The 52,314-nt window shown below is 61.9% G+C and carries 40 protein-coding genes and 1 riboswitch; of the genes, 22 read left to right on the forward strand and 18 right to left on the reverse strand.

Annotated features, from left to right (window positions below):
- Both GM658_RS25210 and GM658_RS25215 read right to left on the reverse strand, forming a co-directional pair.
- A partial coding sequence (locus GM658_RS25210) for a DUF4382 domain-containing protein (RefSeq protein ID WP_229417065.1) occupies positions 1-292 on the reverse strand: 292 nt, incomplete at its 3' end.
- Positions 293-443: 151 nt separating this feature from the next.
- Entirely contained in the window at positions 444-779 is a 336-nt protein-coding gene (locus tag GM658_RS25215) for a hypothetical protein (protein WP_155456831.1), read from the reverse strand.
- A gap of 204 nt (positions 780-983) precedes the next feature.
- Here GM658_RS25215 and GM658_RS25220 point away from each other — a divergent pair, with 204 nt between their 5' ends.
- The 3 genes from GM658_RS25220 (at position 984) to GM658_RS25230 (ending at position 9,381) form a co-directional block, all read left to right on the forward strand.
- Positions 984-1,421, forward strand: coding sequence for a DUF4019 domain-containing protein (locus GM658_RS25220; protein ID WP_170298972.1), 438 nt, complete (start codon positions 984-986; stop codon positions 1,419-1,421).
- 266 nt (positions 1,422-1,687) lie between these two features.
- Positions 1,688-7,696, forward strand: coding sequence for a YDG domain-containing protein (locus tag GM658_RS25225; protein WP_155456833.1), 6,009 nt, complete (start codon positions 1,688-1,690; stop codon positions 7,694-7,696).
- A gap of 41 nt (positions 7,697-7,737) precedes the next feature.
- Positions 7,738-9,381 (forward strand): ShlB/FhaC/HecB family hemolysin secretion/activation protein, encoded by a 1,644-nt coding sequence (locus GM658_RS25230; protein WP_155456834.1) that lies wholly within the window; start codon positions 7,738-7,740, stop codon positions 9,379-9,381.
- Positions 9,382-9,388: 7 nt separating this feature from the next.
- On the opposite strand, the gene GM658_RS25235 is transcribed toward GM658_RS25230, so the two are convergent.
- Positions 9,389-10,045, reverse strand: coding sequence for a hypothetical protein (locus GM658_RS25235; RefSeq protein ID WP_155456835.1), 657 nt, complete (start codon positions 10,043-10,045; stop codon positions 9,389-9,391).
- A 2-nt stretch (positions 10,046-10,047) separates the two neighbouring features.
- Complete coding sequence (locus GM658_RS25240) at positions 10,048-11,043, reverse strand: hypothetical protein (protein WP_155456836.1); 996 nt, start codon at positions 11,041-11,043, stop codon at positions 10,048-10,050.
- A gap of 311 nt (positions 11,044-11,354) precedes the next feature.
- Here GM658_RS25240 and GM658_RS25245 point away from each other — a divergent pair, with 311 nt between their 5' ends.
- Positions 11,355-12,416 (forward strand): trypsin-like serine protease, encoded by a 1,062-nt coding sequence (locus tag GM658_RS25245; protein ID WP_155456837.1) that lies wholly within the window; start codon positions 11,355-11,357, stop codon positions 12,414-12,416.
- Positions 12,417-12,461: 45 nt separating this feature from the next.
- On the opposite strand, the gene GM658_RS25250 is transcribed toward GM658_RS25245, so the two are convergent.
- Positions 12,462-13,106: a dihydrofolate reductase family protein gene (locus GM658_RS25250; protein ID WP_155456838.1), complete on the reverse strand. Its 645-nt coding sequence runs from the start codon at positions 13,104-13,106 to the stop codon at positions 12,462-12,464.
- Between the two features lie 95 nt (positions 13,107-13,201).
- Between GM658_RS25250 and GM658_RS25255 the strand changes: the two genes are divergently transcribed.
- The 4 genes from GM658_RS25255 to GM658_RS25270 all read left to right on the forward strand — a co-directional run bounded on the left by GM658_RS25255 (position 13,202) and on the right by GM658_RS25270 (position 18,116).
- Complete coding sequence (locus GM658_RS25255) at positions 13,202-14,041, forward strand: universal stress protein (protein ID WP_155456839.1); 840 nt, start codon at positions 13,202-13,204, stop codon at positions 14,039-14,041.
- 16 nt (positions 14,042-14,057) lie between these two features.
- Complete coding sequence (locus GM658_RS25260; RefSeq protein ID WP_155456840.1) at positions 14,058-15,668, forward strand: PHA/PHB synthase family protein; 1,611 nt, start codon at positions 14,058-14,060, stop codon at positions 15,666-15,668.
- A gap of 132 nt (positions 15,669-15,800) precedes the next feature.
- Entirely contained in the window at positions 15,801-16,895 is a 1,095-nt protein-coding gene (rodA, locus tag GM658_RS25265) for a rod shape-determining protein RodA (protein ID WP_155456841.1), read from the forward strand.
- A gap of 159 nt (positions 16,896-17,054) precedes the next feature.
- Positions 17,055-18,116 carry a M35 family metalloendopeptidase gene (locus tag GM658_RS25270; RefSeq protein WP_155456842.1) on the forward strand — a complete coding sequence of 354 codons (1,062 nt, stop codon included), beginning with the start codon at positions 17,055-17,057 and terminating at the stop codon, positions 18,114-18,116.
- Positions 18,117-18,130: 14 nt separating this feature from the next.
- Here GM658_RS25270 and GM658_RS25275 read toward each other — a convergent pair whose 3' ends face one another.
- The 3 genes from GM658_RS25275 to GM658_RS25285 form a co-directional block, all read right to left on the reverse strand.
- A complete protein-coding gene (locus tag GM658_RS25275; RefSeq protein ID WP_155456843.1) occupies positions 18,131-18,583 on the reverse strand; it encodes a hypothetical protein in 453 nt (150 codons plus the stop codon).
- A gap of 30 nt (positions 18,584-18,613) precedes the next feature.
- On the reverse strand, positions 18,614-20,863 hold the full coding sequence (locus GM658_RS25280; RefSeq protein ID WP_155456844.1) for a PAS domain S-box protein: 2,250 nt from the start codon (positions 20,861-20,863) through the stop codon (positions 18,614-18,616).
- A 111-nt stretch (positions 20,864-20,974) separates the two neighbouring features.
- On the reverse strand, positions 20,975-23,122 hold the full coding sequence (locus tag GM658_RS25285) for a hypothetical protein (protein WP_155456845.1): 2,148 nt from the start codon (positions 23,120-23,122) through the stop codon (positions 20,975-20,977).
- A gap of 179 nt (positions 23,123-23,301) precedes the next feature.
- Between GM658_RS25285 and GM658_RS25290 the strand changes: the two genes are divergently transcribed.
- The 5 genes from GM658_RS25290 to prsT all read left to right on the forward strand — a co-directional run bounded on the left by GM658_RS25290 (position 23,302) and on the right by prsT (position 28,883).
- Positions 23,302-23,667 (forward strand): hypothetical protein, encoded by a 366-nt coding sequence (locus GM658_RS25290; RefSeq protein ID WP_155456846.1) that lies wholly within the window; start codon positions 23,302-23,304, stop codon positions 23,665-23,667.
- A 68-nt stretch (positions 23,668-23,735) separates the two neighbouring features.
- Positions 23,736-25,016: an alpha/beta hydrolase gene (locus GM658_RS25295; RefSeq protein WP_229417066.1), complete on the forward strand. Its 1,281-nt coding sequence runs from the start codon at positions 23,736-23,738 to the stop codon at positions 25,014-25,016.
- 15 nt (positions 25,017-25,031) lie between these two features.
- On the forward strand, positions 25,032-25,427 hold the full coding sequence (locus tag GM658_RS25300) for an Hpt domain-containing protein (RefSeq protein ID WP_155456847.1): 396 nt from the start codon (positions 25,032-25,034) through the stop codon (positions 25,425-25,427).
- Between the two features lie 203 nt (positions 25,428-25,630).
- Positions 25,631-26,041: an SEL1-like repeat protein gene (locus GM658_RS25305; RefSeq protein WP_155456848.1), complete on the forward strand. Its 411-nt coding sequence runs from the start codon at positions 25,631-25,633 to the stop codon at positions 26,039-26,041.
- Between the two features lie 97 nt (positions 26,042-26,138).
- The gene (prsT, locus tag GM658_RS25310) at positions 26,139-28,883 is read left to right on the forward strand and encodes an XrtA/PEP-CTERM system TPR-repeat protein PrsT (protein ID WP_155456849.1); all 2,745 of its coding nucleotides are present in this window, start codon (positions 26,139-26,141) and stop codon (positions 28,881-28,883) included.
- 7 nt (positions 28,884-28,890) lie between these two features.
- On the opposite strand, the gene GM658_RS25315 is transcribed toward prsT, so the two are convergent.
- Both GM658_RS25315 and GM658_RS25320 read right to left on the reverse strand, forming a co-directional pair.
- Positions 28,891-30,501: an FAD-binding oxidoreductase gene (locus GM658_RS25315; RefSeq protein ID WP_155456850.1), complete on the reverse strand. Its 1,611-nt coding sequence runs from the start codon at positions 30,499-30,501 to the stop codon at positions 28,891-28,893.
- 2 nt (positions 30,502-30,503) lie between these two features.
- The gene (locus GM658_RS25320) at positions 30,504-31,217 is read right to left on the reverse strand and encodes an N-acyl amino acid synthase FeeM domain-containing protein (protein ID WP_211841934.1); all 714 of its coding nucleotides are present in this window, start codon (positions 31,215-31,217) and stop codon (positions 30,504-30,506) included.
- 172 nt (positions 31,218-31,389) lie between these two features.
- Here GM658_RS25320 and GM658_RS25325 point away from each other — a divergent pair, with 172 nt between their 5' ends.
- The 4 genes from GM658_RS25325 (at position 31,390) to GM658_RS25340 (ending at position 35,494) form a co-directional block, all read left to right on the forward strand.
- Positions 31,390-32,319 (forward strand): EDSAP-1 family PEP-CTERM protein, encoded by a 930-nt coding sequence (locus GM658_RS25325; protein WP_155456851.1) that lies wholly within the window; start codon positions 31,390-31,392, stop codon positions 32,317-32,319.
- Positions 32,320-32,421: 102 nt separating this feature from the next.
- Complete coding sequence (locus tag GM658_RS25330; protein WP_155456852.1) at positions 32,422-33,945, forward strand: XrtA system polysaccharide chain length determinant; 1,524 nt, start codon at positions 32,422-32,424, stop codon at positions 33,943-33,945.
- Positions 33,946-33,956: 11 nt separating this feature from the next.
- Positions 33,957-34,721 carry an XrtA-associated tyrosine autokinase gene (locus GM658_RS25335; RefSeq protein ID WP_229417067.1) on the forward strand — a complete coding sequence of 255 codons (765 nt, stop codon included), beginning with the start codon at positions 33,957-33,959 and terminating at the stop codon, positions 34,719-34,721.
- Entirely contained in the window at positions 34,721-35,494 is a 774-nt protein-coding gene (locus GM658_RS25340; RefSeq protein ID WP_155456854.1) for a class I SAM-dependent methyltransferase, read from the forward strand. Before GM658_RS25335 ends, GM658_RS25340 begins: the two co-directional genes overlap by 1 nt.
- Here the strand turns inward: GM658_RS25340 and GM658_RS25345 are convergent.
- The 5 genes from GM658_RS25345 to GM658_RS25365 are packed head-to-tail and all read right to left on the reverse strand — an operon-like array spanning position 35,449 to position 42,513.
- Positions 35,449-36,600, reverse strand: coding sequence for a hypothetical protein (locus GM658_RS25345; protein ID WP_155456855.1), 1,152 nt, complete (start codon positions 36,598-36,600; stop codon positions 35,449-35,451). The genes GM658_RS25340 and GM658_RS25345 overlap by 46 nt on opposite strands.
- 1 nt (position 36,601) lies before the next feature.
- On the reverse strand, positions 36,602-37,957 hold the full coding sequence (locus GM658_RS25350) for an MBOAT family O-acyltransferase (RefSeq protein ID WP_155456856.1): 1,356 nt from the start codon (positions 37,955-37,957) through the stop codon (positions 36,602-36,604).
- The gene (locus tag GM658_RS25355; protein ID WP_155456857.1) at positions 37,947-38,993 is read right to left on the reverse strand and encodes a glycosyltransferase family 4 protein; all 1,047 of its coding nucleotides are present in this window, start codon (positions 38,991-38,993) and stop codon (positions 37,947-37,949) included. The genes GM658_RS25350 and GM658_RS25355 overlap by 11 nt, the downstream gene beginning before the upstream one ends.
- A 12-nt stretch (positions 38,994-39,005) precedes the next feature.
- On the reverse strand, positions 39,006-40,430 hold the full coding sequence (locus GM658_RS25360; RefSeq protein ID WP_155456858.1) for an oligosaccharide flippase family protein: 1,425 nt from the start codon (positions 40,428-40,430) through the stop codon (positions 39,006-39,008).
- Between the two features lies 1 nt (position 40,431).
- Positions 40,432-42,513, reverse strand: a complete 2,082-nt coding sequence (locus GM658_RS25365; RefSeq protein ID WP_229417068.1) for a glycosyltransferase — start codon at positions 42,511-42,513, stop codon at positions 40,432-40,434.
- Between the two features lie 98 nt (positions 42,514-42,611).
- Between GM658_RS25365 and GM658_RS25370 the strand changes: the two genes are divergently transcribed.
- Positions 42,612-43,316 carry a GNAT family N-acetyltransferase gene (locus GM658_RS25370; protein ID WP_155456859.1) on the forward strand — a complete coding sequence of 235 codons (705 nt, stop codon included), beginning with the start codon at positions 42,612-42,614 and terminating at the stop codon, positions 43,314-43,316.
- Positions 43,301-43,921: a tetratricopeptide repeat protein gene (locus GM658_RS25375; protein ID WP_155456860.1), complete on the forward strand. Its 621-nt coding sequence runs from the start codon at positions 43,301-43,303 to the stop codon at positions 43,919-43,921. Before GM658_RS25370 ends, GM658_RS25375 begins: the two co-directional genes overlap by 16 nt.
- Here the strand turns inward: GM658_RS25375 and prsR are convergent.
- Positions 43,895-45,241 (reverse strand): PEP-CTERM-box response regulator transcription factor, encoded by a 1,347-nt coding sequence (prsR, locus tag GM658_RS25380; RefSeq protein WP_155456861.1) that lies wholly within the window; start codon positions 45,239-45,241, stop codon positions 43,895-43,897. The genes GM658_RS25375 and prsR overlap by 27 nt on opposite strands.
- Positions 45,242-45,295: 54 nt before the next feature.
- Between prsR and nadB the strand changes: the two genes are divergently transcribed.
- Entirely contained in the window at positions 45,296-46,951 is a 1,656-nt protein-coding gene (nadB, locus tag GM658_RS25385) for an L-aspartate oxidase (protein ID WP_371865276.1), read from the forward strand.
- Here the strand turns inward: nadB and GM658_RS25390 are convergent.
- On the reverse strand, positions 46,948-47,691 hold the full coding sequence (locus tag GM658_RS25390; protein WP_155456863.1) for a substrate-binding periplasmic protein: 744 nt from the start codon (positions 47,689-47,691) through the stop codon (positions 46,948-46,950). The genes nadB and GM658_RS25390 overlap by 4 nt on opposite strands.
- Positions 47,692-47,730: 39 nt before the next feature.
- Here GM658_RS25390 and GM658_RS25395 point away from each other — a divergent pair, with 39 nt between their 5' ends.
- Positions 47,731-48,273 (forward strand): GNAT family N-acetyltransferase, encoded by a 543-nt coding sequence (locus GM658_RS25395; protein ID WP_155456864.1) that lies wholly within the window; start codon positions 47,731-47,733, stop codon positions 48,271-48,273.
- Here GM658_RS25395 and GM658_RS25400 read toward each other — a convergent pair whose 3' ends face one another.
- A complete protein-coding gene (locus GM658_RS25400) occupies positions 48,274-50,361 on the reverse strand; it encodes a 3-hydroxyacyl-CoA dehydrogenase NAD-binding domain-containing protein (RefSeq protein ID WP_155456865.1) in 2,088 nt (695 codons plus the stop codon).
- A 373-nt stretch (positions 50,362-50,734) separates the two neighbouring features.
- Positions 50,735-50,821, forward strand: a riboswitch (cyclic di-GMP riboswitch).
- 120 nt (positions 50,822-50,941) lie between these two features.
- Between GM658_RS25400 and GM658_RS25405 the strand changes: the two genes are divergently transcribed.
- A partial coding sequence (locus GM658_RS25405) for a S8 family serine peptidase (protein ID WP_170298973.1) occupies positions 50,942-52,314 on the forward strand: 1,373 nt, incomplete at its 3' end.

A 52,314-nucleotide genomic window follows, 5' to 3' on the forward strand; every position in this document is an offset into this window, starting at 1 on the left:
CCAGGGCGCCGTTGTTCAGGTTGAGCAGGTTGATCTTGCGCGCCGGCGACAGGGTGATATCGGTCCAGCCGCCATCGGTATCGCTGGCGGAAGCGCTGGAATTGATGCGGACCTTGGAAACGGTCACGTTGACGGCGTCAAAGCCGCAGGCCGGCGCGTCAGTCAGCGACACGCCCACCGTGCCGAGCGTGACGGAAGGCTGCGAGCTGCCGCCACCGCCGCCGCAGGCGGCAAGCAGCATCGGAAAGAGCGCTATCCCGAGTGCTCTCAATTTGAATAATTTGTTGGTCATGATATTGCTCCGCACAGAAGTTGAAAGTCTTGATTTTTAGTCTATGAAAACTCAGCCGAGGCGCTTCCGGTCCGAGCTTCATACACGTACAACGAATCGCAACTGTGATTTCTTCCATCCGAAGCAAAGTTTTTTCCAGGACAGCTTTGAATCAATCAACTTCAAGCGGTGCACCCGCAGGCGATGCACAGGATGATTCTTCGCCCGCTTGCTTCGATCGGCGCTGCTGCAGCCAGTCAAAAATGTCTTTCATCTCGCCAGGTTCGGAGTCATCCACCGTAGGCGCGATTTCCTTGCTTTGCTCAAGCGTCTGGCGGATCTTGCCCTCGCCGGAAAGCAATCGTTGAATGATGGGACCGGGAACTCGCTCGTGTACCAGATACAGAATGGCATAGCGCCAGCCGCATTCGTCAGCAAGGTCAAGCGCCTGATCGATGACGCAAGTGAGACACGAGCTACTCCGGCGCTCCTGAAGGTCTGATCGCATAATCGCCTCCAATCCTCGAACCGAGTGATGAGGACACCTTAGCATGTTCATCCGATGAGGATGATTGAAGATTCATATTGCTCATGTGTCGGACCCAATATTCGGCATTTGGGACCGCCCATTCTGCAATTCGTCCCAAGACCTGCAATCAGGCGTACGAAGTCGCTTAAACTGCGCTCACTTCAACTCACCCGGTATACGTCCATGAAAAAACTGCACGCCAGCGCCCTCGCCGCGCTCCTGCTGATCACGACCACGGCATTCGCCCAAAGCCCGAAGGAAACGGCCGATGCGCGAGTCGCTGCCGAACGCTGGATGAAGCTCATGGATACCGAGGAATATTCAGCAGCCTGGAACACCGGCGCCGCGAGCATGCGCAAGGACATGCCGAAGCTTGCCTGGAACCTGCTCGCGAATACCGTCCATCTGCCGCTTGGCGCTGCAAAGAGCCGCACGTTCAAGTCTTCCGACGCAATCGCCGCCACGGCTCAAAAGCCGGCTTCGATTACCCTTACCTATGTCGGTGAATATGAGAAGAGTCATAATGTTCTCGAGAAAGTCACTACCGTGCAGGAAGCGGATGGCCAATGGCGCGTTTCAGGCTTCTCTTTCAGTGCCGATGCCGAGAAGAGTGCCAAGTAGTCGGGAAGATTAGAAAATGAAAGCTGACGGGTAAACCCAACGCCCGTCACTTTCGGGCGAAGTTTCCCTGTGAAAACTCGTTACCGCATTGTAATATTCACCTTGCCTTACAGAAATTCGCACTCCTGGTGACGCCCTACCTCCGCGCACCACCAACGCCGCATTGGCGACCCTACACACAGCCCACATCCTGCTGTCCGAGCCCGGCCCCGTGAATCACCACGCGTCTGCCAGGTCGTTACATCTCATCGTTACGAGGTAGCGTTATGAACAGGATTTTCCGAGTGGTGTGGAATGCCTCCTTGGGCATGTGGCAGGTTCGATCCGAACTGGGCGGCGCCTATGGCAAGGCCAGCACTTCCCGTACTGCGCGCCGCGCGCTGACTGCCGCTGGCCTGGCACTGCTTGGTGCGGCTGCCAGCGCGGCTGAGTTGCCGAAAGGCGGCATGGTGGTCGCGGGACAAGGCACCATCGCCCAGTCCGGCAGCACCATGACGATTAACCAAGGCAGCGCGAAACTCGCGATCGACTGGAATTCCTTCTCCATCGGTCAGGGAAATACCGTCAATTTTGTTCAGCCCTCCTCTGCTTCCGTGGCGCTGAACCGCGTCACCGGCACGGACGTGTCCACAATCCATGGCGCGCTGAAAGCGAATGGCCAGGTATTCCTGCTGAACCCGAACGGCGTCCTTTTCTCACCGACTGCGCAAATCAACGTCGGTGGCTTGCTGGCGTCGACGCTGAGCATGAGCAACCAGGACTTCATGTCAGGCAATTACAAGCTGCAGGGCGAGAGCACCAGCGCTGTCATTAACCAGGGCAATATCAAGGCATTCAACGGTGGCTCGGTCACGCTGGTGGCTGCGCATGTGAGCAATGTTGGTGAAATTTCCGCCGACCGCGGCAATATCCTGCTGGGCTCTGGCAGCGAAGTGCTGCTCGACCTGGGCGGACCAGTCAAACTGCAAATCCAGCGCGGCGCCGTCGAGGCGCTGATCGAAAACGGCGGCGCACTGCGTGCCGATGGCGGCACCGTCCTGATGACGGCAAAAGCCGCCGGTGACCTGTTGAGCACCGTGATCAACAACAGCGGTGTCGTCCAGGCGCGTACCATGACGACCGGCGAGCAAGGGCAAATCATACTGCTGGGCGATATGCAGAATGGGCGCATCGACATCGCCGGCAAACTGGATGCGAGCGCACCGCAAGGCGGAAACGGCGGCTTCATCGAAACCTCGGCTGCAGATGTCGCCACCGCGCGCAGCGTTCAAATCGATGCCAGCGCAGCGCATGGCCAGGGTGGCCATTGGCTGATTGACCCATACAACTATACGATCGACGCGAATGCTGCGAGCAATATCGTAGGCGCCCTGAACGCGGGCACCAGCGTAACGGTCACCACCCAGAGCAGCAGCTCGAGCTACGGTTCCACCGGCGGCGGCAGCGGCGACATTACCGTCGCCAGCGCAATCAGCAAGAGCGCCGGCGGCGATGCGACGTTGACACTGCGTGCCGACCGCAATATTGCGGTCAACAGCGACATTACTTCGACGCTCGGCAAACTGGGAATAACGCTGAGCGCTGGCAATGCCGCCGGCGCGACCGTAGGCGGTGTCGACGTCAACGCCAACCTGAAATCGAATGGCGGCAATATCATGATCGGCGGCGGCAACGGTACCGCCGTCTATGGCATGGCTTACGCACTCAATTCGAGCAACACAACGGCGGCGGTAGTGATTGAACGAGCGAAATCCATCCTCTCCACCGGGGGAAATATTGTCATTAACGGCAAATCGCTGGTCGGTTCAAACAGTGGCAATTATTCCGGCACGACCGGCGGCGTCTATATCATGTCCGATGCAACACTGAATTCCGGCAACGGCAACTTGTTCATCACGGGCGTCAGCACCGGCGGCAGCAAAACCTTCGGCGTGGCGTTTGAAGGCGCGTCGGGCACGTTGACTACGGTGGGTAATTCGGCTGGCGGCGGCATGCTGCTGAACGCCGTCAACACCACTGCGGGCAATACGCAAGCAGCACTGGACCAGGGCGCGATTGGCATGGTCTCTTACGGCAACCGCGCAAGGATCGCATTCCAGGGCAACTCGGTGGCCAGCTGGCTGGTGTTCGTGAATGGCGCCCCCCAGTTGTCGGCCTACACGCAATCGCCACAGCTCTCCAGCTGCGCCTCCCCTTATCCGAATTGCGGTACGCTGGTGATCCCGGGCTCGAATAACAGTTACCTGTACGCGACTTACCAGGCTGTCAGCATGTCCACCCAGCCGATTTACGTGATCCAGAATGCGGCTGGCAGCAAGACCTATGACGGCAACAATACCGCGACCGGCCTGACCTTCTCGACCCTCGGCGGTCCAAACGGCTTCTCCGTATCGTCGCTGGCGCCTGCCGTCGCCTACACCACCAGCAGCAAGAATGCAGGCTACTACGTCAACCTGAATGCGGACGCGAATAATCCGACCAGCTATACCAGCGGCGGCACTAGCTACTCGGTGGGTTATTTCAATACGGGAAGCTACACCATCACGCCGAAAACCCTGACCCCGATCGCTGCAAACAAGGTATATGACGGTACCACTGCCGCCGCCGTGTCCGCCACCGGCGTCATCGCTGGCGACAGTGTGAGCCTGAGCGGCAACGGCGCTTTTGCCAGCAAGGACGTCGGCAACTATTCGGTCAACATCAGCAACATCGTATTGGACGGCACGGACGCCGCAAACTATGCGCTGGCCAGCACTTCCGCCAGCGCCACGGCCAGCATTACTGCGCGCAGCGTCGCCATTGCAGCCAGCAAAACCTATGACGGCGCCACCGGCATGGGAGGCTATGTGACGTTCGGGAACCTGGTGGATGGAGAAAGCCTGAACTACAGTGGCGCTACTGCCAACAGCGCGAACGCCGGTACGGCGAGCTTCATCAATGCGATCACTTTGCAGAACGGCGCCAACGGCCTCGCATCGAACTACGTCCTCCCCAGCCTGGCGTCCGCATCCGCTGCCAATACGGCGTCCATCACGCCCAAGGCGCTGACCCTGACCGGACTCACCGCAAGCAACAAGACCTACGATGGAACCACCGGCGCAACACTGAACGGCGGGACCCTGTCCGGCCTTGTCGGCGCTGAAACCCTGAATTTGAGCGGCTTGACTGGTGCGTTCGTCGACAAGAACGCCGGTTCCGGCAAAACGGTGCTGGTCAGCGGCCTGGCTTTGACCAGTGGCACTGGCCTGGTGTCGAACTACAGCATCAGCAGCCCAAGCGCTGTAACGGCTTCGATCACGCCACGCGCCACTTCGGTATCGGGCATCACGGCTTCGGATAAAACTTATGACGGCACTGCTTCCGCCCAACTCAATACAAGCAATGCGGCCTTCTCCAACCTGGTCAGCGGCGACGCCTTGAGCGTTTCGGCCACCGGTGCATTCGCCAACGCCAACGCCGGCGCCGGCAAGGCGGTCAATATCAGCAGCACCTACGGCGGCAACGAGTCCGGCAATTACACGATCACAGACCAGTCCAGCACGACCGCTTCCATTGCCCGCAAGGCGCTTGCCTTGACGGGGCTCACCGCAAGCAATAAGACCTATGACGGCAACACCAGCGCTGCATTGAGTGGAGGCGCCCTGAGCGGCCTCGTTGGCACGGAAACCCTGAATTTCTCAGGCTTGGCCGGTACCTTCGCAGATAAGAATGCCGGCACCGGAAAATCGGTCAGCGTGAGCGGCTTGACCCTGGCTGACGGCACTGGTCTGGCCTCGAACTACAGCATCAGCAGCCCTTCTGCCCTGACGGCTTCTATCACGCCACGCGCCACGACGGTCTCGGGCATCACTGCGTCTGACAAGGCCTACGACGGTAGCACGAGCGCACAGCTCAACACCGGCAATGCACTCTTCTCCAACCTGGTAGACGGCGACGTCCTGACCATCTCCGCCAGCGGTGCATTCGCCAATGCCAACGCCGGCAGCGCCAAGACCGTCAGTATCAGCAGCACTTACGGCGGGGCGGACGCCGGAAATTATGCCATCACCAGCCAGGCAAGCGCGTCGGCCACCATCGCGCGCAAGGCCTTGACCCTGACCGGCCTGGCAGCCAGCGATAAGACCTACGACGGCAACACCAGCGCGGCACTCAGCGGCGGTACGTTGAATGGCCTGGTTGGCGCCGAAACTCTGAACGTTTCTGGCCTGACCGGCGCATTTGCCGATAAAAACGTGGGAACGGGCAAGGCGGTGAGCGTCAGCGGCGTGGCTTTGTCTGACGGCACCGGCCTGGCCGCCAATTACAGCATCAGCAACCCAACTGGCCTGGCTGCATCGATCTCGCCTCGCGCGACGACCGTCTCGGGCATGACAGCATCAGACAAGACTTATGATGGCAACACGACTGCACAGCTGAATGTGGCCAATGCGGTGTTCTCCAACCTTGTCGACGGCGACTCCTTGAATGTATCAGCCGCTGGCGCCTTCGCCAATGCCAATGCCGGCAGCGGAAAAACCGTCAATATCAGCAGCACCTATGGTGGTGCGGACTTGGGCAATTACGCGATAACCGGCCAGGCAAGCGCCACGGCTTCGATCGCCCGCAAGGCACTGACCCTGACTGGCCTTGTAGCCGCCGATAAGACCTACGACGGCAATACCAGCGCTGCCTTGTCGGGCGGCAGCCTGAATGGCCTGGTTGGCGCCGAAACCTTGAACGTTTCGGGCCTGACTGGCGCATTCGCTGACAAGAATGCGGGTGCCGGCAAGTCCGTCACTGTCAGTGGAGCGACTTTGTCCGACGGCAGCGGCCTGGCCTCGAACTACAGCATCAGCAATCCAGGCGGTCTGACGGCATCGATCACGCCAAGGGCGACGACGGTATCGGGTATTACCGCCGCCGGCAAAACCTATGATGGCGCCACCACGGCGCAAGTGAATACGAGTCATGCAGTCTTCTCCAACCTGGTGGATGGCGACTCCGTGGGCCTCTCGGCTGCTGGTACGTTTGCTGATGCGAATGCCGGCAGCGCGAAAACCGTCAATATCGCCAGCACTTACAGCGGTGCCGACGTAGGCAACTACGCGATCACGGACCAATCGGCCACCACCGCTTCGATTGCGCGCAAGGCATTGACGATCGTCGGCATGACGGCAAACGACAAGACCTACGACGCAAGCACTGGTGCGACCGTGAGCGGCGGTTCCTTGAGCGGCCTGGTTGGGGCGGAGACCCTGAATTTCTCCGGACAGAGCGCTGTGTTTGCCGATCGTAATGCCGGCAACAGCAAGGCAGTCACTGTCAGCGGTATCGGCTTGGCTGATGGCACAGGCCTGGCATCGAATTACGAGCTGGCTACACCTACCGGGCTGACTGCTTCGATTCTGCCCAAGGCGCTGGCGGTCAGCGGTGTGGTCGCGGCTAACAAAGTTGAAGATGGGAATACTGTCGCGGCATTGACCATGCATGGCTCGCTGGCGGGTGTTGAAGCTGGTGATGCGGTCCACATTGACGGCGGTTCGGCGGCGGCACAATTTGCGCAAAGTGCGCCTGGCACGGGAATCGCGGTCAACGTTTCCGGCCTCGCGCTGGCCGGCGCTGACGCGCATAACTATAGCCTCGCAGGTACCGCTGCGACCACGGCCAACATCACCTCGGCCCCAGTGCCGGCGCCAATATCAGCGCCCGTGGCTGTAGCGGTTCCTGAGCCTGTACCTGTCGTGGCGCCGGCTCCTGTGCCGAACCCGGTACCAGTGCCGGAAGTCGCTTCTGTTCCGGTTTCCGTGCCGGCGCCAGCGCCGCAAGTCGCTCCGCCTCCGGTGATCATTCAGGCTCCGGTCCCGGCATCCATTCCAGTGGTAACGCCCCCGCCGGCGCCAGTACCGGCTCCCGCCCCAGCGCCAATTCCAGTTCCAGAGCCAGTGGTAGCCCAGGTTCCATTAGTCACGCCCGCACCTGCACCAGCGCCTGTCGTGCTGCCTTCGCCAGCACCTGACACCCGGGCAGCTATTTCGGCGCAAGTCGCGAGCCCGGCGCTCCAGGGCGGCATGACGCCCGCCTTGCCCTCCTTGAGCGTTGGCGGCCTGAACTACACCGACGTCAGCGAATCGAGCAACGTGCCGGCAAATTCGGCCAACCGCGAGCATATGCCGGCAACCCAAAGCCTGACCGCTGGGCGCGACGTCAAGTTCCTGAGCGTCTTCGTGGTCTCTGGCGGCATCCAGATGCCCGCTGCCGCAACCTCCAATAACACTTCGACAAGTGAGCAAAAGTAACGATAGAATGGTTTGCCAATCAGACAGCGTTGAAAGCCGACATGAGACCAGCTAACAGCATTCTGACCACGAGCCTTCTCTCCATTTTTGCCCAGGCAGCCCTGGCGCAGCAAAGTTCGCAGCCCTTGCAGGAAAACGGGCAGCGGGCGCTGAAGGAGCCCTCTCCTTCAGCCCCGCTGGCGATGCCTGCCGCGCCGCCGCCGGCGCAAATCCCTCCGGGCGGCGTTACAGTGACGCTTAAGCAGCTAACGATCCATGGCAATTCCCGGATCCCGCAAGAGGAACTGCTGCGCGTATTGGGCCCTGTCGTGGGACAAACCATCGACTTTGCAGGCTTGAGCGCCCTGGCCGACAAGCTTTCTGCTTACTACCGCGCAGCAGGCTATCCTTTTGCGCGGGCCTACCTGCCGCAACAGGACTTGCAACAAGGCGAGCTGCGGATCGAAGTCCTGGAAGGCCGCTACGGCAAGATCACTGCCCACGGCGACCCAAACCTTAGTCCGGCGGCACAGCACTTCCTGTCGTCCTTACAGCCTGGCAGCGTAATTGAAAGCCACCAGCTGGAACGCGTCACCTTGATCCTGGACGACCAGCCAGGCGTACGCAGCACCCCCGTGGTCCGACCTGGCCAAGACGTCGGCACGGGCGACCTGGCGATTGAAGTGCAGCGCGATCACCGTTATGCCGGCGAGGCCGGCATCGACAACGACGGCACCCGTTACACCGGCCGCACGCGCGGCCATTTAAGCCTGGATGTGGATAGCCCATTCACACTTGGCGACCAGTTATCCATGCAAGGCATGTACACCAACGAAAGCATGTGGTTCGGTTCGGCCAGCTACGCATTGCCCCTGGGAGCTTCCGGCCTGCGCGGCCGCATCAGTTACGCCCGGTCCTACTATGCCCTGGCGGACAGCTTCGCGGCCCTCAAGGCCGACGGTACCGCCGACGTCAGCAGCGCAGGGCTCAGCTACCCGCTGATCCGTTCGCAGCGCCGCAATATAACCCTGTCCGGCATGCTGGAACACAAGCGCCTGCGCGATCGCCAGGGGGCGACCGATAGCAGCAGCGCTAAATCCAGCAACAGCATTCCACTCTCCGTCAATTTCGACGTGCGTGATGCATTGCTGCGCGGTGGAGTGAGCTATGGTGCATTGACCTGGACCTATGGCCGCCTCAATCTTGACGGCGCCTTGCTGTCGACCGATGCCACCACGGCGCGCAGCGCAGGCCATTTCTCCAAACTGACACTGGACCTGGCACGTATCCAGTCCGTCGCAGAACATGTCGATGCGTACGGCAGAATTTCCGCCCAATGGGCCAACAAGAACCTGGATTCTTCCCAAAAGTTCGGCCTGGGTGGCCGCAACGGCGTGCGCGCCTATCCCGGTGGCGAGGGCTACGGCGACGCCGGCGCCATGATGCAGCTCGAATTGCGCTATGCCGCCGGGCCCTGGATGCCTTATGTTTTCCATGACGTTGGCCGCATCAAAGCCAACCACAGTCCGTGGACCACAGACCCCAACCACCGTACGCTCGCCGGCGCCGGACTGGGCCTGCGCTATGACAACCGGGCGTTCAACGCTTCGCTGATCGCAGCCTGGCGGACCGTGGGCGGCGCACCGCGTTCGGAGCCGCACAACGGCCAGCCCATGGTCTGGGCCAGCCTCGGATACCGCTTCTAAGCGCACATCAAGGATACAGCTGGCCGCAGAACCAGGTGGACGCTTCCACCCAGTCGCCGGAACCGCCGCCGCCCCACCCTTCATTGACGTAGAAGAAGCGGTCGGTCACCGTTTCATCCCAGCAGAAGATGAAGCATTTGCGCACGGTGCGCTGCTGCCAGGCATAGCCGAATGCCAGCGGATAGTGGCTCAGCCAGCCGGTGCCGATGATAGCCGGCGTATGGCGGTTGGCAATCGAGGAAATTGCCTGGTCGCGCAATCCGTCTTCGCTGATGCCGAGCGAGTTCCAGTTCGCCTGCATCGTCGCGCCGGTGCGTCCGTTCAGGTATTGCGCGGCGCCCGGCATATCCCATGGACAGGTCGCGCCGGAACCAAAGGAGCAGAAAGTGTGCACCTCGCCGTTCAGTTCGCGGATCACATTATTGACGCCATTGTCCTGGTAGAGCGGCGCCGTGGCATCGTTGCCGCGGCCACCATCCTGGCGGTAGATGCCAGTGCGCGGGGACCAGTAAGCGTTGCCATTGGCGGCTTGGTGATCCGCCCAGCAGAACAGCATGGCCCAGGCGACGGGGCCGCAACCGACTGCGCAGCCGTTGTAGTCGAACTGGTTGTATGCAGGTTGCTGGCCGCCGCCGCCGGCTGCCCAGTAATAAGTCCAAGCCATGTTTATTTACCTCCTGCCAGTTGTGGGACCAGGTGTGGCGCCACGTCGCGTTTGTTGGATGGCGTGCCGCGCGGCACGATGAAGTAGTTCAGCGTCTCGCTGCTGCCGTCGACGTATTTGATTTCGAGCATGAACGACAGTTCATTCTTTGCTCCCGATGCTTTTGCTTCCAGCGTTACGGCGGCGGCCTGGCGGTCAAGCATCGTCATTTGAACGAACTTGGCGCCTTCGCCACTCAGGGTGGCGGATCCGGGCTGGAGCAGCGCGACCGTCATCGTCTGGCCTTCATGGATGCCTTCACCGAAGGTGTCGATCAATTCCTCGGTATCCCAATGGCCACGGGCATGCTCGGCCAGCTTTTGCAGGTGGGGCTTGAAGGTTTCCGGGAAGGCCTTCTGCGCCTCGTGCCAATCCTTCCAGCCGGATGCCTTGATGCCGTGGGTGGAACGGTCATTCTTGACGGCCATGAGCTTCGGCGGCGTCTTGTCGTCATCGGTCCTGTGTTCCGGTTCAGCGCGGAATTCGCCCAGCGGCGCGGCGCCCTGCATGCCAGGCGCAGTTTCAATCTTGGGCGGGAACTGTCCGATATGCGACGCGTAATTGCCCTTCATGTCTTCCGCTGCATAGGCCAGCGAGTCGAGTTTGTGGACCTTGGCGATGTTCTTGCCATTGCCTTTTGCTTCCAGGGCGTAGCTGGGCGGCTCGGTGTCCAGGCTCCAATGGGGAATGGGCACATCGTGCGCGCCGGTCGACAGCATCATGAATCCCAGGCCGCTGCTTTTGCCGGCATGGCCGCGCGCTTTGGTTTCCTTCATGCCCTTGACTTCAATTTCCCAATACGCCACGCCATCCATGTCCGGCCGATAGACGGGGCATGCCCTGTCGCCAAGGCGCATCTGGTCGTGGCCGGCCGCCATGTCGGTGCCACGGATCGATTCCAGGTGATTGGCGGCGCGCCGCCGTAGGCTCAGCGGTACTTCGCTCATCTTGACTCGCATGTTCAAAATCCTCCTTTGTTGTTCACGCCGCGTTGTGCAGTGCGATGTCCTGCACTTTAGGCATTTGGGCAGCCAGGAGGATCCGTGCTGGTACCTAAGTTTTGGTCTTTGCGGTACCTAAACTTTGGCTCGTTTGCAAATGTAATTATGTGCAATGGAATGTCGGAAATCTTTACATTTCCTCAACCCACAACCCTGCGGATTTCAGCAAGTGCCTGAAAGAAAAGATAATTTTCCTTCAGGCATGATTTCTGCTAGACATTGCCAGTGTGCTATTACATATAGTGCAATTATTCTAGGGAGATATAGACGTGGCAAAACAGATTTCAAAAAAACTGGTCGGCGTAGCACTGGCATTGGCTGCCATCAGCGGCACTGCACAAGCGACGCCAGGCGGCATCATCACCCCGCTGATCACTTCCGGCGCCCTGCCAGACTCGCCGGCGGCGCACGTTGACGCCAATGTGCCGAACTCACCGTTTTCGGGCGTGGTGAGCATCAACATCCGTTATGACGGCCAGAGCTACATCTGCTCGGGCACCCTGGTCGGCAAGCGCCAGGTTGTCTCCGCTGGCCATTGCGTGGATACCACCGGCAACGGTACCCTGATTGACCTGAACAAGCCTGGCAGCGATGTGCGCGTGGTGTTCAACGCCACCTCCTCGGGCCCGGGCAGCAATGTGATCACGGCCACCAAGGTGCAGATGAACCCGAACTATGCTGGTTTCGGCCATTGCCCGGCTGGCGTTCCAGGCTTCTGCGTGAATGACGACCTGGCTGTGATCACCCTCGGCCAGGATGCGCCGGCTTCGGCCAAGATTTACAAGATCGCCGGCCAGCAACTGGAAGCGAACACCCGCATCATCATGGCTGGCTACGGGCTGTCCGGCGACGGTATCAACGGCTACACCATTGACCCTAGCTTCCGTGTCAAGCGTACCGGCGAAAACGTCGTCGACCTGTTCGATGGCGACGACGAGAACGGTTTTGGCGGCGCGCGCGAGGTCTGGTACGCCGACTTTGACGGCAATGGCCACGACACTTTCTGCGAATGGGGCCTGGCGTGCTCGCAGCAGCTGCCTAACAACCGTGAATCCGGCATTGGCGGCGGCGATTCCGGCGGTCCATCCTTCATTGAACAGTATGGCGAACTGATGCTGATCGCGACCAACACCTTCGGCGGCACGCCTGATGGCATTACCAAAGGCGCTTTCGGCACCTACTTTGGCGGCATTGCGCTGCACAGCTACCTGAACTACCTGGTCGAAGCGACCGACGGCGCGGCACAAGTTGTTCCTGAGCCTGCTACCACGGCCATGTTTGGCCTGGGCCTGCTGGCCTTGGCCGGCGCACGCCGCCGCAAGCAGCGCTAATCCGCTGCCTGCCAGACGATGAAGGGCGGCTGCGGCCGCCCTTTTTCATGTTTTGCTGATAAGCAGGTGGGTTGCTGCGGCGCTGGCTTCGCGGCGGACAACTGAGTAGCCGAGCTGCTTCAGGTCGATTCCGGCAAACAGCGGCTCGCCCGCGCCCAGCAGGATCGGCGACTGCACGATATGCATCTCGTCGATCAAGCCTGCGCGCAGGTATTGGCGGATGGTTTCCGCACCGCCGCCGATGCGCACGTCCTTGCCGCCGGCGGCTTCGCGCGCGAGCCGCAGTGCTTCTTCGTAGCCGCCTGTGACGAAGTGGAAGACCGTGCCGCCTTCCATCACCAGTGGCGGCCGCGCATGATGGCTCAAGACGAAGACCGGCGTATGGTACGGCGGGTTGGGCCCCCACCAGCCGCGCCAGCTTTCATCCGGCCACGGCCCGCGCACGGGGCCAAACATGTTGCGGCCCAGGATCCAGGCGCCGAGATTCTCCATCCCGCGGCTGGCAAAATCGTTATCCAGGCCCAGGCTGCCCTCCCCGCCGCCATGCATGGACTGGAACGTATGGGTCGGGAAAAACCATTGGTGCAGTTCTTCGCCGCCCTTGCCCAGCGGGTTTTCAAGGCTCTGCTCCGGCCCGGCACCGAAACCATCCACGCTGACCGCAAAACACGCCACTCGCAGCTTGCTCATTGCAACCTCTCCGATTAGATTGAAATTGACCCAGATCATGCCGAGTATTTGCGTAAACGCCTAGACTTTTTCCCATCCAACCTCCGGAGGCCGCCATGGGATACAAGACCGTCGTCGTGCACATTAACAGCTCCTCGGATACCGAGCGCCGGGTGCGCCTTGCAGCCCAGATCACCCGGATGGCGAACGGGCACCTGGTGGGATCGGCCATGAGCGGGATTTCCCGCTACCTGTACGCCGACCATGCTACTGCAATGGGCGTCGGCATGGCCGCACAATGCATGGACGAAGCGCGCGAAAATGCCCGCGCCAACCTGAGACGCTTCGAAAACCAATGCCAGATGCTCGACATGCCCTCATTCGAAGCGCGCCTGATCGACGACCAGGCCGCGGACGGCCTTGTCTTGCAATCGCGCTACGGCGACCTGATCGTTTTGGGGCAGGTGAACCCGGACGATCCCATTTCGCCGATGGAAGAAGAAACACCCGAATATGTCGCCATCAACAGCGCCCGCCCGGTGCTGGTCTTACCTTATGCCGGCCATTTTGAGGCGCCCTTCAAGCGCGTGCTGGTGGCATGGGACGGCAGCATGGAGGCTACACGCGCTGTCACGGCAGCCATTCCGCTGCTGCAGAAAGCTGGCAAGGTGACGCTGGCAGTGTTCAACGCCGGCCGCCAGCCGGACACCCATGGCGGCGAACCCGGCGCCGACATCGCCTTGTATCTGGCACGCCATGACATCGAGGTCGAAGTGTCGTCGCAGGTAACCGCCATCGACATCGGCTCGGCCCTGCTGTCGTATGCAGCAGATATCGACGCCGACTTGCTGGTCATGGGTTGCTATGGCCACAGCCGCTTCCGCGAGATCATGCTGGGCGGCGCAACACGCACGATACTGCAAAGCATGACGCTGCCGGTGCTGATGGCGCATTAGGTCTATACTGGCCCGCATGCCGAATCCTTTCGCCCAGGTTGCTGCTGCCTGGCTGGCCCATCCCATGGAACTGGCCCGAGCGTGGCATGAATTGGCCACAGTTGCCTGGGCCACAGGCATGCCTGCGCCGGTGGCCGAAGCCGCGGAAGGCGATGACCGCTTTACCGATCCAACCTGGCGTAGCAATCCCTTCTTTCATGGCTTGATGCAACAATACCTGGGCTTTACACGCACCCTGGAACGGCAGGTCTATGACACGCCTGGCGTGTCCGAACGCGAGGCCCGCAGCGCCGCCTTCTGGCTGCGCCACTGGTGCAATGCAGTCGCGCCCAGCAACTTCGCGCTGACCAACCCGCAAGTGCTGCGCCGTGCCTTCGACTCCGGCGGCGCCAGCCTGCGGCAAGGATTCGAAGAATGGCTGCGTGATTTGCTGGCGGGCGACTTGCGCATGGTGGATCCGGCCCATTTCGAACTTGGCCGCGACCTGGCTGCGACGCCGGGCCGGGTGGTCATGCGCAACAGCCTGATGGAATTGATCCAGTACGCGCCGGTCCGGACGCAAGTACGCAGTATGCCGCTGGTGCTGGTGCCACCATGGATCAACAAATACTACATCCTCGACCTGACGGAACGGCAAAGCCTGGTGCGTCACCTGGTGGAACAAGGCTTCGACGTTTTCATCGTCAGCTGGAAGAACCCCGGCGCCACCATGGCTGGCGTGACGTTCGAAGATCACCTTTTCGATGGCATCCTGGCCGCGATTGAAGCCGCGCGCACCATCGCCGGAGTGCCGCAGGTGCATGCGGTCGGCTACTGCATCGGCGGTACCTCGCTGTCGGCCTTGATGGCGTGGCTGAACCAGCGCCACCGCTCGGCGCGCCAGGTCCCTGTTGCGCATTGGACGCTGTTGGCTACCCTGACCGACTTTTCCAAACCGGGCGACATCGCGAGTTTCATCAATGACGACACCGTTGCAATGCTCGATGGCCTGATGGCGCGCCAGGGCTTCCTGGATGCGCAGCAGATTGGCTGGAGCTTCCGCATGCTGCGCCCGAATACGCAGATCTGGCGCTACGTGGTGCACAAATACCTGCTTGGCGAACCGGCGCCTGCGTTGGCTCCGCTGGCCTGGAATGCGGACGGCACCCGCCAGCCGCGCGCCACGCATGCATTTTGCCTGCGCGAGCTTTACCAGGACAACAAGCTGGCGCAGCCCGGCCGGCTGGACATCCGCGGCCAGAAGCTCGACCTTGGACGCATCCGCCAACCCTTGTACGCCGTTGGTGCCGTCGCCGACCATATCACGCCCTGGCGAAGCACCTATCGCAGCGCGGCGCTCGTTGGGGCGCCGGTGCGCTATGTGCTGACTGCTTCCGGCCATATCCTTGGCATCATCAACCCTCCTGGCGGCAACGCCAAGCAGCAATTCTGGTCGGCGCCATTGATTTCGGGGCGCGACGCCAAGGATTGGCTGGCTGTCCAGACGCCTACCGCAGGATCGTGGTGGCAGGATTGGACGCAATGGCTGCACGCGCGCTGCGGCGCAATGAGAACACCCGCGGCGCAAGCGCACCCGGACTATCCCTGGCTGTGCGATGCCCCTGGAAACTACGTGCGCGAACATTAGCCATGACCTTATAATTTCGGCCATGGAAAAAGAACAGAAACAATTTCGCCGCCGCCTTGCCGTGCTTGGGGTGCTGACATTTTCAGGCTTCGCCATCCTGGCCGGCCGCGTGATCTGGCTGCAGGCTTTTCAATGAATGGGAATACTCCCTTCTGGCGCCGCCTGCAGCCGGTGCTGGCTGTTGACGGGCCTATGCTGGCCATCGTTGCGCTGCTGATGTCTGCTGGCCTGCTTACACTGTTTTCCGCCTCCGCCGATTTTCCGGGTCGCTTCGAACTCCAGCTGCGCAATGTGCTCACGGCGCTGCTCCTTATGTGGGGCGCTGCAAACATCCCGCCGCAGGCCCTGATGCGCCATGCGGCGCCGCTCTATGGCATGGGCGTAGCGCTGTTGACTGCCGTTTTCCTGTTCGGCGTGACCAAGAAGGGCTCCACGCGTTGGCTGCATATCGGCCATGATTTCCAGCCTTCGGAAATGATGAAGATCGCCATGCCGATGATGCTTGCCTGGTTCTTCCATCGTGCCGATGGCGCCAGAGGCTGGCAGGTATTCGTCGCGGCAGCGATGCTGCTGGCGATTCCGGTCGGGCTGATCGCCAAGCAGCCTGATTTTGGCACGGCGATGCTGGTGCTTGCCGCAGGCTTCTATGTGATCGTGCTGGCCGGCCTGTCCTGGCGGGTGTTGGCCGCGCTCGGCGTGTGCGGGGCGGCTGCCGTGCCGCTGGTCTGGCAGCTGCTGCATGACTTCCAGCGGCAGCGCGTCCTGACCTTCCTCGACCCGGGGGCCGACCCCATGGGGAAAGGCTTCCAGATCACCCAGGCCATGACAGCCATCGGCTCCGGGGGCATGACAGGGCGCGGCTGGATGGATGGCACGCAAGGAAGGCTCGGATTCATCCCGGAGCGCTCCACAGATTTTATTTTTTCGGTCTTTGCCGAGGAATTCGGCCTGCTCGGCGGGATCGTGCTGTTGCTGCTGTATTCCCTGCTGATTGCACGTGGGCTGCAGATTGCCGCCGGCGCCACTACCCGGTTTTCGCGGCTGTTGGGCGGCGCGATCACCATGATCCTGTTCACCTATGCCTTCATCAATATCGGCATGGTATGTGGCGTGGTGCCGGTGGTTGGCGTCCCGCTGCCCTTCTTCAGCTACGGCGGCACTGCTTTGGGGACGCTCGGCCTGGGGTGCGGCATTTTGATGGGCATCCGCCGCCAAAGCCTCGCCTGAGCCTGTTACAAATGTCCGATTCAAGACAAGCCGTTACGGGCGTAACGGAATTGTTGTTGATTTGTTGACAGCATTTGCGCTCCCGACGATTTCGGTTGAACTGCCGCGCCTGCACCGTCAAGATAGCCAGACCCCAACCACAACAGGACGGAGAGACCGATGAACTGGAAAAATCTTGGCGGCTTTGTACTCGCAGCATCGTTCAGCCTGGGCGCCTACGCGGCCGATGGCCTGACTGCCAGCATCAGCATGGACAAGCGCGCGCTGGGCCCGCGCGATGACGTCGTGGTCCACGTGACCCTGACCAATACTTCGTCCGTTCCCCAATACCTGCTGAAATGGCATACGCCATTTGGCGACATCGAAGAATCGCTGTTCGACGTTACCCGCGACGGCGTCAAAGTGGAATACGAAGGCATGCACGCCAAGCGTCCGGCGCCGACAGCCGCCGACTATTACGTGATCCAGCCGGGCAAGTCCTACAAAGCCAATGTCGAGCTGTCCCAGATGTATAACATGAGCATCTCGGGCGATTACACCATCCGTTACAGCACCAAATCGGCCAAGCTGTTCAGCAACGTCGACCCTGCTGGCAAAGCTGTCGACAAGAAGCAATCGGATACCCTGCAGTCGGAAGCGCTGAGCATTTCGATTGAAGGTACGCTGCCGCGCGGCACCCTGTCCAAGGCGCCAACCCAGCCGCAAGGCGTGGGCAGCCTGTCCTTCAACAAGTGCACCGCCTCACAGCAGGCCGATATCGTCACCGCCAAGTCGACTGCACAGAGCATGACCAATGACGCCAACAGCTACCTGGGCGCCAACAAGACCGGCCAGCGCTACACCAAGTGGTTCGGCACGGTGACTTCCAGCCGTTATTCGACCATGCAGGCCCACTTCACGGCGATCAAGGATGCATTCGACAACAAGCCGGTAACCGTCGATTGCGGCTGCAAGAAAACCTACTACGCCTACGTCTACCCGACCCAGCCATACACCATCTATGTGTGCAAAGCCTTCTGGAGCGCACCGATGTCGGGGACCGATTCCAAGGGCGGCACCTTGATTCATGAAATGAGCCACTTCAACGTGACTGCCGGCACCGACGACCACGTCTACGGCCAGACCGCTGCCGCCAACCTGGCCATCACCAATCCCGACCAGGCGATCGACAACGCTGACAATCACGAATATTTCGGCGAAAACACCCCTGCCCTGCCTTAACCAGGGCGCGCCGCTCATCGGCCGGTATGCACGAAGCTTACCGGCCCCTCGATGAGCGGCATTTCTTTCCCCTCCATGAGGTAGTGGCCAGTGTAGCTGATGGTGTACGCGTGGCGGCCTTGCCTGAAGGCGTAGGCGCGCGACAAGTCAATCGTGTTGCTGCGGCGGGCGCCCGGCGCCATGGCCAGGTAGTCTTCCTCGGCTAACGGCCCGCGCTTGACCATGATGCCCTGGTACTGCAGCAGCTGTCCGGTTTCCGCATCGCGGACTTCGAAGAGCTTGCCGAACATTTCCTCTTCTGTAGCGATTGCGCGCGGCACCTTCACCGTTTGCGGCATGTGGTTGGCCAGCGCGATGTGGAGCACCGCGTGGCCTTCCACATCTTGGACCGAAAATCGAATGTCCAGCACCTTTGGCTCTCCGGAAAGCGCGCCCAGCGCTAGCAAGGCAGCAAGATTGATTTTCACTCCAGACTCCGTTACACGTGAAACTTTTGCTTAGCGAGCTTGTTCCAGCGCTTCTCCCACCACGTCGAGGAATTCCTCGATATTCAACGGTTTGGTGAGATAACGGAAGAAACCGGCTTCAAGGGCTGCCGCCACGTCAAGCGGCATCGCGTTGGCGGACAGCGCAATGATGGGAATTTCGCTCGTGGCCGGATCCAGCCTCAGGCGCCGCTGGGCTTCCCGCCCGCTGATGCCTGGCAGGTTCATGTCCATTAATATCACATCGGGGCCGAACTCGCGCGCCATTGATACACCTGTATGTCCATCGGTGGCGGACAGCAGGTCGATGTCCAGATGCAGCTTGACGATTTCCTGCACCAGCTTGAGGTTGGCCGGATTGTCCTCCACATACAACAGCAAAGGCTTGTTGTGATGGATGCGCGCAGCGGGCGCCTGCGACGGCGCATTCATCTCCTGGCCCGGCAACTGCTGCGGCGCGGTAATCTCCAACTCAACCGTAAAAGTGCTGCCTTGCCCGACGGCGCTGGTGACGTGAATGGTCGCGTTCATCAGCTCGGCCAGGCGTTTACTCAGCACCAGGCCGATGCCACTGCCTTCTTCCGAACCGCCTTCCTGCCCCAGCCGATTAAATGGCTGGAACAGCCCGGCCAACTGCTCGCCGTTCAGCCCAGGGCCGTCGTCTCGCACCGAAAGCCAGGCCCGACCCGCGTCGCCCAAGCCGACCGAAATCCAGACGTGCCCCCCCTTGCTGTTGTACTTCACGGCGTTGCCCATCAGGTTGAGGAGGATCTGCCGCAAACGGATGCGGTCGGCCTTGACATACAGTCCGCTAGGCTCTGAAAGGTAGAGCGTGACGTTGCGCGCGTCAGCCATCGCTTCGATCATTCGTCCCGCCTCATGCACCAGGTCATCCAGCGCCACCGGTTCCAGCGAAAGCGTAACGGCCCCCACCTCGATCTTCGCCAGGTCCAGGGTTTCGTTGATCAGGTGCAGCAGGTGCTGCCCGGCCTGCACGATATTGCCCGCGAAGGCATAGCGTTGCTGCTGGGATAGGGGCAGCTTTTCGTTGTGCAAGAGCTGTCCGAAGCCCAGGATCGCATTCAATGGGGTGCGCAACTCATGTGACATGCTGTGCAGGAAGCGGTCTTTTGCCTTGCTGGCCTGCTCAAGTTCCAGTTTTTGCTCGAGCAGCTTGTGCTCGATCTGGCGGCGGCCGCTGATGTCGCGGATGGCGCTGGAAACCAGCAATTCGTCTTCTGTTTTCAAAGGGCTGAGACTGATTTCCACCGGGAATTCGGAACCGTCCCGCCGCATCGCATACAACTCGGTGCCGGCCCCCATGGCTCGCGGTTGCGCCTTGTCGAAAAAGCTGCTGCGCGCAGCAGGATGGCGCCCGGCAAAGCGCGCCGGGATCAGGATTTCGATGGGCTTGCCCAGCAATTCCTGGCGCGGATAGCCAAACAACTGCTCAGTCTGCGTATTGACCAGCACAATCTCACCGCGCGCATTGACGATCACCATCGGGTCCGGCGCCGATTCGAGCAGGCCGCGGAATTTCTGCTCGGCCTTCTTGCGGTCACCGATATCGCGGATGGCGCTCATGACAATGGCGCCCTCTTCCATCTGGATCATGCTCAGGCTGATCTCGACGGGGAACTCCAGCCCATCCTTGCGCAAACCATACAATTCCAGCCCGGCGCCCATGGTGCGCGTGCGCGGCTGCACGAAATACTGGGCCCGGTGCGCGACATGTCCGCCGCGGAAACGGTTGGGAAGCAACACTTCCACCGGCTTACCCAGCAGCTCCCGCGGTTCAAAGCCGAACAGGCGCTCGGCCTGGCTGTTCACCAGCACGATACGGCCGGTCGAATTGGCCATCACGATTGCGTCTGGCATCGATTCCAGCAAGCCGCGATAGCGCGATTCCACCTGGCGGGCGTCGCGCAAGGCCTTGGCATCGGTGATGTCCTTCTGGCTGTGGATGATGTACTCGATTTCGCCTTGCGCTGTGTAGACCGGCTTGCAGGCGGCGCCGACATAGACGGCCTGGCCGTCCTTGCGCCGCCGCAGGTATTCAAAATCGGCGCCGAACTCCTGCCGCACCGGGTGGCCCGGCATGCCAATCAGTTCTGCCAGCCTGTGGCCGCGCGTTTCCTCGGGCCGGTAGCCGTAAATCTCTGTCGCGCCCTTGGTCCAGAATATGACAGTGTCATGGGCATCGGTGGCTATGATGCCGCCGGGGGCTTCTTCCAGGATGAACTTGCCCAGGTCAGTTTGCATTTTTGGTCTCTTAACGGACTCAGCGGAACCAATTGTAAGCGAATTCAGGCGAAAAAAAACCGCCTGCCCTTGCGGGCGAGGCGGTCCAGGGCGCGGGGGTGCGCTCTTAAATTACCAGGAGGCTTTCAAGGTATAGGTTCCGCTGGTCGAACCGGTTCCACCTGCGTAGTAGTACACCTTGGCGTACCACGTTACAGCAGTCGAGCCGGTGTTGGCGCGCGTTACGGTATCGGCCTGGCCGGTACCGTTCACGCTCGATGCCAGCTGGGTGCCTGCGCTGTTGTACAACTTCAGGTCGTAGTCGGACGAGGCGTTCGGGGTCATGACTGCGGTCAAAGTCTTGCCCGCTGGAACGGTGATCGCAAAGTAGTCTGCGTCGGTGCTGGACGACATGTTGGCGCTGGCCGTAGTGCACGACTGGGTGATCGGATTGGCAGTCGCAATGCTGTTGTTGCTTTCCGTCTCATTCATGCTCACTGGCGTGCAGGTAGCCGACAGGATGTTCTGCGCCTCGAACTTGGCCTGGAAAGTGTTGGCGTAAGTCAGGTCCGACGGGAACAGGGTCTTGGCGGCATTCACGATCGCAGTCGCCATGGCTGGCATCTTCACGTTCGAACCCAGGCCGAAGTGCGCTTCCAGGATGATCTGGTCGATGTTGGCGCGCGGCTTGCCGGCGGCAATCAGGGACACCATGGAAGCGTACAGCGGCGCCGACCACAGCTCATCGGACTGGAAGGTGACGCCGTTCTCGGTGACCGAAGTGTGTGCGGCATAGGTCTTGGCGCTGTTGTATTTTGCATCGGTACGGTTCAGCATGCGGCCAGCCCAGCAGGAGCCGTGGCCGTCCCAGCTGAAGGCCCATTCAGGGTGGTAAACCTGGCCGTTCGGGGTGCTGTAGGAATACGAAGCGGCCCAGTAGTCGCCGAAGCCCTCGCCCATGGCGCCGGTGTCGCCGCCGGACCAGCTGGAGTCGATGCTGGCCTGGATGCCATGGCCGTATTCGTGCAGGATCACGTCGGCATCTTCGCTGTCGTTGACGCAGCCGTGGCCGAAGGCCAGGTAGCCGGTCGCGCCGGTGCCGCTGAAGTGCGAGTTGTCGTCGCCATTCACGCCGTTGGTATCGACGTCCATCGAACGATTCAGGATGGACTTGGTGCCGGTGAAGCCGAGCGACTGGATGTAGCGCTGGCTCTGGTCAAGGTGGAAGTAGACGTTGGTGTCATCGAAGGCATCGTTGCCGCGCTTGGCAGTCCACACGCCGTTGGTGGTGGTGCTTGGCGCAGTGTTGGGCGATTCGATATCCTTGATGTTGACGTATGGGCCGGTCAACGAATAAACGCCGGAGGTCACGGTCAGGTCGCGCAGCGTCTTGGTCGAATAGGCTGCATCGAAGGCGGATGCGGCGGAAGTATCGGTCAGTGCATCGGTGTTCAGCACGGTACGAGGATCAGGGTCGAAGGCATAGCCGCTGCCGTTGATGCCCGATGGGGCGAGGGTCACCGGCGCGGTGCTGCCCGCCTTGAGCGTGCTGCTGCCGGATTGGGCCTTGCCGGCCTCGAAGGCTGCCTGGGTCGCAGCCTTGCGGTCCATGGCCTGGCCTGGCGCCGCGGCGCGTGCTGCGAGGCTGCGTTCGCCGCTCTTGCTGGAGCGTGGCAGCGAGGTGCTGTAGGAATCGATGACGCTGCCGTCATGCGCATTCAGGTATTGCACGAAACCACCGGTCGGCATTTCAGCTTCGATGCTGACCTTGCGCGCCAGTTGCACGCCATCCTTGGTTGGCACCCACACCAGGCTGGTGGAAGGAACGTGGACCAGCTTGTGCTGGACGTTCATGTTCTTCCAGCCCTTGTCCAGTGCTTCGTCTTCGCTGATCTGGGATTTGTTGTAGAGCTGGTTCACCGCATCGGCGTCCACGTGGGCCGAGATGTGGCGGGTTTCATTGAAAATCTTTTGCAGGTCGCCGTTCTTGCCGATCGAAACGATGATCTGGGCGCGGTCTACCGGCAGTCCGCGCAGCATTTGCTGGTAGTAGTAATGTTTACCTGTCAGCGATTCCTTGACTTCCACCAGTTGCAGGTTGTTCAGGCTGGCTGGCAGGCCGAAGCGCGACGCGTGCAGTTTCAGCACGCCTTCTGCGGAAGCGGCCTTGGTATTGGTGAAGACAGTCAGGTTGTCGACGGTTTTTTCGCCGGCCTGGGCCAGTCCGGCGCAAGCCAGCATGACCATGGATGCAATCGTGGTACGGGTGGTGTGACGCATGTCGTATGTCTCTCCTGTAGCAGTATGTAGGTGTATTTTTATGAGCCCCGCCGGGCCAGCTCTCAACAGCGTGGAGGCGAGTATAACTACGAACAGAAGCTCGATTTCCATGGAATCTTGATGAAAAAGACAAAAGTTTTGCGTCAAGACCGCACGCGCAACGTTAGAAGGAGTCGTCAGTGAAACTGAACAGTTTGTCCGTTTTTTTAGCACTACTGTGCTGCCAGGCGGCGCAGGCCATTCCCGACCAGGAGCCCGACGTGACGGCCCAGGTAGCCGAAGTGCTGGAAGGCATCGCGGATGGCCGTCCGGCCCAGGATAAATTCACCGAGCGCGGCGCCACCTACCTCGCCGTGGCGGGGCTGCAGTCGTTGATGAAAGGATGCCCCCGCCCCATTGCGCTGGAACTGCTCTCGCGAAACGTGTTCGGGGAAGACCGGCTTTACGTGTACCGTGCAAAATGCCAGCCGCAAACGCTACGTATTGCGATCGATTTCAACAAGGCGGCGCGCATTAACAGGCTGGAACTGGCCCCGGAACGCTAGCTTCACGCGGCACTGGACTTGGGCTTGCGTGTGTGGTCAGATATGCACTAATCAGCCAGGAGAAGAGCATGGACGTCATTACGACAGCAGTGACGGCAGGTGCCGGTGAGGGCGGCATCAGCGCTGCCTACCAGATGCTGAAGTCGCGCCTGGCGTCGCAATCGCCTTCGGTTGCCGACGCCATTGCCGATGTGGAAGAGGATCCCGGCTCACGGTCGCGCCAGTTCGCCTTGAGTGACGCGCTGGCTTCCGCAGGACTTGCAGGCGACCGCTATTTGCGCGCGGCAGCCCGTAACCTCATCGACGAGGTGGAACGTCGCCGCAGTGCGCGCACCTCGCCCACCGCCAGTCTGGATGGCGCGCCGACGCATGCGGTCATGAAAGTCTACTTTGCGACCGACCGCGAATTGAGCGGAGACCGCCATCCGGCGCGCCTGTTCGGCAGCGGCCGCGGCCAGTTGCGCTATGGCAGCTGCGAAGTCAGCATTCCGCGCGACCACCGCATGGGCGAACTGGAGTCGCCTACCCTGCTGCGGCTCGAGTTCCGCGAAGAGCCGGAACAGCACGTCGTGCTGCTGGCGGCCGATGTGCTCGAGCACGAACACTATATGGCCGAACTCAAGCAGGCGATCGCCGCCAGCGGCCCGCGCAGCGCCCTGCTGTACGTCCACGGCTACCGTACCACTTTTGAGGACGCCGCGCGGCGCACCGGCCAGCTGGCCTATGACCTCGCTTTCCACGGGACGCCAATTTTTTACAGTTGGCCCTCGCAAGGCAAGCTTTCAGGATATATATTGGATGAAGCCAATGTGGAGTGGACCCAGGCCGACCTGGCCGCCTTCATGGCTGACTTCCTGCAGCAGACGGAGGCCGAGCACGTGTACCTGCTCGCACACAGCATGGGCAGCCGGGCCTTGGCCAAGGCTGCGGCCAGTGTTATTGCCGCGCGCCCGGAGCTGGCCAGCCGCATCAGCGAAGTCATCCTGGCAGCACCCGATATTGATGCTGAAGTTTTCCGCCAGCAGCTGTTGCCGGCCCTGGCAGGGGTAGCCAACCCATTGACCTTGTATGCGTCATCCGAAGATGCCGCCTTGCGCGCCTCGAAAGCCATCCATGGCTATCCACGCGCCGGCGAAAGCGGTCCTGCGATCGTGGTGGCGCCAGGCGTTGAAACGATCGACGCCACCGGCGTCGATACGGGCTTCATCGGCCATGCCTATTATGCTGAGCAGCGTTCAGCCTTGAGTGATATGTTTTACGTGGTGCAGAAAGATACCCGGGCCGCCGAGCGATTCGGCTTGCAGGCGGTCGAAGGCACGACGGGACGCTATTGGACGTTCCGCGGATAACACGGAGATTTGTCGATGAGTTATGCAAGTGCGCCGGACGAAGCCATTTTTTGTGTCGACAGGCTGCTGGAGTATATGGGGCAGGACGAAAAAGCCCTGAATACTGTCGTCAAGATTGTGCGCGACGGGATCGGTCCCGGCGTGGAGCCGCTGAATATGGCTGGCGAAGCCATCCGTGACGCCAGATTCATGGAAGCGCGCCGCATCCTGCATAACCTGCGAGGATCGATCGGCAACCTGGGGGCGAAGCGCTATGTTGCAGCGTCCCTGGCACTGGAACTGGCCCTGCAGGAAGGCCGGATTATGGAAATTCCCCTCCTGTTCACCGCACTCGAAGGTGAACTCAAGCTGGTGCACGACCATGCGGGGGCCTGGCTCGACCAGCATAGCGGACGCGCCGCCGCCCGTTAACGAATCGTTACATCTGTTACCCCGTGCGGTATTGATGCGGCGCAACATCAGTATGTTATGATGGTTTCCTGACAGGTTTTCGCAGTCTGGCGAGGCGTGCGCCTCATCCGTTCGGCATTTAATAGAATCTCGCTAGTTGCAGTGCAGCTTGCCGTGGGACAACTTGTTGTACAATAGCATTCTTTCTCGGGCCAAAAGGAAATATGGAAATTTTCAACAAGGCGGGCATTATTGTCACTTCTACACTGCTCATGGTCGGCATGCTCATTGCCTGCCAGGTCCAGGAAGAAGTCGCCCCCCCTGCTCCCGTTGTTGAAGCCGTGGCCAAGAAATTTGCCGAACACGGTGGCGCCGCTGCCGAACGCCGCCTGCAGGAATGGGCGGAACAAGGTTCCGCCGTCGCCGCCCGCGAATTGGGCATGGTGTATACGCTCGATGCGAGCAAGCATACGGAAGCGATACAGTTGCTGCAAAAGGCCGCCCGTTCCGGCGATCCTGTTTCGGCCGACTACCTGGCCAACCGCGCCCTTCCCGGCGGCGCCGTAGCCCATAACGACAGTGAGCGCAGCTTGCCGCTGTATGTCCAGCTGGCCACGCCGCGCCGCGCCAAATAAATTTCCGCCCGCCGATCGCAGGCTTTCTTGAGCGCGATCAACAAGCACTTGCCCTCAACTCCCTACGCTGGTAACTCCACTAGCCAGGGAGATTCCCATGTCACGCTTGATTACCGTCGCGGCCGGTCTGGCTCTGGCCGCATTGCTGGCCTGCCAACGCATGAAGCCGGTGGAGGATGGCTTGAACGACGCCCGTGCGGCCCATGCGCGTGGCGAAGACCGGGCGGCAATCATCCATCTGAAGAGCCTGCTGCAGCAGGAACCGGGTAATGCGGCTGCGCGGCGCCTGCTTGGGGAACTGCATCTATCGCAAGGCGATCCCGTCTCGGCCGAAAAGGAACTGCGCCGCGCACTTGCGCTGGCCCAGCCGCGCGAACAGCTGCTGCCCCTCCTGGTCAGGGCGATGCTGGCCCAGGCCGCCTATCAGGGAGTGCTTGATGAATTGCACAAGGACCCGGACTCGGCAGCCGTACTGGCATGGCGCGGCCTGGCGCTGGCCGGGTTGGGCAAACCGGGCGATGCCGCCCGCCTTTACACCCAAGCCCTGCAACAAGACAGCAAGCTGGTCGCCGCCCACCTCGGCCAGGCCAGGCTCGCCCTCGCGCAGCATGATGCAACCGCGGCGGCAGCATCGGTAGCGCTTGCCTTGGCCGCCGCACCGCATGATATCGACGCCCTGCGCCTGCGCGGCGACCTGCTGCGCACGCAAGGCGAACTGGACGGAGCGCTGGCAGCTTACCGCGCCATTCTCGCCCTGGACCAGACGAATGCCCAGGCGCATGCCGACATCACCGCCGTACTCTTTCAGCAAGGCCAATTTGGGCTGGCCCATCAGCAGCTCGACACCGGACGCAAATTCCAGCCCGCGAGCCCTGTCCTGCTGTATGCCCAGGCGCTGCTCGAACTTGGCGAAGGCCAGAACAAGGCGGCCCTGGAGCATGCACAGGCGGTACTCCAGGTGGCGCCGGACCATTTGCCAAGCCTGCTGCTTGCAGCGACCGCCGAGCTCGCCACAGGTGCGATCACGCAGGCGCGCGCCCATATCCTGCGCTACCGCCAGAGCCAGCCCGCTGAACCCTACGCCCTGCGGCTGCAAGCCATGTGCGACCTGCGCGAAGGCAAGGCGCAAGACGCCCTGCTCTTGCTCGAACCCAGCGCTGGCGCCGGCTCGCAAGACGTCGACTTGCTGGCGCTTGCCGGGGAGGCGGCAATGCGCAGCGGCAAGCACGAGCTGGCAGCGCGCTGGTTCGGCCAGGCAAGCAGCTTGGCGCCCGAGTCCGGCAGCCTGCTCGCCGCCAACGGCTTGAGCTTGCTCGCCCAGGGCCAGGATGCCCGCGCGGTGGATGCACTTGAACAGGCGACGCACAAGAACAGTACCTCAGCCCTGCGCGCCGGGGCGCTGCTGGTCATTACTCACCTGCGCGCGCGCAATTTTGCGGAAGCCATGGCGCAGGTTCGGCGGATGGAGACGCAAGGCGACAATCCCGCCATCGAAAACCTGAAGGGCGGCGCCTTGCTCGCCAGCGGCGACCTCGGCGGCGCGCGCAAAGCCTTCCAGCGCGCGCTGGCGCTCGATCCTGCACACCTGCCTGCGCTCGAAAACCTGGCCGAGCTCGACATCCTGGAGAAGAAGCTGCCGCAGGCCCGCCAGCGCTATCACGATGCGCTCGCCCGCAGCCCCAACAGCCTGACTTTGCTGATGGCCCTGGCCAAGCTCGAAACACGGCAAGGCGATGCGCGCGCCGCTGCGGCCTGGCTCGAGCGGGCGATTGCAGCCCACCCCGATGCTGCGGCGCCGGGCCGGGCATTGGCCGCGCTTTACTTGCGCAGCGGACAGGCTGAAAAGGCATTGCAACAGGCCCAAGGCCTTCATGCGCTCCATCCAGTCGATGCAGCAAGCCTGGACTTGCTGGCGCAAGCCGCGGCCGCTGGCGGAAAGCACGCCCTCGCCCTAGAGAGTTTGCAAAAGCTCGCAGTACTGCAGCCAAACAGCGCTGACGTCCTGTTGCGCGTCGCTCGCAGCCAATTGATCCTGAAGGAAAAAGGTCCTGCCCTGGTCGCTGTGCATAAAGCCCTCGCACTCGAGCCCGGCCGGGAAGACGCCCTGTTGCTGGCCAGCGCCCTGATGCTCGACAGCCGCGCCTACGACGACGCACGCAAGCTGGCGCAAACCGTCCAGCAACGCCAGCCATCCGCTGCCATAGGCTATAAGCTCGAGGGGGACGCCCTGATGGAGCAAGGCAAGGCCGCGCTGGCCGTGCCCTTGTACGAACGCGGTTTAGCGCTGCAAGCGAGCGGCCCGATGCTGATCGCACTGCACCGCGCGCTGCATGCAGCGCAACAGGATGACAAGGCCGAACGCAGCATGGGCGGCTGGTTGGCGCAGCACCCGGGCGACCAGCCGACCAGGCTGTATTACGCAAGCTATCTTCTGCAGCGCTCCGAGCTTGCCGCCGCACGCCGCGAATATGAAACCCTCCTGGCGGGCGACCCTGATAATGTCGTGGCGCTCAACGACCTGGCCTGGACATTGCTTCAATTGAAAGACGGCGATCCGCTGCGGCCTGCTGAGCGCGCCTACAAGCTCGCTCCGTCCAATCCGGCGGTCGCCGATACCCTGGCCTGGATTTATGCCGAGACCGGCAAACCCGTTCGCGCCCTGCCACTGCTGAAAAGGGCGCTGGAAAGGGCACCGACCTCAGGCGACATTCGCTTGCACTATGCCCATGCCCTGTTCCGCAGCGGCGACAGGCGCGGTGCACGCAGCCAATGCGAGCAATTGCTTGCGCTGCAGGATTTCCCGCACCGCGCCGAAGTGCAGGGCCTGATGGCCAAGCTTTGACGCCTGGTCAGCGCGGCTGGTAGCGGCCGGGAGCGATCAGCTGCTGCGGATCGAGCGCGGCCTTGATGCGCGCCACCGTGCGCCAATAAGTGTCGCGGCCGTTATCAAGCGCCGCCACCGATTGCGGACCCACGCGGTAAGGAATGTAGCCTGCCTCCATCAGCTGTTTGAACGCAGTGTGATAGCACGCTTGGGCCCGTGCCGTTTCCACACCATCATCGCGGTCGAAGCATATGGTCAGCACACCGCCAAGGGTACGTTCATTGATCATGCTGAACGTTTCGAACAGGTCGAAGCCATGGCGCGCGAAGATGGGCTCGACCAAGGCGTGGACACGCAGAAAATCCGCCCCGCGCAGCGGCAGCACGGGGGCCAGCCACATCATCCCGCATCCGTCGCGGGCCGGATTGGCGCCCAAGGGGAAACCATCAGGCAGGCCACCCCGGCGGCGCCAGTATGCGCCGGCCAGGAAGCGGCCATCGGGGATGCCGCGGTTCATGTTCAGCAAGGAGCGCCCCAGCTCGACCTGGGCTGCGAGCCGCGCACCCAGCTTGCCCCGCCCCAGCAGCCGCGCCGCAGCGCCGCCCACCGCCAGCGCGCGGTCATCAATGAAGCGCAGCTTCGCCAGGCCGCCGATTGCGGCGCGGATGGCGCTCCGGGCATCGGCGACTTGCGCGGCGCGCCCGTAAAGGGCGGCGGAAACTGTCCATGCGCCGATACCTGCCTTGGCGCACAGAGCAGAGCGCAAGCTCGCCGGCAGTGGCGGCCCGTGCGGCGCCAGTTCGGCTGGAAACGCCATGCCGCCCGACAGCACGCGCAAATCGTTCCCAATATGCACCACACTGCGCAAGGTCCCGTCCATGCGCAGCGGCCGCAAGGCATCAACCACCGCTGCGATACCGTCAAAGGTGGCGACGCTGGCCACCAGGTGATTCACAACTTCAGTTTGCGGCATCAGCCAGAAGCCGAGACTGGTAACGATGCCGAAATTCGATTGCGTGAACAACCCATCAAGCCATGGGCCGACACCGTACGGGTAGAGGTGGGCCGCGCTGGCCCGGGCGAAATGGCCGAAGCCTGTTTCCAGCGTGTCGCCGTCCGCGAGTACGATGCGCAGGCCGGCGACGTGCAGCACGCGGTTTCCGTAAGGTGTGTGGCCAAAGCCGCGTTCCAGAATATTGCCGACCAGGCTGGTATCTGGCCCTGCCCCGGTGCAATCCATCCATAAGGGCAGGCGATGTTCAGCGAGATGCCCGGCAAGCTGCGCCTGCGTCACGCCCGGTTCGATGACTGCATAAGCGAGCCCGGGATTCACTTCCAGTATGCGGTTCATGCCGCCAAGGTCGACGATGACTTGGCCGTCGCTGCTCGGGCATGCATCGCCATAGCCCCAGTTGTGGCCGGTACTCAGCGGATAAAGCGGCATGTCAAATTCTCCGGCACGCTGGACCACCGCCACCACTTCATCGTGCGAGCGTGGCCGCAGTACGGCCAGCGGCAGCACCGGATTGGCCGATGTACTGGCCGTGTAAGGGGCCAGTTCCCCAGGCGCACTCAGCACGCGCGCGGGTCCAAGCAGCTGGCGCCATGCCTGGAGCGCCGAATCAAGCCTGTCCATATTCAGTTCCTCCCATCGCGCAAACGCAGCGTGATGCCGGCCTCGTCCTGCTTCGAGAAGAAGTAGGGATAAAAGGAACGTTCGCTGGGGCTGGACTCCATGCGCCCACCGTGCAGCCTGATCTGCTCCTCCATATGCGCCAGGTCCAGCCGCAGCAGCACCGCTGGCGCATCGACGCGGCTGCAGTGGCGTTGCGGCGCGGCCGGGTGGAAACCCAGCATTCGCATATAGAACTTGACGTGGCGCGGATTGACTTCGATCACATAGTCGGTGCAGCCGTGCAGGTTGTGCGCGTAGACGTAAGAAATGTGGATCAGCGCCGCGAACACCCGCATATTCACATTGCGGTCGATCGCCAGCCGCGCCGGTTCGCACAGGCGCCGGCCTTGCGTGCGCCAGCCCGCCAGAATGTCGCCAAAGTTTTCATCGGCCGGCAGTCCAATGGCGGGGTCATCCAGGCAAAGCGACATGGTGCCGACGGTCTCGCCCTGGCTGTCCGCTGCCAGCGTGATGCGGTTCGGTTCATGCGGCGCGCTGGCAGCGACCTCGTAGCCGCGCCAGCCGTACATCTTCTGCAGCAGCACGCTGGCGGCCTCACGCTGTCCGGTCGAATTGGCCAGGCGGATATTGAACTTCTGCTGGTCGAGCGCTTGCAGGGCCTGCTCCCCGCCGGCCTTTTCTTCGATCAACAGGGAAACAATGGTGTCGTCGTCCACAGTGAGTCCTCCTTTTGGAATACGGCTTGGACACACGGCTCGGCATAAGGTTCCACCTGCGTCGGATTTCTTTTCACAGCTCGCCAGCGCCGGGGGAACATGACATGGCACGGATGCTGCTGGTATCCAAGCTGCCGGCAACTCCGCCGCGATTCAACTGGAGAACCAAGCCATGACTACCTTCCGCAAGTCCCTCCTGGCAACCGCCGCCGCGCTCGCGGTTGGCATCGCCAGCGCGCCTGCCCAGGCATCGACCTTCGCATCGGCGATCCTGGACATCAACAACTTCCGCCTGCTGCATTCCAGCGGCGCCGCTTACAGCAGCACCGACTTCACCATCCTGCAGGGGACCAATGACGCCCACGCTACGGCTGCGCTGAACAATGTCTTCGCCAATGGCACCTCCTCGATTCCGATCCTGGCCGGCACACCCAATGTTCCGCACCAATGTGTTGGCGCGCCCTGCCCGGCCTTGGCCAATAATGACTTCACGCCCTTTCCCAGCCCGCCGCCCGTCCCCGGCAGCTTCGGCTATGCGGACCAGGACTTGACCGGCGCCTCGATCACCATCGGCGCAACGCCTGCCGGAGCGCATGCGCGCACCCGCGCCGATGCATCGACGGCCATGAATTCCATCGCTTCCGGCAACTCCGATGTCGGTACCTCGACCACATTCCAATTTACCTTGGGCGGCTCGGATACAATGACCGTGGCGTTCGACGCCACGCCGTACACCCAGGCCTACGTCTCGCTGGGCTCAGGCCCGGACGCCAATGCCAATGCGCGCTTGTCCTGGTCCATCAACATCGTCGACCTGACCACCAGGCTGCCGGTCTTCACCTATGCGCCGCATGAACTGAATGCAGATAGCGTGCGCAGCCGTACCGATGCGATGCCGGGCATCCTGACCTATACGCTTCCGACGGCCGCATACGGCAGCACCTCGCCACTGCTCTCAGCGGGCACCAGCTACCAGATCACGATCCAGCACAACACGCTGGCCAATGCGCTGCAGCAGGAACTGCCGGAGCCGGATTCAGTGGCGGTGCTGGCGGTGGGCATGCTGGCGATGTCGATCGCCCTGCGCCGCCGCAAATCCTGAGCATTTCTTGACCAGCCTCAAAGTTCGGGCGGGTTCGCCATCCAGGCCGGCAACCCGTCCCTATAATCGTAAAGACCGAGGCGTCACACCAGGGAGCGCGGCATGGAGCAACTATTCAGCCAATTGCTGTCAAGCCTGAAAGGCATCTGGAAGCATCGCTGGACGGGCTTTTGCATCAGTTGGCTCGTGGTGCTGGCTGGATGGGCCAAGGTCTATTCCCTGCCCAACGAATACCAAAGCGCAGCCAGGGTGTTCGTCGATACCCAGAGCATCCTCAAGCCGCTGATGGTAAGCATGACCAGCGTGCCGAATGTCGAGCAGCAGGTGGCCATCATGAGCCGCACCTTGCTTAGCCGCCCCAATATCGAACGCGTACTGCGCATGGTCGATCTGGACGTACGGGCGATTTCACCGCGCCAGCACGACGAGATGGTGGACGACCTGATGAAGCGGATCCAGATCAATGGCACCGGAAGCTACGACATCTACACCATCAGCTATACGCATTCCGATCCGCGCCAGGTACGCGACGTTGTACAGGCCCTGCTCGCCATCTTCGTCGAGGGCAGCTTCAAGGGCAAGCGGGGCGACTCGGAAAAGGCCGTGCAATTCATCGATGACCAGATCAAGAGCTACGAAACACGGCTGCTCTCGGCTGAAAGCTCCGTCAAAGACTTTCGCCTGAAGAACAACTTTCTGCTGCCACGCGAAGGCCAGGACTACAACGGCAAGCTGCTGGCCGCCAGCGATGCGCTGGCCGGAGCCCAGCTTGAACTGGCGGAAGCCGAACAGGCGCGCAAGGCGGTGGAAGCGCAGCTCGGCGGCGATGAACCCATCCTGGCTACCGTTGGCGCGCCGGGCGAGACTTCCGAGCTGGATAGCCGCATCAGCGCGTTGAACAAGAACCTCGACAGCCTGCGCACGCAGTTCACCGAACAGCACCCGGACGTGGTTGCCACCTTGCGGCTCATCGCCCAGCTCGAGGAAAAGCGGCAACAGGAGAAGCAGAAACAGCCCGATCCTTCGGACATGGCCCGCCAGTACAGTCCGCTTTACCAGCAGATCAAGGTTGCGCTGGCCGAAGCCGACGCCAAAGTAGCCGCATTGCGGGCACGCGTCGAAGCAATGCAATTGCGGCATCAGCAATTGCAGCGGCAACGCGATGCGGTGCCCGAACTCGAGTCCCAGCTTGGGCAGCTGACGCGCGACTACCAGATCAACAAGGACAATTACGAAAAGCTGATCGCCCGCCGCGAAGCGGCCAAGCTGTCAGGGGAATTGACAACAACCACAGAGATGATGAGCTTCAAGATCATCGATCCGCCCACCATGCCACAGCGCCCCATCGGCCCCAACCGGGTGCTCTACTACAGCGCAACGCTGGTCCTTGCACTGGTGGCAGGCGCGGCAGGCGCCCTGGGACTTGCCGAGCTGCGGCCCACTTTCCTCAGCCCAGCCGATTTGCGCGCCACCACCGGCCTACGCGTGCTGGGCACCATCAGCATGAACTGGACCGAAGACGAAAAGCGCCGGCAATGGCGCGACCGCATCGGCTTCGGCGCCGGCAGCGCCTGCCTGTTGCTTGGCTATGGCGGCGTGATGCTTTACACCCTGCTATTCCAATAGATGGAGGCGCAATGCAATTACCCCCGAGTTTGCTGGAAGTGGCGCCGCCAGGCGAGGCCGGCTATGCCGACATCAACCTGGTCCGGCTGCGCCAGCGCGGCATGGTCACCCATGAGGGCGGCCGAACCGCCGTAGCCGAAGATTTTCGTATCGTCAAGCGCCACCTGCTCAACGATGCCCGCGCCACTGGCAACCACGCCATCCACCATGGCAACCTGATTGTCGTCACCAGCGCGCTGCCGGGCGAAGGCAAGACTTATTGCGCGGTGAACCTGGCGATGAGCATTTCGATGGAAAGGGATGCGCGCGCCCTGCTGGTGGACGCCGACGTAGCACGCCCTTCCGTCCTGAAAGTGCTCGGGCTGCAGGCCGAGCGCGGCTTGATGAATGTCCTGCTCGATGGCAGCGTGGAACTATCCGACGTCATCATGCGCACCAACGTTCCCTCGCTTACCCTGCTGCCCGCCGGCCCCGCCAACCGCAATGCGACCGAGTTGCTGGCCAGCCGCAATATGAGCCGGCTGTTGGAGGAGCTGGCAAGCCGCTATCCCGACCGGGTGATCATATTCGACTCGCCGCCGCTGTTGCTCACGACGGAGGCGAGCGTGCTGGTTTCGCAAATGGGCCAGGTCGTCATGGTGGTGGAAGCAGAAAGAACCTCGCAAGCGGCGGTGCAGGCAGCCTTGCAGCGCATCGAACACTGCCACCATGTGAACCTGCTTTACAACAAATCGCGCAGCTTTCCGGGAACCGAATACTACGGATACTACGAATAATGGACGCAGCCGCCATCGGAGTGTTGTTGCTGCTTTGTGCCTATATCCTGCACAAAGTGAGGAATATGCACTTGCTGGTGCATGCAATGAAGGACGAGGCGCAGCGCGGCCACGCCACCTTCTTCCGACAGCTCGAAGCCTTGCAGGGGCTGTACGTCAGCCTCGGGCTGCAACGCGCGCTGCCGCTGACCCGCGGCTGGGCGGCTTCGCCGGACTTCCTGCAGGAACTGGCCGCCCATGCACTGGACGAACGGCCGCGGTGCGTCGTGGAATGCAGCAGCGGGACGTCGACCCTCGTGCTGGCGCGCTGCATGCAAATCAATGGCGCTGGCAAGGTGTACAGCCTGGAACATGATCCTGTCTACGCCCGGCGCACGCGGCGGCAATTGGAACTGCACGGACTGGCCGAATGGGCCACCATCATCGACGCCCCCTTGCTGACCCAGGCTTTTGGATCGCGCGAACAGCCCTGGTACGACCGTAGCGCCCTGGCTGCGATTTCATCAATCGACATGGTGGTAATTGACGGCCCGCCCCAGGCAACCAGCGATGCGGCGCGCTATCCGGCAGGTCCTGTACTCTTCCCGAAACTGGCGTCTGGTGCGGCGGTGTTCCTCGATGACTCCATGCGTCCCGGCGAACGCACTTCCCTGCAGCGCTGGGCGGAAGAATTCCCGGATATGGAAATTCTTTCCTTGCCGTGCGAGAAAGGTGCTGCAGTGCTGCGCTACCGGCCCGTGGCCGCTATGCGCTGTGCGACTCCTGCCTCATAGGGATGGCTGATAAGATATTCCTTACGGCGTTGTTGAAGCTTTGCGATGTGGCCCTCGATTGATCCCGGCAAAAGCTCGGCGCCAAAGCCATCGCCTGTAGCGGCGCCCCCAGCGATACGAGCGAGGATGCTATCGCCCACACTTTCGCGATAATGCGAGGTTTCCCAATAGTTCAGCATGGCGGAACGGTTCCCCGCCTGCGGAACCGGTTCGGTGGTGACGTGGTTAAAGCCTGAAAAATCGAACACGCGCACGTCGCAGCCGGCGGCGCGCAAGCGTGCGCCGATTGCTGCCAGGTCGGCAAGCCAGGCTTCGAACCGCGCGCCTTTTCCTCTCCAATACAGGCCATCGATCGTCATGGCATGGGTCGGGTTGACATACAGCCGCCAGTGCAGCTTGCATCCCCGGCCGATCGCGCTTTCCATCGATTGCAGCGTGTCCGCCGTCGGCCCTTCCCCACGCAGGAATTCGCGCGTGCGTGCCTCGACTACCTGCGCGGCGCCTCCCCAGCCATCGATGCGCGCCTGCATGCAGGCGCCATCGCGCTGTCCGTATTGCGCCAGGCTTGGATGGCAGACTGCCAGCGAACGGCCACGGAGCAAGTCAAGCGATTCGCGGCTCATGTCGAGGCTGACCGAGCGCTGCAAGTCAAGCAGGAAGCGCCGCGCCAGGTACCGGCCGTCACTGGCGAGCAAGCCATTTTCCAGCTCCGTATTGCCGACAGATAGGGTGAACGATGGCGCGTCCAGGCCCCAGATGACCGTCCGGACATCGCCAACCTGCCTCGCATGTCCCAGCATGCGCAGCGCGTCTCCCACCGTGGCGCCTGATAGCGCGGCATTGAAGACCCGCTCCCGCCCGCCGCGCGGAACTGCCATGCCGAGTTCGGTGCGGGAATTGCCAAGATAGACAGTTTCGGGCCGGTATAAGGCGATAGCGTAAGTCTTGCCCCAGGCATTGAGCTTTTCGACCGGCTGGCGCAAGCGCTTGACTTCAGGCGTCTGCCATTGATGGATCAGATAGGGGTCCAGCGTGTAATTGGTGGCGGCCACGCCGCATACCAGGAGCAAAGGCATTCCGCCTGCGATGGCGACGTAGGATTTCATCTCAGAATTGGAAGTAGAGAAATTCGGTCGGCCGGTTCATGCTGAAGACGCAGGCAAGCAGCAAGGCGGCGACTGCGCCGGCATGCGGCAGCGATCCGGTCCAATGGCGTTGCAGCATCTCGCGCGTGTTGGGCGCGAACCAGGCCGACAGGCAGGCTGCAGCCAGCAGCGGCATTGCGCCGCCGCCTGCGGCGATGCATTGCAAGCCGGGTCCGCCCAAGGCGTGCGGCAATCCAAGTCCGTTCAAGCCGGCGATTCCGGACCAGATCTGAAGCGCAGAGGCGATGTCCGGCGCGCGGAACGGAACCCAGGCCAGCAAGACGGCGATGAACGTCAGCGGCCATGCCCACCAAGCCTCCTTGCCGCCGCCGAAACGCTGCTGCAGCACCAGGAACAGGCCATGCAAGCCGCCCCAAGCAATAAAAGGCCAACCGGCGCCATGCCAGGCTCCGCCCAGCACCATGGTGACCATCAGGTTGCGCCAGCGTTTCCAGGTTCCCCCACGGTTGCCTCCCAGCGGGATGTACAGGTAATCGCGCAGGAAACGCGACAAGGTCATATGCCAGCGGCGCCAGAAATCCGAGATATTGCGCGCCTTGTAGGGGGAATCGAAATTTTCAGGCAAGCGCACGCCGAACAATCGGGACAGGCCGATCGCCATATCGGAATACCCCGAAAAATCGAAATACAACTGCATGCTGTAGGCGAGTGTGCCAATCCAGGCATCCATCATTTGCGGCGCCACCCCGCCCGCGAACAATGGCGTCACCATTGGCGCCAGGTTGTCCGCCACCAGGACTTTCTTGGCCAGCCCAAGCGCAAAGACCGTCAATCCGAATGCCAGATCCTCCGCCTGCAGCGGCCGGCCGTTGCGGAATTGCGGCATCATCTCGGCGTGATGCAATACAGGACCGGCGACCAGATGCGGGAAATAGCTGACAAACAGAAGATAAGGCGCAAAACGCGGTTCGCGCGCTTTGCCGCGCCAGCAATCGACCAGGAAAGCGACCTGCGTGAATGTGAAGAAAGAAATCCCGATCGGCAAGGCGAGGCCGGTCGACACGCCGAACAGGAATGCCGCGTATTTGAACCAGCCCAGTGCGCAGAGATTAAGCGCCAAGGCCGCCCACAGCGCCGCGTCGCGAGGCTGGCCCGCGAGCCCGCATATGGCACGCCCCGCGCCATAGTTGGCGCAGATCGACAGCAGCAAGAGCGGGAGAAAACGCCAATCCCACCAGGCATAGAAAATCAGGGAACAAATGCCAAGCCAGGCAACGCCGCGCCGGCGAAACAACTGGTAGCCTGCCAGGACCAGCGGCAGGAACAGGAAGAGGAAGGCGAAAGAGTTAAACAGCATGGGCCGGAACCAGTTCGCGGTAGCAGGCGGCCACCTGGGTCGCCACGCGTTGCCATGTGAATTGCTCGACCATCGCCTGCACACTGGCACGCCCCGGCGGTTTTCGCGCCAGGCTAAGGATGGCCTCGCGCTGGCCAGCCCTGTCGTCCCAGGCTACTTTACGCAGCATGGTCCCGCTGCCATCGAGCTGCAAAGCGCTTTCTTCGGTCATCACGACGGGGGTGCCGGCCGCCAATGCTTCCAGTACCGAAAGAGGAAACACTTCACCCTGGCTTGGCAATGCGACCACGGAGGCTGCCGCAAAGGCGCTCGCCAGCAGGGGGTCTTCATGGTCAAGCGCGCCGAGCCAGCGTACCCACGGCGATCTGAGGATCTCCTGCAGGTATCCGTGCTCTTCGCGCGATACGGGTCCAATCAGCACCAGCGGCAATTCAGCCCCCTCCAATGCCTGCGCCAGGCCAAGCTGGTTCTTATAGGGGGACACGGAGCCGACCGTCAAGGCAAAAGGCCCGATGATGCCTGTGCGTTGCCGAAACAATTCAGCCCTGGCGGTAAAGAACTGCCGGCTGATCCCATTTGGGAACACACGTATCTTCGCGCGTTCGGTGAGAAAGCCATTGACGATGGCCTCCCGCTCGGCCTCGCCGAGCGCAATCACGAGGTCCGCGAGCTGCAACGCGCGCTTGGTCTGGGCATAGCTCGTTTGCAGGTTGTATGAGCTGATCTTGCCCGCCAGGCGGTCTGCGACGCGCGCACGGAAACCGGTATTGCGGTCCCAGCTTGGCGAAACAAGCGGCGACAGGACCACGGGCACGCCGAGATCGACTGCCGACTCCACAACGCGGAAGTTGCCGTTGTGGGCGGAGAAAACATGGATCAAATCAAAATCGGCCAGCTTCTGCCTGGACGGATCGACCAGTTCCGCCGACATTGTGGCGTCCAGCTGGTTCAGCGCCGCGATGGTTTCGCGCACTTGCACCTGCAGCCCGCCTTCGCGCTGGAACAACATCGGGTAGGACAGGATTCCAACACGCATGGCGATCTCCCTTCATTGCTGCGAGCCGGCGGCTCGCAGGAAGCCCGCAAGTGGATGCCGCTGCAGCCAGATTGCAGCCCCCCAGCCAAGCGCTCCGGCCGCCGCTCCTGCCATCATTCGCAGCGGCCCCGCTGCTGCCGGTACGGCGGCGAGGACGAGCAAAGCCGGCGTGACCGCGGCCAGGGCTGCAATGGCACTTTTGCGCATCTGCCTCAGCAACGCCATCAGCTCCAGGCCATACAGCGCGCGCAAACTGCGCAGCACCACGTAACTGCGCAACACCAGGCTCAGGGCAACTGCAGCCGCCAGCCATTGCAGGCCCTCCATCGCCGCCGGCACCAGCAGTACCAGCCTTCCGGCAACCGAAATGGCATCGATGCGCGCCTGTTCTGCGAAATGCCCGGTCGCCAGCAGCATGTAGCGCGCCATATTGAGCATGCTATACAGCGCGGCGGCGCCACACATGATCCGGATCAAAGGTACGCTGGCCTGCCATTGATACCCGTACAGCAGCGTGACAAGTGGCGACGCGAACAGTCCTGCGAACAGGAAGAACGGCCAGGAAAGCGCGGTAATGCAGGACGCGGCCGAAAGGTAAGCCTGGACAGGATCGTTTCCTTCGCGCGCATGCCGGGCGAACAAAGGAAAGATGACTGGCGATACCGCACTCGTCACCGCCTGGTTGAAAAGTGCGAGCACGGACTGTGCCTTGCCCAGCACTGCCACTTCCTCGGCGCCGAGCAACTTGCCGGCGACCAGGTCCGGCGCCACAACGCCAAGTTCGTCAATCGCGTTTCCTGTCACGGCGAGGCTTCCCGGCCGCACCAGCTCCCAAACGCCCTGCCACGCGGGGCGCCAGGCCATGCCGGGCGGCTGCAGCAGCAAGGCAGCGATCAATCCCGTGAAGGTCCCGGCAAGGCCGCCCCATGCAAGGGCGCGCGCGCCCATCCCCGCGACAGCAAAGGCAATGGTGGCGATGAACTGTACGACACAATAGCAGGCGCTTACCTTGAGCAAAGCGCCTGCGCGCATTTCACGGCGAAGCATCGCTGTCACCTGGGACGAAAAAGGCACCAGCAAGAAGTTCAGCAGCAGGATATGCAACACTGTACGCAATTCCGGTTGCCGATAGAATGCCGCCAGCGGTTCCGCCAGTGCCGCCAGCATCAGCGCGAGCCCCCATCCCATCGCCAACCCTATCGTGAACAGGGCGCGCTGTTCCGGCACGGACAAGTCCCGCCGCGCCACAAGTAGTTGTCCAGTCCCGAGATCGCGGAATACCTGGGCTAGTCCAGTCAGCACGGCGGCAATGGAGTAGACGCCAATTTCAGCCGGCGACAACAGGCGCGCCAGGATCGCCGAAGATGCAAGCGCCAGGGCCACCTGCAAATACTTCTCGGCGAAGCCAAACGCAAAATTGCGCGCCAGCCCGCGCATATCACGCCAACCCGTCGTAAAAGGCTTGAACCTGCGCGCTGACGACTGGCACCGCGTAGCGGGCCTCGACTTCCGCCCTGCCCCGCCGGCCCATTTCTTCCCTGCGCACAGGATCGTCCAGCAAAAGAATGATGGAAGAAATGGCATTGTCCACGTCGCCAGGCGCCAGGAGCATGCCCCCTGCACTGTCCTGCAAGATGTCTTCACTCCCCGGCGCCCGGGTTGCCAGTGCAGGTACGCCGCAGGCCATGGCTTCGATCGTCGCGGTCCCGAAACCCTCGCGCCGGCTGACCAGCAGGTGCAAGTCCATGGCGGGGATGATGGATTCGACGTCAGCCTGGAATCCAGTAAAAATGACGCGCCGGCTCAAACGCTGGCGGCGCACCGAGTCACGCAGGTAGGATTCCAGCGGCCCGGTGCCTACCAGCAGCAATTTCAGCCTCGGGCGCGATTTGGCCAGGAGGGCGAAGATAGTCAGCAACTCCTCGGGGCGCTTCTGCGCCGACAAGCGTCCCACGCTGCCAATGACTTCGTCGTTTTCCGCAATTCCCCATTGATGGCGGGCCGCCGCCCGGCGCCGTGGCGAAACCCGGAAGCGCTGCAAGTCGACGCAATTTGGTATGACGGCCAGCCGCACTTCGGCCGGCAGCCATTCGCGGTACAGCGCCAGGAAGTGCCGCATCGCGGAGTCGGATACTGCATACACACCCTTCACTCCCGCCATGGCCCGCTGCAGGAGTTCGCGCTCCCACTGATTGAACTCCGTCAGCGGAAAAGCGTTATGCACGCTGATCACGGCCGGAACGCCGCAATGCTGCGCAAGCCAGAGCGCACTGGCGCCGTAAGTAGTCCAGCAGAATGCAATGTGCACCAGGTTGGGCCGCAGCTTGCGTAGTGCCGGCGCTGAAAATGCCATGGCGCGCAAGCAGTTGAGACGGCGCCAGGACCATTCCTCAAGCAACGGCGGCACGTTCAGGCTGGCCACTTCTACGCATTCGTCCTGCGCCGCCTGGCGCCAGCGCTCATCGCCGGCGAAACGCGGTGGCGCCAGGACGCAGTCATAGCCAACCCGTTTCAGGAAGCGCGCCTCATCGAGCATGCGCAATTCCATCCCGCCGAGCTCGCCGGAAAAACTCGTAATCACGATGCGTGTTGCCGGGGAGCGCTTTGCGGCCGCAGCCGCTTCTTTGATATATCCACCGAGGTAGGCCAGTTCCCAGCGCCGCAAGAATATGCGTTCGGGCTGGCGCAGCAGCAAGGCGCCTGCCAATCCGCACAGTTCACTGATGTATTTGCGCAGCATCCAGCGCGGCGCGCCAAACAGTTCCGGAAACTGGCCTGGCTTGGCAAGCCTGCAGGCGCCGCGCCCGTAGCGCCGGGCGCGGGTGATGATCCAACCCGTGGTGAGCTGCACTGGCCGGATATGATGCGCGACACGCGCCGCCGGGCAAAACCAGGACTGGAACCCAGCCCCTTCCAGCAATCGGGTGAAGCTGACTTCACCTCCCATCGCGTACTCGCCTGCAGCCGGTCCGATCGTCTCATCGAAGCGGTAACCGTGGCTGAAGACCTCTCCTCGCACCGCCATATTGGCGCCCCAAACAAGCCCCGGGTAGACCGGCCCCTCCGGCAACTCGGGACTCGTCAGGCCATAGGTCAGCCCGCAAGGCACCAGCCGCAGCAGCCATTCAGGCGGAGACTGGCCCCAATCGGGCACGATGCTGCCGCCGAAGATGGCGAAGCCCTGGCGTTCCGTCGCCGCATCGGCATACCGCAGCAGCCAGTCGCGCTCCGGTGTCGCATCATCGTCGGTAAATACGAACAAGCGGGTCTCGGGCCCTTTCATTGCCAATGCCAGTCCGTGGTTCAAGGCCGTGTTCTTGCCGCGCCGCGGTTCAAAGGCGTAATGCAGCGGCAAGCGGCCGGCGTAGGACATCAGCAGTTCACGCGTTCCATCGTTACTGCCATTGTCCACGACCAGCAGGCGCCAGCCTTCCTCGGGACTGTGCAGCTGCGTGTAGGCGTTGAGCACCTGCGGCAAAGTCCGCACTCCATTGAATGTGGCCATCAGGACTGTCAGCATGACGTCTCCTCCCTGGATGTCCCAGTCTATTCAAGGCGTCGGCTTTATCGTTTGCGCTAGCGCAAGATGCGGGCGCGAAGCTTTGCTGTAATGGTTCCATGACGACGCATTTCCTACAGACGCTCGCAGAACTGGGCGTACGCAATACAGCGTGGTACGCGCTGGCGCGCTGCCTGCGCTTCGGCGGGATCAGCGTGTACCGCTATCAGTTCGTGGCGCAACCCGTCGCTGCCGGCGCGATGCGCGCGTCGCCCGGAAAGCTCGCCATGCGCCCGGTCACATCACTGGCCGAGCTGCCGGCCGATTATCCAAGGCCGCGCGAGGTGGTGGCCGCGCGCTTTCGCCAAGGCGGCTGCAGCATCGCAGCCTGGAAAGGGGATGAACTCGCCGGTATCCTTTGGTATCAGTTCGGCGCCTACCAGGAAGACGAAGTCAGGGTCCGCTACTGCCTTCCCTCGCCGCGCGCATGCTGGGACTACGATGTGTTCATCCATCCCAGGATGCGGCTTGGCACGGCGTTCTGCCGCCTGTGGGACGAGGCGAACCGCCGCCTGCACGAGCGCGGCATCGAATGGACATGCAGCCGCATCTCCGCTTTCAATCCCGCATCCCTGCGGGCCCACGCCAGGATCGGCGCCATCGCCATGGGCAGTGCGACTTTCTTCCGGCTGGGCCGCTGGCAACTGATGCTCGCCAGCCGCCCGCCCTACTGCCACCTGTCCGGCACAGCCACCTCGTGGCCACAGCTGGTATTCGATACCGTTCCGCTTGAAAAAGGAGCACGCCAATGCAAGGCTTCCTGATATTGCTCGCCGCATTGGCAGCCGATTGTCCGCCATACAGCAAAGGCGCTACGGGCGGGGATTACTACAATGCTGAAGACGCCAAAGGCTTGACGGTAGTCGAGACCTTTCATTTCGGACCGCAAGTCGAGACCCTGCAACGCGGCATGACCGGCACGCTAGGCGCAGACCTCGGCTACACACTTGAACACTTCCCCAACCATCCGCGCGCACTCGCAGCAATGGCCCGCCTTGCCCTCCGATCCAAAGCCCGGCAGGCGCCCGGCGCCCCGCTGACGGTGGAGTGCTACTTCCAGAGGGCGCTCGCCTATGTCCCCTCCGATGGCGCCACACGCGCTTTGTACGGTGCTTACCTGCTGTCTATGAAGCGTGATGCGGAAGCCGTGGAGCAGCTGCAGGCGGCGCTCGAATTCCAGGAAACGAATGCGGCCGCCTGGTATAACCTCGGTCTGGCGCAAGTGCGCCTGAAGAATTGGCCCGCCGCCCTGGCTTCGGCGCGCAAGGCCTATGGGCAAGGTTTTCCCCTCCCTGGATTGCGCCAGCAACTCAAGGAGGCGGGGCAATGGCGCGAGCCGCAATCATTTGATCCCATGGTGGCTCATTAGGTCGTACAGCGTAGGGCGGCTCACCCCGAGCAATTCGGAAGCCCTTGCAATATTGCCTCCGGTGCGGGCAAGAGCCTTCACCATGACACGGTATTCGGCTGCGTTTCGGGCGTCGCGCAAGTCAATGTTCTCGGCTTGCGGCGCGCCTGGCGGCAGGCCCAGGTCTTCCAGGGTGATGTGCGGCCCCTCGCTCATGATCACGGCCCGCCTGACGCAGTTTTCGATTTCCCGCACATTGCCCGGCCAGCCGTAGCCTTCGATCGCTGCCAGCGCGTCAGGATGGAAAGGCAGGGCCGGTCGTCCTTCCGATTGGATAAAGCGGTGGCGAAAATGCTGTGCCAGCAAGAGCGCGTCGCCCATCCTTTCGCGCAGCGGCGGCACCGCCAGCACGATCTCACTCAGGCGATAAAACAGGTCTTCACGAAAGCGCCCTTCGTCCACCATCGCCTTCAGGTTGCGATGGGTAGCGCACACGATGCGCACGTCGACCGCGATTTCGCTGCGCCCGCCCAGGCGCTCGATCACGCGTTCCTGCAGGAAGCGCAGCATCTTGGCCTGCAAAGGCAAAGCCATGTCGCCAATTTCATCCAGGAAGAAGGTTCCCCCTGCTGCAAGCTCGATCTTGCCGAGCGTTTGCCGGTCGGCGCCAGTGAAAGCCCCTTTTTCGTAGCCAAACAATTCGCTTTCGAGCAAATGTTCGGGAATCGCGGCGCAATTGATGGCCACCATCCGCCGGTCGTGGCGTGCACTCAAGTTGTGCAAACCGCGCGCCAGCAGTTCCTTGCCGCAGCCCGAAGCGCCCATCAGCATCACGGTCGCGGAACTCGGGGCGACTTTTTCAATGCTGCGGCAGACCCGCAGCATGCCCGGATCGCGCGTCACGAGACCGGCGAGCGGAGAATCGGCCTCGTTCTGCAGCATGCGCCTGTTCTCCTGCTGCACCGCATGCAGGAAGAATGCACGCTCCGCCATCAAGCGCAGCATGTCGCCATCCAGCGGTTTCTGGTGGAAGTCGTAAGCACCCAGCGCCATGGCTTTCAGCACGTTGGCCCGGTCCTGGTTGCCGGAAAGGACGATCACCTTGGTATCTGCAGCAATCGCCAGCATCTGTTGCAACAGCAGCAAGCCTTCGGCCGCGCTATCCGGTTCAGGCGGCAGGCCCAGGTCCATCGTGACCACGGCCGGCTGGTGGCGGCGCAACTGCCCCAGGGCAGCGTCGCGGTTACCGGCGAATACCACCTCGTACGCATCCAGGGCCCAGCGCAATTGCTTTTGCAGGCCAAGGTCGTCTTCCACCACAAGCAGCTTTTTCCTGGTCATGAGGCCATGATGCAGCATGCTGGGTGTGGGGCTTTTGAGGCAGCGCAACGGCAAATGGTTTATATTGTTGCTTATTACGCGAAAAATCAGCCCCGAAACTCCATGAAATTCGATGTTGTGATTGTCGGCAGCGGCTTGGCCGGCCTCTCGGTAGCACTGCACCTGGCGGAAAGCCGAAAAGTAGCCATTATTTCCAAACGCGCACTGCTGGATGGCGCCAGCAACTGGGCCCAGGGCGGCATCGCCGCAGTCCTGGACTCCGGCGACAGCCATGAGCAGCACATTGCCGACACACTGGTGGCCGGCGGCGGCCTGTGCGACGAAGGCGCCACCCGCTTTATCGTCGAACATGGCCGCGAGGCGATCGAATGGCTGATCGGCCTCGGCGTTCCCTTTACCCGCGATGAAAACGCAGAATTAGGCTTCCACCTGACCCGGGAAGGCGGCCATAGCCAGCGCCGCATCATCCACGCCGCTGACGCAACCGGGCACGCCGTTCAAGTCACGCTCGAGGAAAAAGTACGTTCTCACCCGAATATCAGCCTGTTCGAGCAGCATTGCGCGATCGACCTGATTACCACCGACAAGCTGGGTCCCCGTCCTCCACATTCGCAGCCGCGCTGTCACGGCCTGTATGTGCAGGACGTCACAACGGGCCAGGTGATTACGGTAGCTGCGGAGCATACGGTGATGGCAACGGGCGGAGCCGGCAAGGTTTACCTGTACACCACCAATCCCGATACGGCGAGCGGCGACGGCATCGCCATGGCATGGCGCGCAGGCTGTCGCGTGTCGAATATGGAATTCATCCAGTTCCACCCGACTTGCCTCTATCACCCTTATGCCAAATCCTTCCTGATCACGGAAGCGATTCGAGGCGAAGGCGGCTTGCTCAAGCTGCCACCGGAAGCCGGCGCTGCAGCCGGCCAGCGCTTCATGCTGGCGCATGACGAGCGCGCCGAACTCGCCCCACGCGACGTGGTGGCGCGCGCCATCGACTTCGAGATCAAGAAGCGCGGCCTCGACTACGTGCATCTGGACATCAGCCACAAGCCGGCCGAATGGTTGATCGAGCATTTCCCGACCATCTACGCGCGTTGCCTGGAGCTGGGGATCGACATCACCAAGCAGCCGATCCCGATCGTGCCGGCGGCGCATTACACCTGCGGCGGCGTTGTCACCGACCTGTTTGGACGCACCGACCTGCCCGGCCTGTACGCGGTCGGAGAGACTGCCTGCACCGGCCTGCATGGCGCCAATCGCCTCGCCAGCAACTCGCTGCTTGAATGCGTCGTGATCGGCCGTGCCTGCGCCCAGGACATCCTGGCACAGGACAAGGAAGATGCGCCCTATCTGCCGGACTGGGACGAAAGCCGAGTCACCGATGCCGACGAAGAAGTGGTCATCGCCCACAATTGGGACGAACTGCGCCGCTTCATGTGGAATTACGTCGGCATTGTGCGCACCACCAAGCGCCTGGAGCGCGCCCAGCATCGCATCGCCTTGCTGAAGGAAGAAATCGACGAGTACTACCGCCACTTCCGCATCACCAGCGACTTGCTGGAGTTGCGCAACCTGGTGGAAGTCGCCTCCCTGATCGTGAACAGCGCATTGCAGCGGCGCGAAAGCCGCGGCCTGCATTTCAGCCGCGACTACCCGGCAACGCTCCCCAAAGCGCTGCCTTCCGTGCTGACGCCAGGCCGCCGCTAAGGAACGTTGACCTCGTGGCGCAAGCCGAGACGTTTTAACTCGCCACTATCGACCATGCGCTGGAATTCGGCATCGAATTCCTTGCGCAGCGTGTCGGAAGCCGGCCGCTTGGCGAAAGCGAAATAGCCATCCTGCACTTCTATCACGCGCGGCAGCATCGAAACCTGGCCGGACAGGCCTAGCCTGCCCAGCACGGGTTCCGTGTTGCGTCGGTTACTGGCGAACATTTGCACATGCTGTGCCGCCAGCATTTTCAGGCCGCTGTCGACGCTATTGACCACGTCAATTCTTAGTTCTGGCCTGGCCTTGTCAAACGCCGGGCCATACGCCCAGCCGTTGACAATGGCGATGCGCTGCTCGCTCAACGCAGCGTAATCACCGCTCCAATCCTGCATCCCGCCCTTGCGGACGTAGAACACCATCTGGTCCTGATAAAAAGGAAGCTTGGAAAAGCCCATGAGCTGTTGGCGCTCGAAGGTCTTGTAAGGACCGACCAGGATGTCGGCCTTGCCTTGCGCCACCAGGGCCTGGGCGCGTGCCCACGGATAGAGTTCGAAAATCGCCCGGTGGCCCAGGCGTTCGGCGATGATGCGAATGATTTCCGGGCCTAGGCCGACGATTTCACCTTCCTGGCCGCGTTCATAAACGCGTTCGAAATGGGTGCCAATAACCAGCAAGTCGCGCGCGCTGGCCGGCACGATGAGGAGCAAGGCGAAGATGGCAGCAAGGAATTTGCGCATGGGTCCTCCCTTTTGGCTGCCCTATGATAGCATTTCCGGATGACCAGCCAAACGACACTGCGGCCCGCCACCGCGGGAGATATACCTGCGATGGAAGCGTTGATCCAGCGCTCCGGCATCCTGCTCAGCAAAGGCTTTTATAGTGATCAGCAGGCGGCCGCGGTAACGCGCCATGTATTCGGCGTCGATTCGCAGTTGGTGGACGACCACACCTATTTCGTCATCGAACGCGATGGCAAGGTGCTCGCTTGCGGCGGCTGGAGCAAACGCGCCACCCTGTTCGGCGGCGACCAGCACAAATCAGGCCCCGATCCCTTGCTGGACCCGGCCACCCAGCCAGCGCGAATCCGCGCCTTCTTTGTCGATCCTTCGGCGCCGCGTCAGGGACTGGGCCGGATGTTGATGGAGCATTGCGAGCGCGAGGCCACTGCGGCCGGATTCCAGGCGATGGAACTGGCCGCCACAATGCCCGGCGTACCGCTATACCTGGCCTGCGGCTTCGAATCGGTCGAGGACTTCTCGCTCACGCTGCCGGGCAATATCGCAGTGCCATTGTCCCGGATGCGCAAGCGGATATCCTGATCAGCTGTTGAAGCCTTTGCCTTCCGCCGCCAGCCTGACCAGCAACGGCGCCGGCTTCCAGGCTTCGCCGTGGCGCCCCTTGGCAAAGCGCTCCACTGCGCCCAGCACGTTGAACAGGCCCACGGTGTCGGCGTAGAACATCGGTCCGCCGCGGTACAACGGAAATCCATAGCCGGTCAGGTAGACCATGTCGATGTCCGATGCGCGCAGCGCTATACCTTCTTCCAGGATCAGCGCGCCCTCGTTCACCAGGGCGTAGACCAGGCGCTCCACAATTTCCTGGTCGCCGATCGGGCGCCGCGCGACGCCGATGTCCGCCGAGTGTTTGACAATCATCTCGTTGACCACGGCGCTAGGGTAAGCCTTGCGGTCCCCTTCCTTGTAGTCATACCAGCCCGCACTGGTCTTCTGGCCGAAGCGGCCCATCTCGCACAGCAAGTCGGCGGTCTTGGAATAGACGACTTCCGGCTTCTCCACATAACGGCGCTTGCGGATGTACCAGCCGATATCATTGCCAGCCAGGTCGCTCATACGGAATGGGCCCATCGGGAAACCGAATTTCTCGATCGCCTGGTCCACTTGCTCCGGCGTGGCGCCCTCTTCCAGCAGGAAGCCGGCCTGGCGGAAATACTGCTCGATCATGCGGTTGCCAATAAAGCCATCACAGACACCCGATACCACGCCGGTCTTTTTCAGCTTCTTCGACAGCGCCATGGTGGTTGCCAGCACATCTTTGCCGGTCGCCTTGCCGCGCACGATTTCCAGCAGTTTCATGACGTTGGCGGGGCTGAAGAAATGCGTCCCCACCACGTCCTGCGGCCGGCTGGTAAAGGCGGCAATCTTGTCCAGGTCCAGGGTCGAGGTATTCGACGCCAGGATCGCGCCCGGCTTCATGACTTCATCGAGCTTGCGGAATACAGTTTCCTTCACACCCATGTCTTCGAACACTGCTTCGATCACGATGTCAGCGTCCGCAATGGCGCCGTATTCCAGGGTACCGGTAACCAGGGCGACACGCTGGTCGAATTTTTCCTGGGTCAGCTTGCCCTTTTTCAAAGTATTTTCATAATTCTTGCGAATGGTGGCCAGCCCCTTGTCCAGCGCCTCCTGTTTGGTCTCCAGCAGGACGACAGGGATGCCCGCATTGGCGAAATTCATGGCAATGCCGCCGCCCATGGTCCCGGCGCCGATGACGGCGGCCTTGCGAATCGCGCGTACTGGAGTATCGGGTGCAACATCCGGAATCTTGCTGGCTGCACGCTCCGAAATAAAGGCGTGGCGCAGCGATTTGCATTCGGTGGTCTGCATCAGGTGCAGGAATCGTTCGCGTTCAAACTTCAGGCCAGCTTCGAACTCCATCGTGACCGAGGCAGCCACGGTTTCAACACACTCCAGCGGCGCCGGGAACGGACCGGCAACCGCCTTCACCGTATTGCGGCTGAATTGCAGGAATGCCTCGTGGTCAGGATAGTCAACCTTACGGTCACGCACTTTTGGCAGTGGACGCAGATCGGCAATGCCCTCTGCGAAGGCGCACGCTTCGGCTACAAGGTCGGCGCCAGCAGGCAGCAGCTTGTCGAAAATCGCGGTGCCCGCCAGTTTTTCCGACAACACCGGCGTGCCGGAGACAATCATATTCAGCGCCATCTCCAATCCTAAAACGCGTGGCAGGCGCTGGGTGCCGCCCGCGCCCGGCAGCAGCCCCAGTTTCACTTCCGGCAGGGCGATCTGCGCGCCCGGCAGCGCCACACGATAGTGGCAGCCAAGGGCCAGCTCCAGTCCGCCGCCCATCGCGACCGCGTGAATTGCCGCAACGATCGGTTTTGCGCAACCCTCGACCGCCCGGATCAGGCTGTGCAAGGTCGGCTCGGTCAGTGCCTTCGACGAATTGAATTCCTTGATATCGGCGCCGCCGGAAAACGCCTTGCCCGCGCCAGTCAGTACGATGGCCTTGATGGCCGGATCCTGCTCGGCACGCCGGATGCCTTCGATGGCGGCGCTGCGGGTCGCCAAACCAAGTCCGTTAACTGGTGGATTATTCAGCGAAATGACGGCGATGCTACCGTGGACTGCGTAATCTGCGCTCATGGATCGTCTCTTCTTTCTTGTAGGAGTGGGTGCCGGGAGCTAACTATACCGCACAAATCGCACGATCGTGCGCTTCCCGTTCCCGCATTTTGGACCGCGATTATATGCGAGTTTCTTGAGATTAATCAGGCTTAAGAAATAACATTTTTGCGGCCAGTTGATTTAACTCAGCAATAAGAGCGAGGCTCGCGCACTGCGCTTTTATTTAAAGACATTGTTGAGGCTATATAAGAACAGGTGATTAAGAGAAATAGTCAAGTCATTGAATTAACGAATCTTTCTTATAATCCAGACTTATTTGAGACATTCAAAAAAAGTTTTTAAATTCCGCTTGCCATGCGGCAATTGGCGGACTATAGTTCCGTACAGCAAGATCTGATAAGGGCAAACCGCGGGAAACTGCGGGACGCAAAGTCATCGGTCTAAAGGGCTTCGGCCCCATGACGGCAGGACTGCCAGACAAAAGTATCCCCTCACCATGGGCGTTGATGCGCCTGTGCGGGTTGTGATGCAGTCTTCTACCGGCATAGACCGGCGGGCAGTCCTCGTTTTTTTATTTTTGAAAACAGGGACTCGCACCATGAAAACCATCACCACCTTCTCCGCCGCAATCGCTACCGCCATCGCTACCCTGGCTGCGCCAGCCTTCGCCGCCCCATCGGAAGACTTCGCCCAAGGCCGCATCATCGTGGAACCGAAAGCCGGCCTGACCGTGGCTGAATTCGCCAAGATCCTCAAGGCCAATGGCGCCGGCAATGCCCGCAAGCTGGGCCAGAGCAATATCCACCTGATCGACGTGGCGCACGGTTCGGAAAAGGCCGTGGCCGCCAAGCTGAAAAACAACCCGCACTTCAAGTTCGCCGAACTGGACAAGCGCGTGCTGGTATCGGCCGCCTACAACGACCCTTACCTGGGCAGCCAGTGGCACATCAGCAAGATCGGCGCCCCAACGGCCTGGGATAGCGCACAGGGCGCCAACGTGACCATCGCCATCCTGGACACCGGCGTCGACAGCACCCACCCTGACCTGGCGCCGCACATGGTTGCCGGCTGGGATATCTACGGTAACACCTCGAATACTTCCGACCTGTGCGGCCACGGCACCGCCGTCGCCGGTTCGGCCGCTGCCGCCGGCAATAACGCCATTGGCGTCTCGGGCGTGTCGGGCCAGTCGAAAATCATGCCGCTGCGTATTGCGTACAAGGGCACCGATGGCCTGTGCTATGCCTACGCTTCCACCATCGCCAGCGGCGTCACCTATGCTGCCGATCACGGCGCGAAAGTGGCCAACGTATCGTTCTCCAACGCGGCCAACAGCACCGCCGTGCAAAGCGCCGGCAACTACCTGAAGAGCAAGGGCGGCCTGCTGTTCGTGTCGGCCAACAACAATGCCCGCGACGAAGGCTTCACCCCTTCGACCGCGCTGATCGCCGTGTCGTCCACCGACAGCAACGACAACCTGTCGAGCTTCTCCAGCTACGGCGCATTCGTCTCGCTGTCGGCGCCTGGCTCGAACATCTACACCACCAACAACGGCGGCGGCTACGGCGGCTGGAACGGCACTTCCTTCTCGTCCCCGGTTGCCGCAGGCGCCGCAGCGCTGGTGATGTCGGCCAATCCTTCGCTGACCTCGGACCAGGTACAGAACATCCTGTTCAGCACCGCCGTCGACCTGGGCGCCGCCGGCCGCGACATCTATTTCGGTTATGGCCGCGTCAACGCCGCCGCCGCCGTCGCAGCTGCCGGCACCGCGCCAGCCGCCGACAGCACCGCACCGACCGTCTCGATCGCCGCACCGCTGGGCAGCAGCACCGTCTCCGGCCTGGTCGCAGTGAGCGTGAACGCCGCCGACAACGTGGGCGTGGCCCGTGTCGACCTGAAGGTCAACGGCACCGTGGTCGCCTCCGACGTCGCAGGCCCATACGGCTTCTCCTGGGATTCGACCAGCGTGGC

The organism is Massilia eburnea (assembly GCF_009720745.1).
GTDB classification, from domain to species: Bacteria; Pseudomonadota; Gammaproteobacteria; order Burkholderiales; family Burkholderiaceae_D; genus Rugamonas; species Rugamonas eburnea.

Excerpts from the sequence above, each read along its gene's own strand:
- rodA (WP_155456841.1), top strand. The coding sequence starts at position 15,801 with ATGAATGGGAATACTCCCTTCTGGCGCCGCCTGCAGCCGGTGCTGGCT.
- GM658_RS25365 (WP_229417068.1), bottom strand. The coding sequence starts at position 42,513 with ATGCTGACAGTCCTGATGGCCACATTCAATGGAGTGCGGACTTTGCCG.
- GM658_RS25345 (WP_155456855.1), bottom strand. The coding sequence starts at position 36,600 with ATGAAATCCTACGTCGCCATCGCAGGCGGAATGCCTTTGCTCCTGGTA.
- prsR (WP_155456861.1), bottom strand. The coding sequence starts at position 45,241 with ATGACCAGGAAAAAGCTGCTTGTGGTGGAAGACGACCTTGGCCTGCAA.
- prsT (WP_155456849.1), top strand. The coding sequence starts at position 26,139 with ATGTCACGCTTGATTACCGTCGCGGCCGGTCTGGCTCTGGCCGCATTG.
- nadB (WP_371865276.1), top strand. The coding sequence starts at position 45,296 with ATGGTTTATATTGTTGCTTATTACGCGAAAAATCAGCCCCGAAACTCC.
- GM658_RS25280 (WP_155456844.1), bottom strand. The coding sequence starts at position 20,863 with ATGCAAACTGACCTGGGCAAGTTCATCCTGGAAGAAGCCCCCGGCGGC.
- GM658_RS25270 (WP_155456842.1), top strand. The coding sequence starts at position 17,055 with ATGAACTGGAAAAATCTTGGCGGCTTTGTACTCGCAGCATCGTTCAGC.
- GM658_RS25215 (WP_155456831.1), bottom strand. The coding sequence starts at position 779 with ATGCGATCAGACCTTCAGGAGCGCCGGAGTAGCTCGTGTCTCACTTGC.
- GM658_RS25260 (WP_155456840.1), top strand. The coding sequence starts at position 14,058 with ATGCCGAATCCTTTCGCCCAGGTTGCTGCTGCCTGGCTGGCCCATCCC.
- GM658_RS25350 (WP_155456856.1), bottom strand. The coding sequence starts at position 37,957 with ATGCTGTTTAACTCTTTCGCCTTCCTCTTCCTGTTCCTGCCGCTGGTC.
- GM658_RS25225 (WP_155456833.1), top strand. The coding sequence starts at position 1,688 with ATGAACAGGATTTTCCGAGTGGTGTGGAATGCCTCCTTGGGCATGTGG.
- GM658_RS25390 (WP_155456863.1), bottom strand. The coding sequence starts at position 47,691 with ATGCGCAAATTCCTTGCTGCCATCTTCGCCTTGCTCCTCATCGTGCCG.
- GM658_RS25295 (WP_229417066.1), top strand. The coding sequence starts at position 23,736 with ATGGACGTCATTACGACAGCAGTGACGGCAGGTGCCGGTGAGGGCGGC.
- GM658_RS25255 (WP_155456839.1), top strand. The coding sequence starts at position 13,202 with ATGGGATACAAGACCGTCGTCGTGCACATTAACAGCTCCTCGGATACC.
- GM658_RS25325 (WP_155456851.1), top strand. The coding sequence starts at position 31,390 with ATGACTACCTTCCGCAAGTCCCTCCTGGCAACCGCCGCCGCGCTCGCG.
- GM658_RS25400 (WP_155456865.1), bottom strand. The coding sequence starts at position 50,361 with ATGAGCGCAGATTACGCAGTCCACGGTAGCATCGCCGTCATTTCGCTG.
- GM658_RS25370 (WP_155456859.1), top strand. The coding sequence starts at position 42,612 with ATGACGACGCATTTCCTACAGACGCTCGCAGAACTGGGCGTACGCAAT.
- GM658_RS25230 (WP_155456834.1), top strand. The coding sequence starts at position 7,738 with ATGAGACCAGCTAACAGCATTCTGACCACGAGCCTTCTCTCCATTTTT.
- GM658_RS25305 (WP_155456848.1), top strand. The coding sequence starts at position 25,631 with ATGGAAATTTTCAACAAGGCGGGCATTATTGTCACTTCTACACTGCTC.
- GM658_RS25355 (WP_155456857.1), bottom strand. The coding sequence starts at position 38,993 with ATGCGTGTTGGAATCCTGTCCTACCCGATGTTGTTCCAGCGCGAAGGC.
- GM658_RS25235 (WP_155456835.1), bottom strand. The coding sequence starts at position 10,045 with ATGGCTTGGACTTATTACTGGGCAGCCGGCGGCGGCGGCCAGCAACCT.
- GM658_RS25240 (WP_155456836.1), bottom strand. The coding sequence starts at position 11,043 with ATGCGAGTCAAGATGAGCGAAGTACCGCTGAGCCTACGGCGGCGCGCC.
- GM658_RS25330 (WP_155456852.1), top strand. The coding sequence starts at position 32,422 with ATGGAGCAACTATTCAGCCAATTGCTGTCAAGCCTGAAAGGCATCTGG.
- GM658_RS25220 (WP_170298972.1), top strand. The coding sequence starts at position 984 with ATGAAAAAACTGCACGCCAGCGCCCTCGCCGCGCTCCTGCTGATCACG.
- GM658_RS25315 (WP_155456850.1), bottom strand. The coding sequence starts at position 30,501 with ATGGACAGGCTTGATTCGGCGCTCCAGGCATGGCGCCAGCTGCTTGGA.
- GM658_RS25360 (WP_155456858.1), bottom strand. The coding sequence starts at position 40,430 with ATGCGCGGGCTGGCGCGCAATTTTGCGTTTGGCTTCGCCGAGAAGTAT.
- GM658_RS25250 (WP_155456838.1), bottom strand. The coding sequence starts at position 13,106 with ATGAGCAAGCTGCGAGTGGCGTGTTTTGCGGTCAGCGTGGATGGTTTC.
- GM658_RS25395 (WP_155456864.1), top strand. The coding sequence starts at position 47,731 with ATGACCAGCCAAACGACACTGCGGCCCGCCACCGCGGGAGATATACCT.
- GM658_RS25340 (WP_155456854.1), top strand. The coding sequence starts at position 34,721 with ATGGACGCAGCCGCCATCGGAGTGTTGTTGCTGCTTTGTGCCTATATC.
- GM658_RS25335 (WP_229417067.1), top strand. The coding sequence starts at position 33,957 with ATGCAATTACCCCCGAGTTTGCTGGAAGTGGCGCCGCCAGGCGAGGCC.
- GM658_RS25375 (WP_155456860.1), top strand. The coding sequence starts at position 43,301 with ATGCAAGGCTTCCTGATATTGCTCGCCGCATTGGCAGCCGATTGTCCG.
- GM658_RS25285 (WP_155456845.1), bottom strand. The coding sequence starts at position 23,122 with ATGCGTCACACCACCCGTACCACGATTGCATCCATGGTCATGCTGGCT.
- GM658_RS25300 (WP_155456847.1), top strand. The coding sequence starts at position 25,032 with ATGAGTTATGCAAGTGCGCCGGACGAAGCCATTTTTTGTGTCGACAGG.